Annotated in this window: 57 protein-coding genes and 1 rRNA gene; 30 read left to right on the forward strand and 28 right to left on the reverse strand. The window is 46.1% G+C overall.

The annotated features are described in order from the left end of the window. A 5S ribosomal RNA gene (gene rrf, locus FTU69_RS10730) occupies nt 1–109 on the forward strand; the annotation flags it as partial. 961 nt (nt 110–1,070) lie between these two features. Here the strand turns inward: rrf and FTU69_RS10735 are convergent. The 5 genes from FTU69_RS10735 to rplM form a co-directional block, all read right to left on the reverse strand. Then, complete coding sequence (locus FTU69_RS10735) at nt 1,071–1,724, reverse strand: hypothetical protein (RefSeq protein WP_005175723.1); 654 nt, start codon at nt 1,722–1,724, stop codon at nt 1,071–1,073. 21 nt (nt 1,725–1,745) lie between these two features. Continuing rightward, the gene (locus FTU69_RS10740) at nt 1,746–2,174 is read right to left on the reverse strand and encodes a ClpXP protease specificity-enhancing factor (protein WP_005175725.1); all 429 of its coding nucleotides are present in this window, start codon (nt 2,172–2,174) and stop codon (nt 1,746–1,748) included. Between the two features lie 9 nt (nt 2,175–2,183). Beyond that, nucleotides 2,184–2,837 (reverse strand): glutathione S-transferase N-terminal domain-containing protein, encoded by a 654-nt coding sequence (locus tag FTU69_RS10745; RefSeq protein WP_168383402.1) that lies wholly within the window; start codon nt 2,835–2,837, stop codon nt 2,184–2,186. Nucleotides 2,838–3,160: 323 nt separating this feature from the next. Continuing rightward, a complete protein-coding gene (gene rpsI, locus FTU69_RS10750) occupies nt 3,161–3,547 on the reverse strand; it encodes a 30S ribosomal protein S9 (protein WP_004785251.1) in 387 nt (128 codons plus the stop codon). Between the two features lie 12 nt (nt 3,548–3,559). Next, nucleotides 3,560–3,988 (reverse strand): 50S ribosomal protein L13, encoded by a 429-nt coding sequence (rplM, locus tag FTU69_RS10755; RefSeq protein WP_004857442.1) that lies wholly within the window; start codon nt 3,986–3,988, stop codon nt 3,560–3,562. Between the two features lie 329 nt (nt 3,989–4,317). On the opposite strand from rplM, the gene pdxA reads away from it, so the two are divergent. Genes pdxA through FTU69_RS10770 form a run of 3 tightly spaced genes read left to right on the forward strand, consistent with a single transcriptional unit; the run spans nt 4,318 to nt 6,979 of the window. Continuing rightward, the gene (pdxA, locus tag FTU69_RS10760) at nt 4,318–5,286 is read left to right on the forward strand and encodes a 4-hydroxythreonine-4-phosphate dehydrogenase PdxA (RefSeq protein WP_168395856.1); all 969 of its coding nucleotides are present in this window, start codon (nt 4,318–4,320) and stop codon (nt 5,284–5,286) included. Nucleotides 5,287–5,316: 30 nt separating this feature from the next. Further along, on the forward strand, nt 5,317–6,129 hold the full coding sequence (gene rsmA / locus FTU69_RS10765; RefSeq protein WP_180103863.1) for a 16S rRNA (adenine(1518)-N(6)/adenine(1519)-N(6))-dimethyltransferase RsmA: 813 nt from the start codon (nt 5,317–5,319) through the stop codon (nt 6,127–6,129). A gap of 7 nt (nt 6,130–6,136) precedes the next feature. Continuing rightward, a complete protein-coding gene (locus tag FTU69_RS10770) occupies nt 6,137–6,979 on the forward strand; it encodes a symmetrical bis(5'-nucleosyl)-tetraphosphatase (RefSeq protein ID WP_180103864.1) in 843 nt (280 codons plus the stop codon). 80 nt (nt 6,980–7,059) lie between these two features. Here FTU69_RS10770 and FTU69_RS10775 read toward each other — a convergent pair whose 3' ends face one another. The 6 genes from FTU69_RS10775 to hflX all read right to left on the reverse strand — a co-directional run bounded on the left by FTU69_RS10775 (nt 7,060) and on the right by hflX (nt 11,231). After that, on the reverse strand, nt 7,060–7,512 hold the full coding sequence (locus FTU69_RS10775; RefSeq protein ID WP_180103865.1) for a DUF2147 domain-containing protein: 453 nt from the start codon (nt 7,510–7,512) through the stop codon (nt 7,060–7,062). A gap of 104 nt (nt 7,513–7,616) precedes the next feature. After that, on the reverse strand, nt 7,617–8,063 hold the full coding sequence (locus FTU69_RS10780) for a DUF2147 domain-containing protein (RefSeq protein ID WP_005175748.1): 447 nt from the start codon (nt 8,061–8,063) through the stop codon (nt 7,617–7,619). 178 nt (nt 8,064–8,241) lie between these two features. Then, nucleotides 8,242–8,688 (reverse strand): DUF2147 domain-containing protein, encoded by a 447-nt coding sequence (locus FTU69_RS10785; protein ID WP_005175751.1) that lies wholly within the window; start codon nt 8,686–8,688, stop codon nt 8,242–8,244. Between the two features lie 91 nt (nt 8,689–8,779). Then, on the reverse strand, nt 8,780–9,454 hold the full coding sequence (locus FTU69_RS10790; protein WP_016659801.1) for an LrgB family protein: 675 nt from the start codon (nt 9,452–9,454) through the stop codon (nt 8,780–8,782). Nucleotides 9,455–9,465: 11 nt separating this feature from the next. Continuing rightward, entirely contained in the window at nt 9,466–9,837 is a 372-nt protein-coding gene (locus tag FTU69_RS10795; protein WP_045794996.1) for a hypothetical protein, read from the reverse strand. Between the two features lie 35 nt (nt 9,838–9,872). Beyond that, on the reverse strand, nt 9,873–11,231 hold the full coding sequence (hflX, locus tag FTU69_RS10800; protein ID WP_180103866.1) for a ribosome rescue GTPase HflX: 1,359 nt from the start codon (nt 11,229–11,231) through the stop codon (nt 9,873–9,875). A gap of 367 nt (nt 11,232–11,598) precedes the next feature. On the opposite strand from hflX, the gene FTU69_RS10805 reads away from it, so the two are divergent. Further along, complete coding sequence (locus FTU69_RS10805; protein WP_034597361.1) at nt 11,599–12,414, forward strand: 1-acyl-sn-glycerol-3-phosphate acyltransferase; 816 nt, start codon at nt 11,599–11,601, stop codon at nt 12,412–12,414. A gap of 21 nt (nt 12,415–12,435) precedes the next feature. Here the strand turns inward: FTU69_RS10805 and FTU69_RS10810 are convergent, their stop codons facing one another. Then, a complete protein-coding gene (locus tag FTU69_RS10810; protein WP_257223634.1) occupies nt 12,436–14,016 on the reverse strand; it encodes a phospholipase D family protein in 1,581 nt (526 codons plus the stop codon). Between the two features lie 161 nt (nt 14,017–14,177). On the opposite strand from FTU69_RS10810, the gene FTU69_RS10815 reads away from it, so the two are divergent. Continuing rightward, on the forward strand, nt 14,178–15,188 hold the full coding sequence (locus FTU69_RS10815; protein WP_104470660.1) for a metallophosphoesterase: 1,011 nt from the start codon (nt 14,178–14,180) through the stop codon (nt 15,186–15,188). Between the two features lie 18 nt (nt 15,189–15,206). Here the strand turns inward: FTU69_RS10815 and FTU69_RS10820 are convergent, their stop codons facing one another. The 3 genes from FTU69_RS10820 to FTU69_RS10830 all read right to left on the reverse strand — a co-directional run bounded on the left by FTU69_RS10820 (nt 15,207) and on the right by FTU69_RS10830 (nt 17,853). After that, complete coding sequence (locus FTU69_RS10820; RefSeq protein ID WP_180103868.1) at nt 15,207–15,611, reverse strand: hypothetical protein; 405 nt, start codon at nt 15,609–15,611, stop codon at nt 15,207–15,209. A gap of 139 nt (nt 15,612–15,750) precedes the next feature. Continuing rightward, entirely contained in the window at nt 15,751–17,070 is a 1,320-nt protein-coding gene (locus FTU69_RS10825) for an MFS transporter (protein WP_075167916.1), read from the reverse strand. A 141-nt stretch (nt 17,071–17,211) separates the two neighbouring features. Next, on the reverse strand, nt 17,212–17,853 hold the full coding sequence (locus FTU69_RS10830) for a hemolysin III family protein (RefSeq protein WP_005175777.1): 642 nt from the start codon (nt 17,851–17,853) through the stop codon (nt 17,212–17,214). Nucleotides 17,854–17,960: 107 nt separating this feature from the next. On the opposite strand from FTU69_RS10830, the gene FTU69_RS10835 reads away from it, so the two are divergent. From FTU69_RS10835 to FTU69_RS10845, 3 genes are read left to right on the forward strand one after another with little or no spacing between them, the layout of a single operon-like run. Further along, on the forward strand, nt 17,961–19,181 hold the full coding sequence (locus FTU69_RS10835; RefSeq protein WP_180103869.1) for an SAM-dependent methyltransferase: 1,221 nt from the start codon (nt 17,961–17,963) through the stop codon (nt 19,179–19,181). A 23-nt stretch (nt 19,182–19,204) separates the two neighbouring features. Next, on the forward strand, nt 19,205–19,633 hold the full coding sequence (locus FTU69_RS10840) for a GNAT family N-acetyltransferase (RefSeq protein ID WP_075167931.1): 429 nt from the start codon (nt 19,205–19,207) through the stop codon (nt 19,631–19,633). 5 nt (nt 19,634–19,638) lie between these two features. Further along, complete coding sequence (locus tag FTU69_RS10845) at nt 19,639–20,355, forward strand: endonuclease/exonuclease/phosphatase family protein (RefSeq protein ID WP_168395862.1); 717 nt, start codon at nt 19,639–19,641, stop codon at nt 20,353–20,355. Nucleotides 20,356–20,392: 37 nt separating this feature from the next. Here the strand turns inward: FTU69_RS10845 and FTU69_RS10850 are convergent, their stop codons facing one another. From FTU69_RS10850 to FTU69_RS10865, 4 genes are all read right to left on the reverse strand, one after another. Continuing rightward, nucleotides 20,393–20,725: a hypothetical protein gene (locus tag FTU69_RS10850; RefSeq protein WP_016659810.1), complete on the reverse strand. Its 333-nt coding sequence runs from the start codon at nt 20,723–20,725 to the stop codon at nt 20,393–20,395. A gap of 176 nt (nt 20,726–20,901) precedes the next feature. Next, nucleotides 20,902–23,034, reverse strand: a complete 2,133-nt coding sequence (locus FTU69_RS10855; protein ID WP_180103870.1) for a 3-hydroxyacyl-CoA dehydrogenase NAD-binding domain-containing protein — start codon at nt 23,032–23,034, stop codon at nt 20,902–20,904. 11 nt (nt 23,035–23,045) lie between these two features. Next, nucleotides 23,046–24,251 (reverse strand): acetyl-CoA C-acetyltransferase, encoded by a 1,206-nt coding sequence (locus FTU69_RS10860; protein ID WP_180103871.1) that lies wholly within the window; start codon nt 24,249–24,251, stop codon nt 23,046–23,048. 181 nt (nt 24,252–24,432) lie between these two features. After that, entirely contained in the window at nt 24,433–25,443 is a 1,011-nt protein-coding gene (locus FTU69_RS10865) for an AraC family transcriptional regulator (protein ID WP_180103887.1), read from the reverse strand. A 217-nt stretch (nt 25,444–25,660) separates the two neighbouring features. Here FTU69_RS10865 and FTU69_RS10870 point away from each other — a divergent pair, with 217 nt between their 5' ends. From FTU69_RS10870 to FTU69_RS10885, 4 genes are all read left to right on the forward strand, one after another. After that, entirely contained in the window at nt 25,661–26,779 is a 1,119-nt protein-coding gene (locus FTU69_RS10870; RefSeq protein WP_180103872.1) for a CaiB/BaiF CoA-transferase family protein, read from the forward strand. A 277-nt stretch (nt 26,780–27,056) separates the two neighbouring features. Further along, complete coding sequence (locus FTU69_RS10875; RefSeq protein WP_180103873.1) at nt 27,057–28,700, forward strand: nitrite/sulfite reductase; 1,644 nt, start codon at nt 27,057–27,059, stop codon at nt 28,698–28,700. Beyond that, the gene (locus tag FTU69_RS10880; RefSeq protein ID WP_005175797.1) at nt 28,693–29,178 is read left to right on the forward strand and encodes a DUF934 domain-containing protein; all 486 of its coding nucleotides are present in this window, start codon (nt 28,693–28,695) and stop codon (nt 29,176–29,178) included. Before FTU69_RS10875 ends, FTU69_RS10880 begins: the two co-directional genes overlap by 8 nt. A 241-nt stretch (nt 29,179–29,419) precedes the next feature. Further along, nucleotides 29,420–30,406, forward strand: a complete 987-nt coding sequence (locus FTU69_RS10885) for a diaminopimelate dehydrogenase (RefSeq protein WP_180103874.1) — start codon at nt 29,420–29,422, stop codon at nt 30,404–30,406. A 201-nt stretch (nt 30,407–30,607) separates the two neighbouring features. Here FTU69_RS10885 and FTU69_RS10890 read toward each other — a convergent pair whose 3' ends face one another. Both FTU69_RS10890 and FTU69_RS10895 read right to left on the reverse strand, forming a co-directional pair. Next, nucleotides 30,608–31,783, reverse strand: a complete 1,176-nt coding sequence (locus FTU69_RS10890) for an acetyl-CoA C-acyltransferase (protein WP_005175806.1) — start codon at nt 31,781–31,783, stop codon at nt 30,608–30,610. A gap of 122 nt (nt 31,784–31,905) precedes the next feature. Further along, a complete protein-coding gene (locus FTU69_RS10895) occupies nt 31,906–32,430 on the reverse strand; it encodes a GspH/FimT family pseudopilin (protein WP_163142719.1) in 525 nt (174 codons plus the stop codon). 377 nt (nt 32,431–32,807) lie between these two features. On the opposite strand from FTU69_RS10895, the gene omp38 reads away from it, so the two are divergent. Beyond that, nucleotides 32,808–33,854, forward strand: a complete 1,047-nt coding sequence (gene omp38, locus FTU69_RS10900; protein ID WP_180103875.1) for an outer membrane protein Omp38 — start codon at nt 32,808–32,810, stop codon at nt 33,852–33,854. Between the two features lie 97 nt (nt 33,855–33,951). Further along, nucleotides 33,952–34,482: a peptidase C39 gene (locus tag FTU69_RS10905; RefSeq protein ID WP_180103876.1), complete on the forward strand. Its 531-nt coding sequence runs from the start codon at nt 33,952–33,954 to the stop codon at nt 34,480–34,482. Nucleotides 34,483–34,562: 80 nt separating this feature from the next. On the opposite strand, the gene FTU69_RS10910 is transcribed toward FTU69_RS10905, so the two are convergent. From FTU69_RS10910 to FTU69_RS10920, 3 genes are all read right to left on the reverse strand, one after another. Next, a complete protein-coding gene (locus FTU69_RS10910) occupies nt 34,563–36,026 on the reverse strand; it encodes an amino acid permease (RefSeq protein ID WP_180103877.1) in 1,464 nt (487 codons plus the stop codon). Beyond that, on the reverse strand, nt 36,026–37,060 hold the full coding sequence (locus tag FTU69_RS10915) for a class I SAM-dependent methyltransferase (RefSeq protein ID WP_104473660.1): 1,035 nt from the start codon (nt 37,058–37,060) through the stop codon (nt 36,026–36,028). Before FTU69_RS10915 ends, FTU69_RS10910 begins: the two co-directional genes overlap by 1 nt. Nucleotides 37,061–37,125: 65 nt before the next feature. Continuing rightward, nucleotides 37,126–38,496 (reverse strand): uracil-xanthine permease family protein, encoded by a 1,371-nt coding sequence (locus tag FTU69_RS10920; protein WP_005175824.1) that lies wholly within the window; start codon nt 38,494–38,496, stop codon nt 37,126–37,128. Between the two features lie 173 nt (nt 38,497–38,669). Here FTU69_RS10920 and typA point away from each other — a divergent pair, with 173 nt between their 5' ends. Both typA and mscL read left to right on the forward strand, forming a co-directional pair. After that, the gene (gene typA, locus FTU69_RS10925) at nt 38,670–40,502 is read left to right on the forward strand and encodes a translational GTPase TypA (RefSeq protein ID WP_005175828.1); all 1,833 of its coding nucleotides are present in this window, start codon (nt 38,670–38,672) and stop codon (nt 40,500–40,502) included. A 174-nt stretch (nt 40,503–40,676) separates the two neighbouring features. Next, complete coding sequence (gene mscL, locus FTU69_RS10930) at nt 40,677–41,114, forward strand: large conductance mechanosensitive channel protein MscL (RefSeq protein ID WP_005175830.1); 438 nt, start codon at nt 40,677–40,679, stop codon at nt 41,112–41,114. A gap of 112 nt (nt 41,115–41,226) precedes the next feature. On the opposite strand, the gene FTU69_RS10935 is transcribed toward mscL, so the two are convergent. Then, on the reverse strand, nt 41,227–41,511 hold the full coding sequence (locus tag FTU69_RS10935; RefSeq protein ID WP_005175832.1) for a peptidylprolyl isomerase: 285 nt from the start codon (nt 41,509–41,511) through the stop codon (nt 41,227–41,229). A gap of 5 nt (nt 41,512–41,516) precedes the next feature. Next, the gene (gene mutM, locus FTU69_RS10940; RefSeq protein ID WP_127800807.1) at nt 41,517–42,377 is read right to left on the reverse strand and encodes a bifunctional DNA-formamidopyrimidine glycosylase/DNA-(apurinic or apyrimidinic site) lyase; all 861 of its coding nucleotides are present in this window, start codon (nt 42,375–42,377) and stop codon (nt 41,517–41,519) included. Between the two features lie 274 nt (nt 42,378–42,651). Here mutM and otsB point away from each other — a divergent pair, with 274 nt between their 5' ends. From otsB to FTU69_RS10980, 8 genes are all read left to right on the forward strand, one after another. Next, a complete protein-coding gene (gene otsB, locus FTU69_RS10945) occupies nt 42,652–43,491 on the forward strand; it encodes a trehalose-phosphatase (protein ID WP_177155362.1) in 840 nt (279 codons plus the stop codon). Then, nucleotides 43,442–44,872 (forward strand): trehalose-6-phosphate synthase, encoded by a 1,431-nt coding sequence (locus tag FTU69_RS10950; protein WP_168382118.1) that lies wholly within the window; start codon nt 43,442–43,444, stop codon nt 44,870–44,872. The genes otsB and FTU69_RS10950 overlap by 50 nt, the downstream gene beginning before the upstream one ends. A gap of 193 nt (nt 44,873–45,065) precedes the next feature. Further along, nucleotides 45,066–46,043 (forward strand): acyl-CoA dehydrogenase, encoded by a 978-nt coding sequence (locus tag FTU69_RS10955; protein ID WP_168383392.1) that lies wholly within the window; start codon nt 45,066–45,068, stop codon nt 46,041–46,043. Beyond that, nucleotides 46,031–46,825: a PIG-L deacetylase family protein gene (locus FTU69_RS10960; protein ID WP_180103878.1), complete on the forward strand. Its 795-nt coding sequence runs from the start codon at nt 46,031–46,033 to the stop codon at nt 46,823–46,825. Before FTU69_RS10955 ends, FTU69_RS10960 begins: the two co-directional genes overlap by 13 nt. Next, entirely contained in the window at nt 46,806–47,420 is a 615-nt protein-coding gene (locus FTU69_RS10965) for an SAM-dependent methyltransferase (RefSeq protein ID WP_168397273.1), read from the forward strand. The genes FTU69_RS10960 and FTU69_RS10965 overlap by 20 nt, the downstream gene beginning before the upstream one ends. Further along, the gene (locus tag FTU69_RS10970; protein WP_180103879.1) at nt 47,417–48,097 is read left to right on the forward strand and encodes a glycosyltransferase family 2 protein; all 681 of its coding nucleotides are present in this window, start codon (nt 47,417–47,419) and stop codon (nt 48,095–48,097) included. The genes FTU69_RS10965 and FTU69_RS10970 overlap by 4 nt, the downstream gene beginning before the upstream one ends. A 173-nt stretch (nt 48,098–48,270) precedes the next feature. Then, entirely contained in the window at nt 48,271–49,395 is a 1,125-nt protein-coding gene (locus FTU69_RS10975; RefSeq protein WP_016659829.1) for an NADH:flavin oxidoreductase/NADH oxidase, read from the forward strand. A gap of 59 nt (nt 49,396–49,454) precedes the next feature. Next, nucleotides 49,455–50,390: an AEC family transporter gene (locus FTU69_RS10980; RefSeq protein WP_016659830.1), complete on the forward strand. Its 936-nt coding sequence runs from the start codon at nt 49,455–49,457 to the stop codon at nt 50,388–50,390. Between the two features lie 58 nt (nt 50,391–50,448). On the opposite strand, the gene FTU69_RS10985 is transcribed toward FTU69_RS10980, so the two are convergent. Together FTU69_RS10985 and FTU69_RS10990 are read right to left on the reverse strand one after the other, a co-directional pair. Next, on the reverse strand, nt 50,449–51,261 hold the full coding sequence (locus tag FTU69_RS10985; RefSeq protein WP_005175859.1) for a tetratricopeptide repeat protein: 813 nt from the start codon (nt 51,259–51,261) through the stop codon (nt 50,449–50,451). Between the two features lie 276 nt (nt 51,262–51,537). Beyond that, a complete protein-coding gene (locus tag FTU69_RS10990; protein ID WP_160241570.1) occupies nt 51,538–52,263 on the reverse strand; it encodes a folate-binding protein YgfZ in 726 nt (241 codons plus the stop codon). Between the two features lie 254 nt (nt 52,264–52,517). Between FTU69_RS10990 and acnD the strand changes: the two genes are divergently transcribed. The 5 genes from acnD to FTU69_RS11015 all read left to right on the forward strand — a co-directional run bounded on the left by acnD (nt 52,518) and on the right by FTU69_RS11015 (nt 57,303). Next, a complete protein-coding gene (gene acnD / locus FTU69_RS10995; protein ID WP_127800825.1) occupies nt 52,518–55,124 on the forward strand; it encodes a Fe/S-dependent 2-methylisocitrate dehydratase AcnD in 2,607 nt (868 codons plus the stop codon). Between the two features lie 476 nt (nt 55,125–55,600). Continuing rightward, nucleotides 55,601–55,942, forward strand: a complete 342-nt coding sequence (locus FTU69_RS11000) for a hypothetical protein (protein ID WP_180103888.1) — start codon at nt 55,601–55,603, stop codon at nt 55,940–55,942. Between the two features lie 355 nt (nt 55,943–56,297). Continuing rightward, nucleotides 56,298–56,441 carry a zinc ribbon-containing protein gene (locus FTU69_RS11005; protein ID WP_075167893.1) on the forward strand — a complete coding sequence of 48 codons (144 nt, stop codon included), beginning with the start codon at nt 56,298–56,300 and terminating at the stop codon, nt 56,439–56,441. A gap of 284 nt (nt 56,442–56,725) precedes the next feature. Continuing rightward, on the forward strand, nt 56,726–56,947 hold the full coding sequence (locus FTU69_RS11010) for a hypothetical protein (RefSeq protein WP_005175863.1): 222 nt from the start codon (nt 56,726–56,728) through the stop codon (nt 56,945–56,947). A gap of 95 nt (nt 56,948–57,042) precedes the next feature. Then, on the forward strand, nt 57,043–57,303 hold the full coding sequence (locus tag FTU69_RS11015) for a hypothetical protein (protein WP_016659841.1): 261 nt from the start codon (nt 57,043–57,045) through the stop codon (nt 57,301–57,303). Nucleotides 57,304–57,671 lie beyond the last annotated feature (368 nt).

Below are 57,671 nucleotides of genomic sequence, written 5' to 3' on the forward strand. Positions count from 1 at the left end.
GACAATAGCAAGAGTGAACCACCTGATCCCTTCCCGAACTCAGAAGTGAAACCTCTTAGCGCTGATGGTAGTGTGGGGTTACCCATGTGAGAGTAAGTCATCGCCAGCTCATTATTCAAAATCCCCCTAGCTTAAATAGCAGGGGGATTTTTATGCTTTTAATAAAGCTATAGTGCTTCAAAATAAATAAAATTATCAAAATAACCCATGTATAGAAAATTTTATCCCAGCTATTTGTTGTTAAATTTCTGCATTTCAGTCATTTTCGTGGCTATTGGTATGTATCCTGAGCATATATTATTGAACTACTGGATGGTGGTAATACATTGGATTCTCGGAATTGTGCTGATGTATATATTGATTATCCGTTTACCGCTTTTTAATCGCTTTTATATTAATCGAAAAAAATTATATTATTCTATTGTACAAACCCCAATATATAAGCATGCAGAGTATAAGGCAGCACCCGTAATGTCTGGATTAGTGGTCTTTGGCTTGGTGTGTACCGTGTTATATGTATTCAACATGACAGAGTTTTATGTTGAGTATGCGTTTATTGCAGGTTTATCTGAGTTTTTAGTATGCTCCCTAAACCATCTCTAAGGCTCATTGAACTGCCGTAGCAGCATGCTTTAATACGTCCTTTAAGTCTTCTTCAAAGGGGAGATAGGGGGTAAGTAAGAATCTCATCTCAAGATCATACCTTCACCATCTAGCAAGTTGAACGGTATTTATTTTCGTAGTGAGTGTAATGGTAGAGTTGCTGTAGAAAATAAAGAATAGATAAAAAGAAACCCCATCATCCTGACGGGGTTTCTTCGTATTTCGTGCTTTAGGTATAACTCCTGTCGTACCTCACGATCCTGGTGTACAAACTTATTATTGTTGTTTTCCGTTTGGGAAACATCCTGTTTCCTGATGAATTTAGAATACGAAAATTCTGTGTGTACGCCTAGCCTCAATTGTCTTCATTCAATGTAAGCTAAATCGCACAAAAAAGACTAAACTATTTATTGGAAAATTTCAGCCATAAAAAACCGCCTATGTCAGGCGGTTTGGAATCAGACTGCTTAAGCAAACATTTGGCTTGCTGCGCAATATAGAATCCATAGAATCGCAATTGCTACGACAGGTTCCAAAACTTTGGCCCAGCCTGGAACAGTCGGTTCTGCTGCGACTGTGCTTTCTACCGGCGCATGATCGGCTTGTTGATGTAACATTTGATTAAACTCCTTCATCGTATCATCTAATGATAGCTCTTCTTGGGGAAGGGGTTTAGAGCCCTTTAACTCTGTTAGTTCGTTTGTTGACCAAACCCAATCATCTGCCTGACCTGACAGATGTTCAATTTGACCCTGTAGCAGCTCTTTTAAGCCGTTGCTGCCAAAGTTACCGGTTTCATCTAACTGTTTTAATTCGGTCAGTTGCAGGCTTAAAATTTCACTAATACCGTGTTCGAGTTCAGGTTTAGGCAGTTCAGACTGGTTGTGTACCGAAGTGGTCAGATGACGGGACACTTCCTGAATATACAGCGGATCGAGGGTCTTGATTTCCTGATAGAGCTTATTGTCATCTTCGCGCCACAGACGAATCAGTTTGCCTAGAGTTAGCGCATTGAGTTCCTGGATATATGCATTGCGGCTATCAGCATCGTACTGCTGCAAAAGCTGAGGCTTTTGAATTTTAACCTGATCGCTAAAGTATTGTACTAAATCAAAAGCCATGCATTTACTCCTATTTCTTTTTTAATCTAATAATCTTAGGCTTGGTTTTTTCTTTGGTGTTTCAGTTTGTTCCTCTGTGCTTGATTTTAAAGCATTTGGATCATTTTGGATATGTTCATATTCACTTGGATCAAAGAATAAACCCTGGCCATTTTCGCGAGCATAAATCCCCAAAACTGCAGCAATGGGTACATAAATATCGCGTGCTACGCCACCAAAGCGCGCTGAGAAGCTGATGGCATCATTGGAGATGTGCAAGCCATGGACTGCATGTGGCACGATATTTAACACAATCTGGCCATCCTGAATAAACTGCTCTGGCACCATGGTGTTCGGTTGGGTAGCATCGACCAGAATATGTGGTGTAAGCTGGTTGTCGCAAATCCATTCATAAATGGCACGCACCAGATAGGGACGAGTTGGGCTTAAGTTGAGTTCCTGTTCAGACATATCTACTCTCTACTTATTTATTAAAAATTCGCTATAGCGGTTTTTTTCCTGCACGGTTAAGGATTTTACAAATGCAGGGCGACTAAAAATTCGCTGGCAATATAAATGAATCGGGCGGCAATGCTGTTTTGGCAATTCAATGTCCATGGCTTTCAGGCGCAGGAAAATTGGGGCCAGCATACAATCCAGGATGCCAAAATTTTCCGCCATAAAATAAGGGAAATGCTGAAATAACGGTGTGAGTGAGACCAGTGTATCACGAAGCTGCTTTTGTGCCTTGGCCTGTGCTGCGCTATCCAGCGTATCTTCATGGCAAAGCAGGATATCGGCCAGCTTTAGCCAGTCCTGCTCAAAACGCCAGATGTATTGGCGCTGCTCTGCGCGGGGTGCTGGTGCATCGGCATAGAGCTTGTTTTGCCGGTAGCGGTCATCAACATATTCGGAAATAATTGGGGCATGGAACAGTTTTAAATCTTGCTCTACCAGCATGGGTAAGCGATTATAAGGATTCAGGCTGGCTAAATCTTCATCTTCATGGTCGACCAGGACCAGATGATATTTAATATTCTTCTCAGCCAGTACCAGGCGAATCCAGTGCGAGCGGAAATCGTCTGCATGACTGTATAGTGTAATTCCCTGTAGCGGTGTATTTTCCAAGGACATAAATCAGTAAGCAGCAAAATGAATCAGTTAGGATACTAAAATTCAACCTAAAAAGCACGAAGCGAAAAAGGATGAATCGGGTGAAAATGGGTTAGATTATAAAAAAATAACAGGAGCGGCGCAGTATGATGATAAAACTTGTGTTTCTGATGTTCTGCTTAGGAATTGGGGTAGTGAACTATTATTTCAGCAAGGCCTTCTGGCTGCATGAGGGCAGTTGGGGTAAAGATGTACCTGAACAATAAATTCCTTTATCTTTAAAATAACAGCCAATAAAAAAGCCTTGGATAAACCAAGGCTTTTTGTCCAACTCGGTAAACGAATTAACGTTTAGAGAATTGAGGACGTTTACGTGCTTTACGTAAACCAAGTTTCTTACGTTCAACTTCACGAGCGTCACGAGTAACGAAACCAGCTTGACGAAGAGCAGGTTTTAAAGTCTCGTCAGAAGCGATTAATGCACGAGTAATACCGTGACGGATCGCGCCTGCTTGACCACCGATACCACCACCAGCAACAGTGATGTAAAGGTCATATTTTTCAGTTGCTTCAAGAAGCTCTAAAGGTTGACGAACAACCATACGAGCAGTTTCACGACCGAAATATTGCTCTAATGAACGGTTGTTGATCACGAGTTTACCAGTACCAGCAGATAAGAAAACACGTGCAGTTGCGGTCTTACGGCGACCTGTACCATAGTTAGTAGCCATGTGCTGTATCCCTTAGATATCCAAAACTTGTGGCTGTTGAGCAGTATGAGGATGCTCGCTACCAGCGTACACTTTCATTTTCTTGATCATTGCATAACCAAGAGGACCTTTTGGCAACATGCCTTTCACAGCGCGTTGGAAGATTTCTTCAGGTTTGTGAGCAACTAACTTTTCAAAGTTAGTTTCTTTTAAACCGCCTGGGAATTCAGTGTGGCGATAGTATTTTTTGTCAAGTGACTTGTTACCAGTTACTTGAACTTGTTCAGCGTTGATAACAACGATGTAGTCACCAGTGTCAACGTGAGGAGTATAAGAAGTCTTATGCTTACCGCGTAAACGACGAGCGATTTCAGTCGCAAGACGACCTAAAGTTTTGCCAGAAGCATCAACAACGTACCAGTCGTGTTGAACTTCAGCTGGCTTAGCGCTGAGAGTTTTCATTAAACCACTACCTATTATAGTTGGTTTGGACGGTGAATCAGTCCAAACAAAAAGGAGACGAGATTCTAAACGAAATTGTCGAGAACCACAATGAAAATATAAAATTTCAAGCGCTGTATTTTAATCAAAATCCTGAGAAAAGAAAAGACTTGCCAAGAACATCCATCTGCCGTGCCTAGTACTGATCAACTTTCAGCTAAACATTAGCCTTTAAAAGCAGTTTAGATTGCCCCAAACCGGCCAATCTGCCCGAATCTTCAGCAGAATTCACGGCCGCTGCGGTCAAAGTCTGCTTATAATGGGAGATGCCTTATTGTTTAGGATCAATCATGCTGCCTTTATATGTGACCAGTGGTGAACCTGCCGGCATTGGCCCGGATATTTGTCTGCATCTTGCTGACCGTGTAGATGAGCGTCCCGTTGTGGTTCTGGCCGATCTGGCCATGCTGGCCCAGCGTGCGCAAGTGTTGAAGATGCCGGTAGAACTGATTGAATACAGCGGGCAAACTGCTTCTTCAGAAAAAGGGCAGCTCTATGTCGAGCATGTGCCTTTACAGCAAGCTGTGGTGATGGGCGAGCTGAATCCGCAAAATGCCGCTTATGTGTTGGAACAGCTACGTCGTTCGGCCGATTATGCCATGTCAGGCAAAAGTGTCGGGGTAGCGACTGCGCCGGTACAGAAGTCAGTCATCAATGACGCTGGTATAGCCTTTAGTGGCCATACCGAATATTACCAGGAGTTTGCGGGCGTGCCGCGCGTGGTGATGATGCTGGCCACCAAAACCCTAAGAGTGGCCCTGGCCACTACGCATTTACCGCTGCGTGCAGTGGCTGATGCGATTACCGCTGAACGTCTGCATCAGGTGATTGATATTCTCATCCACGATTTAAAATCCAAATTTAAAATTGAGCAGCCGAATATTCTGGTCTGTGGTTTAAATCCGCATGCCGGTGAGGGCGGTTATTTGGGCATGGAAGAAATTGAGGTGATTAATCCGGTGCTGGAAAGCTATCGCGCGCAAGGCATCCAGATGAGTTTAAGCCTGCCGGCTGATACCTTATTTACTCCGGAAAACCTAAAAGATGCCGATGCGGTTCTGGCGATGTATCACGATCAGGGCTTACCTGTGCTAAAATCACAAGGATTTGGTGAAGCCATCAATATTACTTTGGGCTTGCCGTTTATTCGCACTTCAGTTGATCATGGCACAGCACTCTCCCTCGCAGGCAGCGGTCTTGCGAAAAGCTCAAGCCTGCATGTGGCTGTTGATTTGGCGCTGGATTTAGCGCGTCACTGATCTTGTCTTTATTACACGTTGGAAATCTTTATGTATCAGATTAATGCCTTAAACCCGAAAGATGAAGGGCACCACACGCGCAAGCGTTTTGGTCAAAACTTTTTACATGACCAACGTGTGATTGCGAAAATTGTACGCTCGGTCAATCCGCGTCCGGGCGATAATATTGTTGAAATTGGCCCGGGTTTGGCGGCCTTAACTTCACCATTAATTGGTGAATGTGATGCCTTGACCGTGGTGGAACTGGACCGTGATCTGGCTGCCGGTTTGCCGGGGCGTGTGCCACATCCGGAACGTTTAACCATTATTGAAACCGATGCGCTGAAATATGATTTTAGCAATCTGTTTGAAGATGGCCGTCCACTCCGTGTGGTGGGTAACCTGCCGTATAACATTTCAACACCATTGTTGTTCCATCTCTTGGAGTTTGGTGACAAAGTCAAAGACATGCACTTCATGCTGCAAAAAGAAGTGGTCGACCGGATTACTGCTGCGCCAAATACCAAAGAATACGGCCGTTTGTCGGTGATGATTCAGTATTACTGCAAACCAACTTTCCTGTTTGAAGTGCCACCGGGCTCTTTTAACCCGCCACCAAAAGTGACTTCTGCGGTGTTTCGTTTAGAGCCGTATGAGGTGAAACCGATTGTGGCGAAAAATGAAAAGGCTTTATCGCGTCTGGTTTCGCATGTGTTTACCCAGCGTCGTAAAACCTTGCGCAATAGCTTAAAAGGCATGCTGGCAGAAGATGGTTTTGAAAAAGCCGGTGTTGATCCGATGGCGCGTCCGGAAACCCTGACCCTGGCCGAATTTGTGGCTTTGGCAGATCAAATGGTGGTGTAAAACAACGATGGCACGTTATAACTATGTGATTGGCGATGTACAGGGCTGTTTTGAAGCCCTGAAAGCCTTGCTCAAGGAAATCCGCTTTGATCCGGATCAGGACTTTATCTGGTTTGCCGGTGATCTGGTGGCACGTGGTGAAAACTCGCTTGGCGTGTTGCGCTTTGTCAAAAAGCTGGCTGATCGTGGTGTTGCGACCACAGTGCTGGGCAATCATGACCTGACTTTGCTGGCTGGTGCACGTGGCCTGAAAGAGATTAAAGACAAAGACCAGACCCGCGATGTGATTGATGCCATTGACAGCGATGAATTGATTGACTGGTTACGCAAGCAGCCGTTATGTGTCTGTCCGAATGAATCGACCATCATTACTCATGCGGGTATTCCGCATTTGTGGAGCGCGGAAAAAACTCAGGCGCTGGCCAAAGAAGTTGAAGCGGTGATTCAGCATGAAGATTTTGCGGTGATGGATCATTTTCTGGCCGAGATGTTTGGCAAAGAGCCGGCCCTCTGGTCAGATGATTTGCAAGGCAATGAACGCTTACGTTGTATCGTCAACTATTTAACCCGCATGCGCCTGACCGATGCAGAAGGGTGTCTGGAGTTCAGTTTTAAAGACAGTCTGGACGATCCGATGCCGGCCGGGTTTAAACCGTGGTTTGAATATGCTTCGGCTGCGGCTGAAACGCATCAGATTATTTTTGGGCACTGGGCCGCGCTGCAAGGCAAAACTATTTCCGCCCAGATTCAGAATGTCGATGGGGGCTGTGTCTGGGGGCATCAACTGGTGGCTTATCGTTTGGAAGACCAGCAATTGTTTACAGTGGATAATCCACTGGAAGAATGGTAGCAATATTTTATCTTTATAATTTAAAAATGTGATGTCGAAATGAAAACAGCCACCTATTAAAGTGGCTGTTTTTTTGAATTTTATTGAATTCGAATCCAAGTTTGGTTGCGCCCTAGTGTAGACACCCCCATATAAGCGCGCAAAGTCAAACGCTTACCTGTCGAGTTGAGGCGGATTTTTGCATCGTAAATACGACCTGCCAATGGATCAATTACGCGTCCTTTTTCGTAATTATTGCTGTCTTTGATCTGTTTTAAGCCTTTTAAAATATCCATCCCTAAAATAGGTTGGTCAGTATAAGGCGCAGGACACTTATTACAAAGTTCACGTGGGGTATAACCTGGACGTGGAGTTACTTTAATAATTTTACCCGTATAGGTTTGATTGGCTTCTTTACGAATTTCGATGACAGCTTTAGGTGAGCCTGTTTTATCATCAATTTGTTGCCAAGTCCCTGCTAAATCTTGTGCCATCGCCAAAGTGCTTAGACTGCCGAAGATGACGGCTATTCCTAAAGTCAATTTCTGAATCATTTTATTTCCCTTACTCGGTCTTTGCGGCTAGTCTAATCTGTGAATTGACTGACACAAAGTCCCGAGTATCTAGAAAAAATGACCGATGCGACACAATTACTCGCTTATTGTTGGCGAATCCACGTTTGTGTCCGACCAATGGCTGAAATTCCGACGTAACCACGTAAAGTTAGACGTTTATTGTTAGACGCCAAACGACCTTTCAGGCTATACATTTTGCCTGTAAGTGGATCTAAAATACGTCCATCGGCATAGTTGTTATTTTCCACATGCTTTAAGCCATGAATAACTTCCAAACCCACCAAAGGTTTGTTGGTATAAGGTGCAGGACAATTCACACACATAGTTTTTGGAGTATAGCCTGGTCTTGGTGTGACTTTAATAATTTTACCTGTAAAGCTGCCATTTTCAGCTTGGGTAATTTCAATAAGTGCTTTAGGTGAGCCTGTTTTGTCATCAATACTTTGCCAGATACCCGTTAGGTCTGATGCAAACGCTGAGCCACTGAAGATGAAGCTTGCAAATGCGCCCATCAATACATTTTTCTTCATATCAGTTCCTTTGATTGTCGAAAGTTATCACAGAGGTTAATTCAAGGTATAAAGCGAGTTGTGGAAGGAGTCAAGCGATTTGAGAGGTAATTAATCTTAAAGTTGCAACTAAGATGCAGAAAAACCAATAAAAAATGCCACGAACGTGTGGCTTTTATGTGAAAAGAGAAGTGATTAATTATTCGCTTTTAATCCAAGTTTGGCTGCGTCCTAAGGCCGATACACCGACATAACCTCTGAGGGTTAGACGTTTACCGTTGCTGCTCAGTTTAGCTTTGGTACTGTAAATATTGCCAGACAGCGGATCAATAATCTTGCCGCCGCTATAGTTGAGTTTGCCCTTATACGCCAGTCCTTTTAGTACATCCATGCCTAAAATGGGCTGATTGGTATAAGGCGCAGGGCAGTTGACACAGGTTTCTTTTGCTGTGTAACCCGGACGTGGCGTTACTTTGACGATTTTAGCGGTATAAGTGCCATTAGCTTCTTGACGAATCTCTAAAATGGCTTTGGATGAACCGGTTTTATCATCAATATTGCGCCAGGTACCGGAGAGATCTTCCGCGAAAACGCCAGCACTGAATGTGGCTGCCAGAAGTGCCACTGTATATTTAAATTTTCCCATGTTTCTATCCCTTTAATACACTTCAAAAAATTCAATTTTCATCTTAAGAATATTTTTTCATCAACACAAGATGTAAATATTGATTCTTGAGTCACATTTTTTGAATAAAGAGTATAAATGTTGGCAGCCAGACTGCGGTAAACACGGCATTCACCGCCATCCCAAATGCAGCATAACGACCGGCTACACTACCACGCTGCCAGGCCTGTGCTGTGCCAATTGCATGCGCAGCAAGGCCTAAGGCCAACCCTGAGGCGCGCTCATCATTAATATGACGTAGCAGCAGCGGTGAGAAAGCGGCACCAATCACCCCGGATAAAATCACAATCAGAATGGCCAGACTGACCGGTGCTTCCAGCAGGGTGGCAATATTGATGGCAATTGGTGTGGTCACGGCACGGGTGGCAAATGCCATGATGTCATCGCCGGCCATATGTAAGAGATAGGCCAGTCCCATCGGTAAGGCCACGGCACTGATGCTGGCAAACAGCAAAATACCCAAAATAGCTTTGAGTGGCAGATCATCATAGCGCATGGCCGCCAGCGGAATCGCCAGTGCCACGGTCACATAACCCAGCAGATGGTTAAACAGTGGATTGACCTGTGCCATATAATCTTCATAGGGAATGCCAAATACATACAGCAGTAGCACAATAAAAATCATGCCAAAGACAATGACCGGAATTTGCGGCAGTTTCTGGTTACAGGGTTTGGCAAGCAGATAGGCCACCAGGGTGATTAAAAAGCCATAAACAATTGCGAGCATGTTTTAATCTCCTAGAGCCAGCGTTTGGCCATTTTGGCATACAGCCATAACGGCAGTAGGGTGCTGAGAAACAGCACCACCAGAAAAGCCGGAATTTTATTGCCCATATGGGTCAGCATCAGCAGTGAGCCGGCACTAATCGGTAAAAAGGCAAACGCACTTTCTTTCATGATTTTATTGTTGGTATCGACAATCCGGGCTGGAATTTTATGCAGTCGGCGCCACAGGAAAAGCACCACCAGCAGGCTGAGTAAACCCATCAGGTTGCCCAGTTCAGGATGGTTGAAATAGGTCGCAATCCAGACGGCTGTTTCACGAAATACAATAATTAAGAGCAGTGTGCCAATCCAAGCTGGCCAGTCGATACGTTTAAGCCTGTTCATTTTTTATCAGTCGGTCATATTTTACTGTTCAAGTTTTAACTGATCTCATCATCAATTTCAAATTCTTCTAAAGGCCGTTTAAATTGCTGAGCCTTGGCACCCAGAATTTCGTCCAGCGGCAAGTGCGCCTGACGGATCATCTGTTCCAGTTTGGCCGGGGCCATATTTACGCGCAGATTCAGTTGTCCCTGCTCATCATAGTGCTCGGACTGGATTACATTCAGTTCATAAAACTGGTTGCGTAATTTGCCATAGGCCGGTTTTAACACCACATCAAAACTTTGAATCCGGCCCATCAGACATTCATGCACGGCCTGACGTAACAGCTCCAGCCCCTGACCGGAATGCGCTGAAATATACACTCGCTCCGGCTGATGCGGCTGGGCATAGACAATTTTGGCCTGCTCGCCGGTGCAGTCGATTTTGTTATAGACCCTGAGCACCGGCACATCTGCGCCAATTTCTTTCAGGACGCGCTCAACTGCTTCAATCTGTTCCAGCATGTCCGGACTGCTAGAATCAATCACATGCAGCAACAAGGTCGCTTCCAGAGTTTCTTCCAGCGTGGCCTTAAATGATTCCACCAGCGAGTGCGAGAGATTACGGACAAAACCCACGGTATCGGCCAGCACCAGCGTACCAATCCCATCCCATTCCAGCCGGCGTAAGGTCGGGTCGAGCGTAGCAAAGAGCTGATCGGCGGCGTAGACATCGCTATTGGCCAGAATATTAAACAGCGTCGATTTGCCGGCATTGGTATAGCCAACCAGTGATACGGTAGGAACGGCGGCTTTTTGACGGGCCACACGACCCTGCATACGGGTCTGGCGGACTTTATCCAGTTTGGCTTTCAGCTGGCCCATACGAATTCTTAACAGGCGGCGGTCGGTTTCCAGCAAGGTTTCACCCGGACCACGTAAACCAATCCCGCCTTTTTGACTGTCCAGATTGCCGCGGCTACGAATCAGGCGTGAGGAGAGGTGATGCAATTGTGCCAGCTCGACCTGCAATTTCCCTTCATAGGTCCGGGCGCGCTGGGCGAAAATATCCAGAATCAGCTCGGTCCGGTCGACCACACGGCATTTCATGATTTTTTCAAGATTACGTGCCTGTGCCGGCGTCAACGCATGATCGAAAATCACCAGTTCAGCCTCGAGTTCTGCAACCAGCGCAGCAATTTCGTCCGCTTTACCAGAACCGATAAATAACTTGGCATCGGGTTTAATCCGCTGGGCAAACACATGCTGCAAAACTTCAGCACCTGCAGATTTTGCAAGCAGATGAAATTCTTCTGCATCAAGGTCTTCTAAAATCTGCACGCTGACGCTCACGAGCACAACGCGTTCACCGCCTTGATGTTGCTGGTAATCTGGCACCTGGGCATTTCTCCTCATGAAAATTCTATTCTAGAGCAAAAAGCGCCAGCTGCGTGAACTAGATGAAGATGATTACAGCAGCATGACAAAAAGCAGGCGAATCCTCACAATCCCCAGTTTGGAGGCTGTATCATCATTTCGTGAGATAGAGGAATGGGCAGTTTGATCGTTGCCTCTGATCCACCAAGATCATCATGACATCGGTGGATTCGTTCTGGATCTATCTATTACAGCAAGACTGTAGAAGAATTGGCATAGCGCATTTCAATTGAGCGATCTGGACAGTTTTTCGATGCTTATGATCAATGTCTGGTCAATTGCTTCAAGATAGAATACAGTTCTCTGAACAATTCTTGCTGTGATTTTCGCAATTCACGATTATGCTATGTCTCAAGTTTCTTTATCTTCATCCGCTTCAATGAATAGTTTGTCCAAATTTTTTCTCTATTCTAAAAAAATCACTGCCGGTCTGGCAGCGGTGAGCGAAGGCTTTTATCTGGTGTATCGTCACAGCTTGTATAAGCAGCCGAATAATCCGCAGAATACCCGTTATGTGCAGCATTTTTGCCGTCAGTTGTGCAAGGTGTTCAATATTGAAGTTGAAGTGCATGGAGAAATTCCCACCCAGCCGGCCTTATGGGTCAGCAACCATGTGTCGTGGCTGGATGTGCCGGTGCTCGGTTCAGGTGCGCGGGTATTTTTTCTGGCCAAAGCTGAAATTGAGCAATGGCCGGTGTTTGGAAAGTTGGCCAAAGGTGGCGGGACCTTATTTATTAAACGCGGTTCGGGGGATTCAATTAAAATCCGCGACCAGATTACCCAGTTTTTAAAACAGGATGTGCCGGTACTGTTTTTCCCGGAGGCCACGACTTCGGATGGGACTAAAATTAAAAAAGTACATGGCCGTTTATTGGGCGCGGCAATTGAAGCGCAGCGTCCGGTGCAAATCTGCCTGATCTGTTATATCAACCAGCAGGGCGAGCTGGATACCGTAGCGCCGTTTATCAATGAAATGACCTTTATTGAGCATGTTAAAAATGTGCTGGAAATGCCGAAAGTCACCGCACATTTAATGGCTCTAAACCCGATTTCGGTAGAAGGGCATACGGTGGAAAGCCTGACCTCGCTGGTTCAAAACAAGATGATTGAGGGCTTAGAGCAGCTGCATCAAAAAGTCCTGATTCAGCAGGCCAGTGCTTAAGCTTTAACCTGTGTTGCAGGCTTACATAAAGCCTTCAATTGGCAGCCAGGAAATGATTTTCATGGCTGCTTTTTCATACCATTTCATTTTTGGTTCTTTAACAAATACGCGTTCTTCGCCTTTGCTGTTCACGACGCGCCAGTTAATGTTGTTTTGTGCATCCAGCACCAGACGGTAGGCATATTTGGATAAATTGGCATCCATGGTCTGATGCACCGATTTCGCCAGCGTCGGACTGTTGAGCAATACGCCAATTTCACTGTTTAAATAGGCTGAGCGCGGGTCAAAGTTAAAAGAGCCAATAAAGACCTGTTTTTCATCCAGTGCCATCAGTTTGGCATGCAGGCTGGAACGGCTTAGACCTTTTAAGCTGACTTTGGCTTTTTTCGACAGTTCTTCGGTATTGCTGTTCAGATGCTCGGCCTCGGGTGCATACAAGAATTCATACAGCTCGACATCATTTTCCAGTAAGTCCTGACGGTATTTAGCATAAAATGCGTGTACCAGCGGAACGTCATTGGCCTTATAGGAATTGGTCAGTACCCGCACCTGTACGCCGTCATTGGCCAGCTGTTTTAAGCGGTCAGCCCCGGATTCTTCCGGCACAAAATAGGCCGAAATAATATCCACATTTTCAGTCGGTTTTTCCAGATGACTGAGCAGCTGGAAATTCAGTAATTCTTCTTTGGGTGCGCGGTCTTTAATCTTGCTCGGCGAGTCTTTCACCACTTCTGCTTTGACCCAGTCAAACTGGATTTTGTGGTTAAACCACTGCTCAATGGCTTGGGAGCGTGTGGCTAAATTAAGATAATTTTGTACCGCCACTTCTGCGGAATGGTCTTCGAGCTGCTGTTTCAGGCTTTCATAACGCAGATGATGCTGCTGTGGATTGACCAGCTGCTTGACCGAATAGGCATAATCATCATTCCAGTATTCATCAAAGGAGTGAATGATTTCATCGGAGGCAGAACCGACCAGCATCACATCGACATCGGAAAACTGATAGCTGTCGCTGACGTTATAATACTGGTTACTCATATTGCGCCCGCCAATCAGGGCAATCTGGTTATCAGCAATAAAGCTTTTATTGTGCATGCGCCGGTTGATACGTTTTAAATCTAGCACCATGTCCATGGCGCGGTATTTACGGAAGCGGTACGGATTGTACAGCTTGACGTCGATATTGCTGTGCTGGTCCAGCGCCAGATAAATACCTTCCATTTTCTTGGCATTGTTATCATCGACCAGCAAGCGCACTTTCACGCCGCGATCAGCTGCGCGAATAATTGAATGTAGTGCCAGCGCCCCGATTTTGTCGTTGTCCCAGATATAATATTGCAGGTCTAGGGTTTCTTCTGCCTTATCAATTAAATACAAGCGTGCTGACAGGGCTTCCAGCGGATCGTACAGCACCCGATAACCGGTCAGCTGCGGATTTTTTTCACGCAGCGGCAATACAATCTGGGCCAGATGGGTATGCTCGGTTGGCGTTTCAAAAGCCATTTGAACCGGATGTTCAATCTGTTTGGGCAGGGTTGAACAGCCACTGACTCCCAACACTAAACTGCAACTCAACAGCATGGCCGCGGTAGAAGAAGACATAGAACTTCTCGCGTATGTATTTGATTGCAAATTAAATTTGTCAGGATGTATCATATTGTCTAAAACAAGTCCAAAATTTGGTTTGAGTATAATTGCCAGCTGTGAAAAGATAAATATAAGAACGGACGAATTTAGTCGCCGGGGGAGAGTCGGGCATAACTATGTGGGATAGCCAATCAATTATACTGTATTTCTATATCGGCCTGGCCATATTGGCAGTTTGGGCTGTGTCGCAGGCATGGCGTAGTCAGGCCAATACAGAAACGATTCATCCCTTTAAAGCCTTTGTGCATCTGCTGGCCTTTTATCTATCCTATTTATTAATTCCGCTGTTTTTCTTTAGTATTTATGCCGGCTGGATTGGCTATTACTCCTTGCATGAAGCCATTTTTATCGGGCTGGTCAGTGGTGTGCTGGTCTATGCGCGTTTTATTGAGCCACATCTGATTCTGGTGAAAACCACCCGCTATCAGATGCTGCCCGATCAGCCGCTACAACGCCCGGTCCGAATTGCCCTGATTGCCGACCTGCATATAGGTCTGTTTTCCGGGCATGAACGCCAGCTCAAGCAGATTGTCGCCAAGATTAACCAGGAAGAACCGGAAATGGTGCTGGTGGCAGGTGACTGGACCTATGAGCCGGAAAATAAACTGGCCGATGAGCTGGCAATACTAAAAGAGATTAAAGCGCCAATTTATTCTGTGACCGGCAATCATGATGAACAGTATCCTGGTCCGCCGATACAGGAACTGCTCAAACATGCGCTTGAGGTTAATCATGTGATTGATATTGAAGGGCAGATTGTCGAGTTTGACGAGTTCCGCCTGATTGGGATTGGCGATTTATGGTCCGGCCGTACCGATATGCGCTATATGCCAGATTTACCGCAAGACAAGCCGTGGCTGATTTTGTCGCATAACCCTGATACGGTTGATATGGTGCCGAAATTGCCAACTCATCCCTTAATGCTGTCGGGACATACCCATGGCGGTCAGGTGGAATTGCCGTGGCTGACCGATTATGTGATGAAACGCGTATCTATTGTTGGTCATAAAAAAGGCCTGTACCGGCATGAACATGCCGATGTGTTTGTCACTGTTGGTACCGGAATGGTGGGTGTGCCATTTCGTTTCCGGGTACCACCGACCATTGATATTATTGAACTCTGCTAATGCCAAAGGGGGGGCATTTTAAAAGACCCACCACAGCAAGGCGATCAGAATCACGACGCCAATCAAGACCAATACCCCGATATTCAGGCGGTGATTGTTCCGGTTTAAATCTTCAATACCATTTGCCGGTGTTTCGACCGGGGCTTGTGCTTCAGTATGCAGCTGCGGGCGCGGTGGATCTTCAGTATCAAAATAGGGTGTGCTGATGTCGTCTATCGGTTTGGGGGCACATTCACCCTTGGAGGCATCCATGGCCAGACCGTGCTGGCGAATCAGTTCATCAATCAGCTGCTGGGCTTCTACTTCAGTCAAATGACTGTTTGTGCGGAGGTACTGCACCGCTTCATGGCGTTTGCCATCATCCAGCAAAAAAATGACTTTCACCACTTGTTCTTCCCGAAGGGTTTCAATCAGACGATCCATACAATGACCTGCTGGCTGGGGATAAGCTTTTATTGTTTCTAAACTTGGCCAGATGCAATAGTGTGTTTGTGTATGATTTTGCATCACAAATAAAAAAACCAGCGTAAAGGACGCTGGTTTTTTCAGTCAGATGAACATTTTAAATCTGGCTGTTGACATCATCATGCTTGGTTTCACGAATCGCCAAGAAGGCCAGAAGTGACAAGATAGATGCAGCTGTTAAGTAATAACCCACGGCAGCCAGACCATATTCGGTCGCCAGTTTGGTGGCAATCAGCGGTGCAAAAGAAGCACCGAAAATACCGGCCAGGTTAAAGGTCAGCGCAGACCCGGTATAACGTACCGAAGTCGGGAAAATCTCTGACAGAACGGTCCCAATTGGACCATAGGTCAGCCCCATAATCGCCAGACCAATACACAGGAACAGGAACACCACCAAGGTATTGCCAGATTCCAGCATGCTGGCAAAAACCAGACCAAAGAGCGCCGATACAACACACACACCAATAGACGTGGCTTTACGGCCAAATTTTTCTGCCAAAATCGCTGAGAGTGGAATAAACGCTGCAAAGCATAGGGTAGCAATCAGCTGTAATTCCAGGAAGTCGGCGCGGCTATAACCGAGCTGGGTGGTGCCCCAGTTGAGCGCGAATACCGTGGTCAGATAGAACACTACGAACGTACAGATCGCGGCAATGGTGCCTAAAATCAGCATGCCCCAATGTTTGGTCATGACTTCTTTAAACGGCACATTCACTTCTTTCTGTTTGTTTAAAACATTCTGGAAAGCCGGCGTTTCATGCAGTTTCAAACGAATCCACAGACCAACAATCACCAGTAAGGCACTGGAAATAAAGGGAATACGCCAGCCCCAGCTCATGAACGCTTCTTCGCTCATGAACGCGCCTAACAGCAGGAAGGAACCGGTGGCCAGAATAAAACCAATTGGAGCCCCCAGTTGCGGGAACATGCCGTACCAGGCACGTTTGCCTTCCGGTGCATTTTCGGTGGCCAGTAAAACCGCACCTGACCATTCACCGCCCAAGCCTAGACCTTGACCTAAGCGGCACAGGGCCAGCAGTAACGGTGCGGCAATGCCGATTTGTGCATAGGTGGGTAACAGGCCAATGGCGACAGTGGAAATCCCCATGGTCAGCAGCGCAGCAACCAGGGTAGCTTTACGGCCAATACGGTCACCGAGGTGACCAAACAGTGCCGCGCCAATCGGGCGGGCAATAAAGGCAATGGCAAAGGTGGCCAGAGACTGAATGGTGGCGGTCATCGGATCGGTACTGGTCGGGAAGAACAGGTACGGGAAAATAATGACCGCAGCAGTCGCATAAATATAAAAATCGAAGAATTCGATGGTAGTGCCTACCAGACTCGCGGTGAGGACACGAAATTTTGAGTTCGTTGGTGCTGCTTCTTCATTGATTGCAGCAGAAGTTGATGACGCCATGAATGACCTTACACTTATTAAAAATAAAAAATTAGTTTTACAAGCGTAATCTTTTTAAAAAAGGCGTAATTTCTTAAAAAAACAACGGCAATCGTTTCGATTCAACGCGCTCAGGGTCACTGAAATGGAGAATCAAAACAATTAAATCACGTACAGATAGATAGACAGAAAATGTGATCCTGCCCCGATCAATACAAAAATATGCCAGATAGCGTGTGTGTATCTTACCCGTTTTAACGCATAAAACAATGCACCAATCGTATAAGAAATTCCACCAATCAATAAAAAAGTTAGCGCAGGTGGACTTAAAAAGCGTTGCATATCATCAATCACCAGAAGTGCTAACCAGCCCATCACCAGATAGGCAATTAGCGAAATTTTCTGGAACCGGTTGATGAACACCAGCTTAAATACAGTGCCAATCAGGGCAATAATCCACAGTGCAATTAACAGATATTGCGCTTTGGCAGTAGGAATGGCGATAGACAGAAAAGGGGTATAGGTGCCGGCAATTAAATAATAGATGGCGGTGTGATCGAGCTTTTTATACCAGCCGCGGCGCTGCGGACTGTCGGCATAGTGGTACAGACTGGACGCCGAAAACAATAGGAACATACTCAGCGCATAGACCCACAGCCCGATCCAAGGGCCAATACTTAAATAACTGCCTTTAATCACTAAAAAAATACCGGCCACTAGCGCCAAAGCCGCGCCTATGGCATGGCTGATGAAGTTCATTCGTTCTTCAACCGGATCGTAGTCGGGTGCCAAGGGTGCATTCATAAGCGTGGGATCGTTATAATTAAAATATACGAATGTATAGTAATTCAATTTTGCATTTCGCGTAAGACGCTTTACACTTTAGCTGCAATTCATTTCAGGTTTTACTCATGTCTCAATTGGCGACTTCTCCCAATCCGGAACAACAATTTCTAGATACGTTTCAGCAAGCCATTGAAACACAGCGTTTTGAGCGTTTAATTCTGAGTCAGTACAAAGGCGAACTTGAACAGCTGGAAAAAATGACCTTCCGGGTCATTTCTTTGCAAAATGAAGCTGTACTGAACTGTGTGTACCGATATAAAACCCAGGATGTTACCAAAAACTATCCTTTATCTGAGGCTGTGGCTCAGGTCAGCGCGCTGCTAGGCTGCTGCAAACAGGCCAATTTATTGACCCTGGATGAAGACCTGCAGCTGAAAAAGAACAAGAAAAAAGCCATGCTGATGGTGAACAAGAAAAAAGCTGAGGTTGCACCGGCAACTGTTACGCAAGGTCATGACCGCAGCAAACAGCGTTATGTCGAACAGGACAGCCCATTTTTGCAGCATTTAAGCATTACCGATCAGCATGGCCAGATCATTCCGAGCATGGCGCGAAAATGGAAACAGATTAATAAATTTGTGGAAATTTTCTCCGGGGCCGTGGAGCAGCTCAACACTCAAGATCAGCCCTTGCATATTGTTGATTTTGGTTCTGGCAAAGGCTATTTAACCTTTGCCCTGTATGACTATCTGGCCAAGCATCAGCAGATGCCGTATGTGACCGGTGTGGAACTGAATCCGAAAATGGTCGCGTTCTGTCAGCAGGTGGCGCAAGATTCCGGCTTTCAGCAACTGGACTTTTTCCAGGGCGATGTCCGTACCTATGCACCGGAACAGCTCGATGTGATGATTGCCTTGCATGCCTGTGATGTCGCCACCGACTTTGCCATTCACACCGGCATTCGCCTGAATGCACAAATGATTATGTGTGCGCCGTGTTGCCATAAAGAATTGCGTCCGCAGTTACAGGCACCTAAAGTGTTGCAACCGATGCTGCATTTTGGGATTCATGCCGGACAGCAGGCGGAAATGCTCACCGATACCATCCGGGCCTTATTGCTGAAAGCCTATGGCTATGAGACCAAGGTGTTTGAGTTTGTGTCACTGGAACATACCAGCAAAAACAAGATGATTCTGGCCACCAAACGCCAAAATTGGAGTGAACCTGATCAAGCAATTTTGGCACAAATTCGTGATTTAAAAACCATGTACGGTATTCAAAGACATTCTTTGGAGTTGTTGTTGAACGATCAATGGGATCAACAGGGCATTGGTTCGAAGTGCTAAGCAAGATGGATCAGGATAAAAAGATGCAAAATTATGAAATTCAATCGGGCACTTGGGGACAGTTTGCGACAGAGGCCAAATCTATTCGTGAGCAAGTCTTTATTCAGGAACAGCAGATTGCCCCTGAAGATGAATGGGATGCACAGGATGCAGTTGCCTTGCATTTTGTGGTTTATATAGCAAAGCAGGCGATTGCAACAGCACGCTTATTGGAAAATCACAGTATTGGGCGGGTCGCGGTACTGAAGTCACAGCGTGGTTTAGGTGTGGGACGTGTTCTAATGCAGCATATTATTCAGATGGCAAAGCAGCAGCAACGTCCGTGGGTCAAGTTGTCTGCGCAGGAACACGCGATTCCGTTTTATCAAAGCTTGGGTTTTCAGGTGGAGGGTGAATCGTATTTAGATTGTGGTATTGCGCATGTAGACATGCGTTTAGTGTTTGAAAGTTGAATACAATGAAGATTGTGACATGGAATTGTAATGGTGCTTTTAGAAATAAAATTGAGCCTATTCTTCAATTTGATGCCGATATTTATATTATTCAGGAATGTGAGCATACGGAACAGGCAAAGAAAATTTATCGACAATATTTTTCTAATTTTGTTTGGAAAGGAAATAATAAGAATAAAGGCATAGGTATTTTTACAAAAGATGCTTTATCACTAGAAGTATTAGATTGGCAAGACAACAAACTAGAACTATTTTTACCTATTAAAGTTAATCAATCCTTTACGCTCCTTGCTGTATGGGCAAAACATGCAAACTCTCCAACTTTTGCATATATTGGTCAAATTTGGAAATATTTACAGTTACATCAACTAAAAATGCAAAATATTCCGCTCATTATTGGTGGAGATTTTAACAGCAACTCACAGTGGGATGTTTGGGATCGGTGGTGGAATCACTCCGATGTCATACGTATATTTAATGATCTAAAAATAAAGAGTCTTTACCATCACATTTCTAATGAGAAACAAGGGCAGGAAAGTCAAGCAACATTCTTTTTACAGCGAAATTTAGCGAAGGCATATCATATTGATTATATGTTTGCTTCTGAGCAATTTTGGAAAATAGATCAAGCTAGCATGCAGGTGGGAGATCAAACACCTTGGCTAAGTTTGAGTGATCATTTACCACTATATTTTGATCTAGCACCCAAGTTTGAAAAATAGACCCTAAGAGTAGAGTCTATTTTCAAATGGTATTTAATTAGTGCCCATGTGCAGGTGCTTGCTCATGGCTTTCATCCATGGCAGCGTGTTCCGCTTCGGTCATCTGATGCTGTTCTGCGCTGGCCGCCGCACGAGCTTCACGCGCTTCGCGGTCAGCCTGAGCTTTGGCCAAAGCCTCTTCAGACATGGCAGGCGCATTTTTAAAGGCATGTTGCTGGGTGTTGTGTTTATTCTGCTGGCTTGGCATATAGTCCGGTTCATTGCTCACGGCAAGATAGAACAGGCCAAGAAATAACGCACCTAAAACCGAGAAAATAATAAGTGCTTTCCAACCCCAAGGAGATTTTTCTGGAGATGAGTGGTCGGTCATAACAAACTGCCCAATTGGATAAAAAGAAAACTGAATCTGTTGAAACTTTATAACATAATTATTTCAAAGTCCAAGCCAAGAAAATGCTTTCCTTGCGCCGAGGCGCGGCTCAATACTGTCGCCAGAACAGACAAGAGGCCCTAAAGGCCTCTTGAATGCTACCAAGCTGGATGGGTTTAAATTTGTTCGCCTTGCGCGACTTTGTCTTTTAATAACTGGGGCGGGGCAAAACGCTCACCATAACGCTGTTCCAAAGCTTGTGCTCGGTTTAGCGCATCTTTTAGGCCATATTGATTCAGGAACTGCAGGGCACCACCGGTCCACGGAGCAAACCCAATCCCGAAAATCGAGCCGACATTGCCATCTACCACCGATTCCAGCACGCCTTCTTCCAGACAGCGCAAAGTATCCAGCGATTGGACAAACAGGAAGCGGTCAATCAGTTCCTGCTCATCGACAGTCTGCTCTTTTTTCCAGTAACTGAGGCCTTCCCAGAGCGATTTTTTGCCACCTTCAGGATAGTCATAGAACCCGGCGCCGGCTGCTTTACCTTTACGGTTAAACTGATGGATCATGGTTTCAATGACTTCATCTGCACCTGAGCGTGGGCGTTCTTTGCCTTCCGCCTGCAAGGCTTTGCGGGTTTCTGCCGCGACATGCTCGGATAAGGTCAGCGAGACTTCATCCTGAATCGCCAGCGGTCCAACAGGCATCCCGGCTTTGAGCGCGGCCATTTCAATTTTGGCCGGATGGATGCCTTCGGCCAGCATACGCAGACCTTCCTGCACAAAAGTGCCAAACACGCGGCTGGTAAAGAAACCGCGACTGTCATTGACCACAATTGGCGTCTTGCCAATCTGCTGAACAAAGTCATAGGCCTTAGCCACAGTTTCACGATTTGTGTTCTGGCCTTTAATAATTTCAACCAGTTGCATCTTATCGACCGGGCTAAAGAAATGCAGACCAATAAAACGGCTTTGTTCGTTCGCGGCTTGCGCCAGACCGCTAATGGGCAGGGTCGAAGTATTAGAGGCCATCACGCCATCGGCAGTCAGATAGCCTTCGGCTTCCTGGGTCACCTGTGCTTTTAATTGCTGATTTTCAAACACCGCTTCAATGATCAGGTCACAACCAGCCAGATCTGCCGCTGAGGCCGTCGGGGTAATGCGCGCCAGAATCTGGTCACGTTTTTCTGCAGTCATCCGCCCTTGAGCAACTTTTTTATCCAGCAGTTTCTGGCTGTAGGCTTTGCCTTTTTCAGCATTTTCTACAGCAACATCTTTCAGGATGACCACAATGCCTTTAATGGCTGCAGCATAGGCAATTCCGGCACCCATCATTCCGGCACCTAAAATACCGACTTTTTTCGCCTGCCACTGCGGAATATCCTGTGGGCGGCTGGCACCGGATTTAATGGCATTCAGGCCATGCCAGAAGGTGCCAATCATATTTTTAGAGACCTGACCGGTCGCCAGATAGGTAAAATAACGTGATTCAATGGTCAGTGCGGTATCGACATCAACCTGTGCACCTTCGACCGCAGCCGACATAATTGCTTCCGGTGCTGGATAACAGCCTTTGGTCTTGTCACGTAAAATCGCCGGAGCAATCGCCAGCATCTGCGCCACCGCTGGATGTTTCGGATCACCGCCCGGAATTTTATAGCCTTTTACATCAAACGGTTGTTGTGATTTCGGATGTGCCTGAATCCAGTTGATGGCTTTTTGCAGCATTTCATCTGCTGAGTCGGCCGTGTCATGGATCAGGCCCAAAGACAGAGCTTTTTCTACCCCAAACTGTTTGCCTTCGATTAAAAATGGAAAAGCGGTTTGCAGGCCGAGCAGACCTACCATTCGCACGATGCCGCCGCCACCTGGTAGCAGGCCCAAAGTCACTTCCGGTAAACCGAATCTGGTTTTTGGGTCATTCAAGGCAATGCGGTGATGGCAGCCCAATGCCAGTTCCCAGCCACCGCCAAGCGCTGTACCATTTAAGGCAGCCACCACCGGAATACCACGCGTTTCGATATAACGCAGCTGGGCTTTCATGCCTTCTACCATTTGGAAAAAGTCGCTGGCCTGTTCCGGCTGGGCCTGAATCAGTTCATCGAGATCACCGCCGGCAAAGAAGGTTTTTTTGGCCGAACGGAAGATAATTCCGGCAATCTGTTCATCGGCTTTGAGTTTTTCCACAGTTTCTGCCAAAGCTGCACGGAAATCTGCATTCATGGTGTTGGCGGACTGGTTTGGCGAGTCTAGCGTTAAGATTACAATATTGTCGGCGTTTTTTTCGAATTGAATAGCGCTCATGCGGCTCCTCCTTAAACCAGTTCAATAATGGTGGCAATACCCATACCGCCACCGACACATAAGGTGGCCAGACCACGTTTTTTGCCCTGACGTTCCAGCTCATCCAGCAGGGTGCCTAAAATCATGGCACCGGTGGCCCCGAGTGGATGACCCATGGCAATTGCACCGCCGTTGACATTGACTTTGGCCGGATCGACCTGCATCTCGTTAATAAACCGCATGACCACCGCCGCAAAAGCTTCATTGACTTCAAACAGGTCAATGTCCTCAATACTTAGGCCAGCTTTGGCCAGAGCTTTACGGGCTGCCGGCGCAGGCCCGGTGAGCATGATGGTCGGATCAGCACCAACCAGTGCTGTGGCCAGCACTTTGGCGCGTGGTTTCAAACCCTGTTCCTGCACGGCTTTTTCCGAGGCCAGTAACACCAGCGCGGCACCATCGACAATACCGGAGGAGTTACCGGCATGATGCACATGCTGAATTTTCTCGACTTCAGGATATTTTTGCAGTGCAATGGCATCAAAACCCATCTGTCCCATCATTTCAAAACTTGGATTGAGTTTGGCCAGGCCTTCCGCCGTGGTATTCGGCTTAATAAATTCATCTTTGGCTAGAATTACAACACCGGCTTTGTCCTTGACCGGCACAATTGAACGCTCAAAATGACCATTGGCGTGCGCAGCCGCGGCTTTCTTTTGTGACTGCTCGGCAAAGGCATCGACATCGGCACGGCTATAGCCATCAATGCTGGCAATTAAATCGGCACCAATGCCTTGCGGGACAAATTTCGAGGCCATGTTGGTTTCCGGGTCCAGCGCCCACGGGCCGCCATCTGAACCCATTGGTACGCGGGACATTGACTCCACTCCACCGGCGACGACCAGATCTTCCCAGCCAGAGCGGACTTTTTGCGCGGCCAAGTTCACGGCTTCTAGACCGGAGGCACAAAAACGGTTGATCTGCACACCTGCCACATCATTGTTCCAGCCGGCAGCAATCGCTGCTGTTTTGGCAATATCGGCACCCTGATCACCGACCGGTGTGACGCAGCCCAGCACAATATCATCGACCTGGGCAGTATCCAGCTGATGGCGCTGTTTTAATTCACGCAACAGGGTGGTGACCAGACTGATCGGTTTCACTTCATAGAGTGAACCATCTTTTTTTCCTTTTCCGCGTGGTGTGCGAATGGCATCAATAATATAAGCCTCGCTCATGTGCTATCCCTTTGATGAGTTTTAAATTGTTATGCTTTTTGAGTGTAATGATTAATTGATGAAGTGCAATGACGAGAACGGGCGAGGTCAGATGATGCTTTTCGCCAATAAAAAAAGCCCTCACTTGGCGGTGAGGGCGGAGAGGAAGATCAAACCTGAAAAGACGTTGTCTAAAAAATGTTTAGTGATAACCGTGTAACTGGCGATATAGCCCTGGTGTCACTCCAGTCCATTTTTTAAAGGCACGGTGGAAGGTACTGGTTTCACTAAAGCCGACCTGTTGCGCTACATCTTCTAGCGTCAGTTCCGGATTCAGCAACAAGTGAATCGCGGCATCACGACGTAAGGCATCTTTGACGCCCTGATAGCTTTTACCTTCGGCTGCCAGACGGCGGCGCAGGGTTTGCGGCGACAGATACAGCATTGAGGCAACATCATTCAAGGTTGGCATTTCTTCGCCAATCTGGCTCTTCAGGACATCACGAATTCGTGAAGTTAAAGAGTTGGTATTTTTGAATTTCACTAATAACTGTGCCGGTGCCGCTTTCAGGAATTCTTCCAGGGTTTCTTCATTCTGGCGAATTGGCAAGTCCAGATAGTCGGCCGCAAAGGTAATTTCGGTACGCGGCATATCAAACTGCATCACTGGGGCGAAGAACAGCGCATCATATTCATCGGCATGGGCAGGGCGCTCATAACCAAAGTGGACACGTTCCAGCGGCAGACGGCGTTCAATTAACCACGATGCCAGACCATGCCAGATCATCAGCATACTTTCAGTAATAAAGTGGTCCGGGTCCATGTTCTTAGGAATTAACGGCACCAGACGGGCTTCGTGTTTGTCACGTTCCAGCGTCACCGACCATTCATCGCCAAACAGTTTATAGAACTGGGAGGACAGTTCTAAGGCATCACCCAAGGTTTTGGCATGGATGATCAGCTGGCACATGATGGCAAAAGTACCTAAGCGGCGGCCTTGAACATCAAAGCCGATGTGCTCGTCCTGAGTCACCATCCACAGCATTTTAATAAAACGGGTATATTGTTCTGGCGAGATTCGCGCTTTGGGCTGGCGTAACAGCTCGGCCTCAATACCCACGTGTGATAATAAGGTCTCGACGTCCATGCCAAGGCGTTTGACACCGGTTAGAGCCGCATTTACGAAGTGGATACTGATGGTATCGCGGCTCATATTAAAGCCTTCTGACTCTTTGTCTTTGGTAATCACGTATGTTTGACCTAAATGACATTAAAAATAAAGTTTTTGGCAATTTACTGGAGTTGTTTTGCCATTTTCACATATTAAATTGCCGAAATGATCAAGGTAAATGGCTGAACATGACATTGTGTTTATGCTTTTATATTTCTAAGATGATGAAAAAATCAACACAAATAGAGTAAAAACTCCAATGTCATACGCTTTAAACGGACTCAAAGTTTTAGATTTTTCCACCTTGTTACCCGGACCATTTGCCACGCTTTATCTGGCCGATTTAGGCGCAGAAGTGGTGCATATTGAATCACCGAACCGTCCCGATCTGGTCCGGCTATTTCCGCCCTATGCCAATGGCCAGGCGACTTCGCACAGTTACCTGAACCGCAATAAACAGTCGGTGACGCTGGATTTAAAAGACCCGGACAGCATTGCACAAATTAAAGCCAAAATTAAAGATTACGATATTGTGGTTGAGCAGTTTCGCCCTGGGGTAATGCAGCGTTTGGGGCTGGATTATGCCACATTGGCAGAAATTCATCCCGGACTGATTTATTGTTCCATTACCGGCTATGGACAAAGCGGTCCTTATCAGGCCAAGGCTGGACATGATATCAATTATTTAGCGCTTTCCGGTATTGCCGGGCATAGTGGCCGGGCACAGTCCGGGCCACCGCCAATGGGCATTCAGATTGCTGATGTTGCAGGTGGCTCACTACATGCGCTGGTCGGTATATTGGCCGCCGTCATTGAACGGCAAAGCAGCGGACAGGGACAATATATTGATATTTCCATGACTGACTGTGTGGCGGCCTTAAACAATATGGCTGCGGCAGCCAGCCTGGCCGGACAGGAACAGCAGCGTCCCGAAGCTGGTCATTTAAATGGCGCGATTTTTTATGACTATTATCGTACCTCAGATGGCCGCTATCTTTCGATCGGTGGTTTGGAGCCACAATTTATGCAAGGTCTGGCTGCGGTCCTGGAGTTGCCACTAATTGTGGAAAAAGGAAGTTCTTTTGATTCAGACGACCGGCAGGCGGTGAAACAGGCCATTGGCAATAAAATTCAATCCAAAAGCTGGGTAGAATGGCAGCAAATATTTGCCGAGCGGGATGTTTGTGTCGAACCGGTGCTGTATTTAGAAGAAGCACTGCATTCACCACTGGCCCAGCAACGCGAATGGGTGGTTCAAGTGCCACTGGAACAGGACAGCCCAGACACTGAAGCGCAGTTGGCCTGCCCGATTAAATTCTCGCGCTCCAAAGCTCGTTATGATTTCCGTGGCCAAGGTTTGGGGCAGGGGAACTGGTAACGCGCCGGTCTATAAAAGAGGTTTATCAGCCAATATAAGATGTTTATCCAGACCCAAAAGTGAGGATAAACATCTTATGAAAAAAAATGCTAAATAACGCAAAAAATAATGAAAGATCCAGAAAATAATAATGAATGGCTGCAAAGGCTTGCTTACAGCGCAAGTCCAGCTGACTTATCAATAAAATCGCTATGAAATATGTAAAAAACGCATTTTGTTGATAGATAAAATGTCGCTATCCTGTCGGTCGTTATAATGAAACTACTAGCTGTACGCCATGTATTTATATACTGATTTCGATCAGCAACTGATTAATGAACGTGTTGCGCAGTTCCGTGACCAGACGGAACGTTATTTAGCGGGCAAATTGACAGAAGATGAATATCGTCCACTTCGTCTCCAAAATGGTTTATATGTACAGCGCTATGCGCCAATGTTACGTATTGCCGTGCCTTATGGTTTAATGAGCTCGACCCAGCTGCGTAAAGTCGCTGCCTTGGCCAAGGCCTATGACCGTGGTTATGCCCACGTTTCAACACGTCAAAATATTCAGTTTAACTGGCCTGCACTAGAAAACGTGCCAGATATGCTGGCTGAACTGGCCACAGTTCAGATGCACGCGATTCAAACCTCAGGTAACTGTATCCGGAATACCACCACGGACCAGTATGCCGGTGTGGTCGCTGGTGAAATTGCCGATCCGCGTCCGACCTGTGAGCTGATCCGTCAATGGTCGACTTTCCATCCAGAATTTGCCTTCTTGCCACGTAAATTCAAGATTGCGGTATCTGCACTTGAAGAAATTGACCGTGCGGCAACTGCTTTCCATGATATTGGTGTGTATATTGTACGCAATGCAGCCGGCGAAATGGGCTATAAAATCATGGTTGGCGGTGGTTTGGGTCGTACCCCAATCATCGGTGCAGTGATTAAAGAATGGCTGCCACGTGAAGACTTAATTGCTTACTTGGAAGCAGTGCTGCGTGTCTATAACCTGCATGGCCGTCGTGATAACAAATATAAAGCACGTATCAAGATTCTGGTAAAAGCACTCACGCCAGAAGTATTTGCCGAGAAAGTTGAAGCTGAATTTGCACATACGGTGAAAACCTTAAAAGTCGATGCAGACACCCTGAAAAAAATGGATGAGAACTTTACGCCATTCGATTATCAGGACTATGAAGATGAGGACTTCACCGCGCTGTTTGCACAATATCCGAAGTTCAAGCAATGGTTTAACATCAATACCAATGCACACAAAGTGAAAGGCTACCGTATTGTCACCATTTCACTGAAACGTGCCGGTATTGCCCCGGGTGATGTCACCACGGAAGAAATGAACCTGATCGCTGACCTGGCTGATCAGTACACTTTCGGTGAATTACGTACTACACACGAGCAGAATATTGCCCTGGTAGATGTACCACAAAAAGACCTGTTTGCCTTATGGCAAACCCTGGATCAACACAACCTGGCGCGTGCGCACATTGGTTTCTTGACTGATATTATCTGCTGCCCAGGCGGTGATTTCTGCTCGCTGGCCAATGCCAAATCAATTCCAATTTCTGAAGCGATTTCACGCCGTTTTGATGACCTTGATACCATTTACAACCTGGGTAAACTGGATCTGAACATCTCCGGTTGTATGAATGCCTGTGGTCATCACCATGTCGGCAACATCGGGATTTTAGGTGTTGATAAAAAAGGCGCGGAATTCTACCAGATTACCCTGGGTGGTAATGCTGATCATGATGCCTCAATCGGTGACATCTTAGGGCCATCATTTGCTGCGGAAAAAGTGCCAGATGTGGTGGAAGAAATTTTAAATACTTATCTTGACCTGCGCCAGGAAGGTGAAGAGTTTATTGATACCTATCGCCGTGTTGGCATTCAACCATTTAAGGAGCGTGCATATGCTTAATACCGCACTACAAGTGCTCTCTAAAGATGGCACGATTGCAGACAATACTTACCAAATTATTGGTGAAGATGGCGTGTTACCACAAGGTGATGTGGTTTTAACGGTTGAGCAGCTCGATCAACTTGCTAATGTTTCAGGTAAAAAAGCGCTGTACTTAACCGTAGATGCTTCGCCTGAAACCAATGAGTTTCCGTTAGATCAGCTCGATGCCATCTTTATTGAGTTTGCAGGCTTTAACGATGGTCGTGGTTATTCATTTGCAGCACTGCTTCGCCGTCAGGGTTTTGAAGGCGAACTCCGTGCCACAGGTGATGTATTTAAAGATGTACTGAACTATATGAAGCGTTCCGGTTTCGATACCTTCGTGATTAAAGAAGGTAAAGATATTCAGGAAGCGGCAGCCGGTCTGGGTGATTTTACCCATCCTTATCAGGCTTCGACGGCCGTGGCTCAGGCACGTTATCAAACGGGTGCTTAATTTCACCCGTTGCGAAAAACCTCCGTCAGGAGGTTTTTTTGTTTTTATGCGATAGATTTAGATCAGCATCGCGACTGACTTTGCTTTAATTTGGTGCAAATACAACATTGTGGCACAATATGGTGCATTCTGTGAGCAGGCTGAATCATGGCTTGAATCCACAGAAGAAGCACCCAATCATCTTCGTTTTATGAATCTGATTTGGAAAAGTTTAACTATTAGCTTGAAGTGACTTGTCTGTATGCAACATTCTATTCGTATTGGTATTGCTGGTTATGGCAATTTAGGGCGTGGTGTGGAAACTGCCATTCAAAAGAATCCAGATTTACAGCTTGTGGGTATTTTTACTCGCCGTGCGCCTGAAACTGTTTCACCCTGCTTTACTGAAACCAAAGTTTTTCATATGGATGCATTGGTTGACTTCCAGAATCAGATTGATGTACTGATTTTATGTGGTGGATCGAAAGATGATTTGCCTAAACAGACCCCTGAATTAGCAAGTAAATTTAATACTGTCGACAGCTTTGATACACACGCACGTATTCCAGAGTTCTTTGATGCTGTAAATGCGCCAGCACTTGCGAACAAGAAAACAGCCATGATTTCGATTGGCTGGGACCCGGGTATGTTCTCTATCAATCGTTTGTTCGGTGAAGCATTACTTCCAGACGGTGAAACCTATACCTTCTGGGGTAAAGGTTTGAGTCAGGGTCACTCAGATGCGATTCGTCGTGTTGAGGGTGTGAAAGCGGGTGTGCAATATACCATTCCCTCCACCGATGCGATGGATAAGGTGCGTAGAGGTTCACGTCCAGAGTTAAGCACCCGAGATAAGCATACGCGTGAGTGCTATGTGGTACTTGAAGGGGGGGCAGACGCAGCCAAGGTTGAACAGGCCATTGTGACCATGCCGGATTATTTTGCGGACTACAATACAACGGTAAACTTCATTGATGAAGAAACTCTTCGCAATGAACACAATCGTATGCCACATGGTGGATTCGTGATTCGTAGTGGCAATACCAGCGATGCCCATAATCAAGTCATGGAATTCTCTTTGAAACTGGAGAGTAATCCTGAGTTTACGGCAAGCGTATTGGTGGCTTATGCACGTGCGTGTTACCGCATGAACCAGATGGGTCAGTACGGTGCGAAAACCGCATTTGATGTTGCACCAGGTTTATTGTCGATGAAGTCACCGGAACAACTGCGTAAAGAAATTCTTTAAGTATTAAAATTTAAACGGTTACTTTAATTGTGATGATAAAAAGCCTTCAAGTGAAGGCTTTTTATTTTTGTCCTTTATAATCCCCCTCCTTTAATAAAGGAGGGGTTAGGGGAGGATTGACTGAATTAAATCTCCCTAAACCCTGAACAAATTAAAAGTATTGCTTTTAACGAAGTGCAAGGTAAAGAGGGGTTTAAAAGATTAAATTAACTCAATCGCCACAGCAGTTGCTTCACCGCCACCGATACACAGGGCTGCGATACCACGCTTGCCGCCGGTACGTTTCAGGGCATGAATCAGGGTTAAAATAATACGTGAACCGGTCGAACCAACTGGGTGACCAAGTGCACAGGCACCGCCATTGATGTTGACTTTTTCTGGGTCCAGTTTGAACTCGTCCATTGGACACATGGTCACCATGGCAAAAGCTTCATTGATTTCCCACAGATCCACATCTGCAACCGTCCAGCCGGTTTTATCCAGAACTTTTTGAATTGCACCGACTGGCGCAATGGTAAATTCAGATGGATGCTGTGAATTCGAAGCATAGGCAATCAGCTTGGCTAGCGGTTGTAAACCTTTTGCTGCAGCGTTGTCTGCTGAGGTTAATACAAGTGCAGATGCACCATCCGAAATAGAGCTGGCATTGGCCGCAGTAATGGTGCCATCTTTAGCAAACGCTGGGCGTAGTGTTGGAATTTTTTCAATATTGGCGTTGAATGGTTGTTCATCTTTATCGACCACGACATCGCCTTTACGGGTAGACACCGTTACAGGCACGATTTCATCGGTAAAATAACCTTCATTCACTGCAGTTTGTGCACGTTTTAATGAACGAATAGCAAAGTCATCCATTTGCTCGCGGGTATAACCTTTGGTATTGGCCATGTCCTGTGCAAAAGAACCCATTAAACGGCCGGTTTCTGCATCTTCAAGGCCATCTAGGAACATATGGTCTTTGACTTCACCATGGCCCATACGGAAACCGCCGCGTGCTTTTGGCAGGATATACGGCGCATTGGTCATTGATTCCATACCACCAGCAACCACGTAAGTTGCTGAACCGGCTTTAATCATATCTGCGGCTTGCATGACCGCTTTCATGCCTGAACCACACAGTTTGTTAATGGTTACAGCACCGGTTGAATCCGGTAAGCCTGCCTTACGCATGGCTTGACGTGCAGGACCCTGTTTTAAGCCGGCCGGTAAAACACAGCCCATAATGACTTCTTCGATATCGGTCGGTTGTAAGCCAGCACGAGAAATAGCGGCTTGAATGGTGGCTGCACCTAAGTCGGGTGCGGTTAAACTGGCAAGACTACCCTGAAAACCACCCATTGCTGTCCGTGCACCATTAACAATTACGATATCCGTCATCGTTGTATCTCCAATCTGTTTCTAATCAATTCAATATTTATTTTGAGCTTAAGCCCTAGCAGTATAGGGGAAAAATCCACAGAATAAAGCGTAATTTTCATACATCTTTAGACGCATAAGTTTTAGCAGCTATTGGGAAATTCTATGCGTAGAAAACCACGATTACTGAGGAAAATACGCTGATTGGGGGTAAAACCTGAACAATAATAAAAACTGCCATTAGAGCCTAAAGGTAAACCCTGCTGGGCGTTAAATCTGAGACTGGGCAGAGACAGGGCGCCTTTCCATTCCAGGTTACCGTATTTCAGGCGGGTCTTTTCAGTTAAGACAATAGATTCACCTGAATCGAGGCTTCGGTTGCGGTTATGATCGATAAAAATAATAAAACCGCTGTTCCATTGATTATTCTGACATTGCTGCAGATCGGCACTCGGACAAATTACAATATTGGCGCGATAGGTGAGGGCTTGGGATTTGGCCAGGTTAATACTATATTGCAGTAAATAACGGATGCGCTTGGCTTCTTGCTGGGCCAGATATTGCTGAAAATGAGGCAAAGCAATCGCACTAATGATGCCAATAATTGCCATCACCACAATGAGTTCAAACAGACTAAAGCCTGTAGTGTGAGATTTAATTGGGTACATACTAAGTAGACCTATAATTTTTATATTTTTATTATGTTTCTGTAATACAAAATATTGTTTTGTAATATTTTTCTAGGTTGTCATTATTTTTACGCATCTTTCTATAAAGCTGCTAAAATAAAGTGGAAGTGACAATAAGCTATCCACAACAAAAAATTGAGTAAAAATTTACCGAATTACAACGGAAATTGTAAGTAATTTTGTCAATAATTTACTTGATTAAAATTATCAAGCACTTGGAAAAAGAATAAAGTGTTTGTATGATTCAAAGTGACTAGCTTAAAAAGAAAACTGGGGTAAAAAAAGCCTATCTCAGGATAGCCAAAACTTTAGGCTTGAGCTTGAACAACAATTTGTTATCTCTGGAGGATAAATCCATGAAAATGAGTCGTATTGCATTGGCAATGCTCGTAGCTGCGCCTTTAGCAGCTGCAAACGCAGGCGTAACTGTTACTCCATTAATGCTTGGTTACACTTTCCAAGACACTAAACACAACAATGGTTCTGAACACCTAAGTTCATCTGCTGAAATGGAAGATGATTTATTTGTTGGTGCTGCATTGGGTGTTGAACTGACTCCTTGGTTAGGTTTTGAAGCTGAATATAACCAAGTGAAAGGTGATATGGCTGAACAAGCTGGCGCTGAATATAAGCAAACTCAAATCAATGGTAACTTCTATGCGACTTCTGATTTGATCACTAAAAACTATGACAGCAAAGTTAAGCCATATGTATTGTTAGGTGCTGGTCACTACAAATACGAGTTTGACAACGATTTAGGTCGTGAAGGTCGTGGTCTTAAAGAAGAAGGTACTTTAGGTAATGCGGGTCTAGGTGCATTCTGGCACTTAAACGATGCATTAGCGCTGCGTACTGAAGCACGTGCTACTTATAACATCGATGAAGACTTCTGGAACTACACTGCTTTAGCAGGTCTGAACGTTGTTCTTGGCGGCCGATTAAAACCAGCTGCTCCTGTAGTAGAAGTTGCTCCAGTTGAGCCAGTTGCTCCAGTTCAACCAGCTCCACAAGAGTTGACTGAAGACCTGAACATGGAACTTCGCGTATTCTTTGATACCAACAAATCAAACATCAAAGATCAATACAAGCCAGAAATCGCTAAAGTTGCTGAAAAACTGGTTGAATATCCAAACGCAACAGCGCGTATCGAAGGTCACACAGACAACACTGGTCCACGTGCACTGAACGAGCGTTTATCTTTAGCTCGTGCGAACTCTGTGAAATCTTCACTTGTAAACGAATACAATGTTGACCCAGCTCGTCTGTCAACTCAAGGTTTCGCTTGGGATCAACCGATTGCTGACAACAACACCAAAGAAGGTCGTGCTATGAACCGTCGTGTATTCGCGACAATCACTGGTAGCCGTACAGTTACTGTACAACCAGAAGCAGCTGCTCAATAATTTGAGTAGACCTTAGAAAAAACGACTCTTCGGAGTCGTTTTTTTTTATAATGGAATTTTATTGTCTTAAAAATCCCGCAGTCTGGGTAAGATGGATATGAGCACAGAAATTCCGGATCAACTCCTTCAACTTGAAGCCAATGGTGGTATTTTTGCTATTTGGAAGATTTTTCAGCACTATGGGATTGATCTGGAAATTGCCGATCTGGTCCAGCTGTGCCGGCATAATAATGAAGATGGCACTTTCGGAATTGCGCTAGCAGTGGGGTTGAAAAAGCTGGGGCTTGAGGTGAGCTTTCATACCGATCCTGATCCGCACCAGCACCCGACGGAAGTGTTGTGTTATCAGGAAGCGCAGCAATTACAGATTCCGCTACAGCCGGCACTCAGCTATAGCGCTTTGCAGACATGTGTTGATCAGGGCCGCTTTGTGATAGTGTTCTATGACACACTAGAAGGCGTGGGGAATCATTCCTTAATCTATTCGATGGATGCAGAAGAGGTCTGTTTCTTTGACAGCTTTGATACAATGCCAGCACAGGTTTTCGAGCAGCAGCGTCAGGCAGAGGGCATTTGCCGTCAGGCCATTGTGATTGATGACCGAAATTTTGTGATGCGTTATAGCTAAGCCACATTTATCGAGATCATAAAAAAAGCAGTCACTTGGACTGCTTTTTTGTTGAGTGCTTTTAAAGAGAGCTGAGTGAATTATTCACGGTCGATTTTCATCGGCTGCACATCCATCTGCTGATAAGGAATCAGCTTGGTTTTGTATTTCCATTTATAGCCTAACCAGATGGCCAGGAACAATAAAATCCCGATATAGGTGGAAAGCACAGCCAGCCATTCACCCTCAAGTACCGCCTGGTAGTTCTGACCCAAGACTACAATCGCACATAAAGTGAAGGCAAACCATGGTGCGAACGGGAAGAACTTGGCACGATACGCCAGATCTTCAAGTTTATAGCCCTGAGCAAGATAGCCTTTGCGGAAACGATAATGAGAAACCGCAATACCCAGCCAGACAATAAAGCCACACATGCCTGACATATTCAGCAGCCAGTTAAAGACCTGTTCTTCACCAATAAAGGTGGTCAAGAAACATAATGCAGCAATGGCTGTAGTGGCATACAGCGCATTCATTGGTACGCCACGTGGATCAAGGCGGGCAAAGGCTTTTGGTGCACTGCCTTTACGTGCCATATCAAACAGCATACGCGTAGATGAATACATGCCTGAGTTACCCGCAGACAGGATCGCCGTTAGAATGACTGCATTCATGACGCTGGCTGCAAAGGCAAAACCGGCCCGTTCATACAGTAAGGTAAACGGTGACAGTGCCACATCATCTGTTGCAGCGGCCTGGAGTAATCGTGGATCATCATAAGCAATCAGGGTGCCGATAATGAAAATACACACGATATAGAACAACAGGATACGCCAGAAAATCTGTTTGATTGCAATCGGAATGGTTTTCTGCGGATCTTTGGATTCACCCGCAGCCACGCCGACCATTTCCGTGCCCTGGAAGGAGAAACCGGCAATCATCGCCACACCAATCAGGGCCGATAAACCACCGACAAATGGCGCTTCACCTTTGCTCCAGTTACCAAAAGTTGCAACATCCGGGGTCATCATGATCTTGGCGATCATGACCAGACCAATAATAATAAAGATGATAATCGCAAGCACTTTGACTAAAGAGAAGAAGAACTCGGACTCACCAAAGCCTTTGACTGTCAGGGCATTAATCGCAAACACCACGGTCAGGAACAGGGCACTCCAGTAGAAACCGGGAATATCCGGGAACCAGAACTTCATGATGAACTGTACCGCAACCAGTTCAAATGCCACGGTAATGGCCCAGTTATACCAGTAGTTCCAGCCTAGCGCGAAACCAAAACCACCTTCGACATATTTGCTGCCATAGGTAAAGAATGCACCTGAGGTCGGATTGTGGGTCGCCAATTCGCCCAAGCTGGTCATCAAGAAATAGATCATGACGCCAATCAGGGCATAGGCCAGTAATGCACCACCCGGACCAGCATTGGCAATGGTCGCACCGGAGGCCAGGAATAAACCGGTCCCGATCGATCCGCCAATGGCGATCATATTTAAGTGGCGAGCACCGAGCTTACGCTGCAGCTGTCGGCTGTGTTGAGTTTCGCTCATCATACTTCCTTAACGTTTTTTTGAGTGCTCGCGAACAGCACTTTAAAACCTTGTTGATCTGCTTTGACCGTACACTGGCCAAAACTCTGTTCAATCAACAGGGGATAATTTAAAAAGCGGTTGGCCACAATCCACAGTTCACCACCCGATTTCAGGTGGCGGCGCGCAGTTTTACACAGTTTTTCGCTGGCATCATAGTCGGTCTGAATCCCCTGATGAAAAGGCGGATTGCTGACAATGGCATGCAAAAACAGCGGTGCATCTTCAATGCCACTGACGGCTTTAATCTCAAGCTGCTGCGGATTGAGCTGGTTGTGCTCAAAAGTCATTTGGGTTGAAGCAAGTGCAAAAGCATCTACATCCAGCGCGAAGATACGGTTATCTGGATTCAGCTTGGCCAGATAGGCACTGATAATGCCGGCACCACAACCAAAATCGGCAATTTTACCCGATGGCACCTGGCTTAAATAAGGCAGAAAGACCGCTGTACCGACATCAAGCCGGTTCTGGCTGAACACACCTGGCAGGGCACAAATCTGCAGATCACCTTTTGGCGTCGCTACAGTATAACGCTGCGCCCAGTCGGCCAGTGCTTTTTTCTCGACGCTGCAGTCTAGTGTTAATTGCCAGAGTTGGCAATGACGGGCACTGTCGAGTTTTAAGGCTTTACCATAAGGCTGTAACTGTTTGGCTGCACGTTCGACGCCGCCTTTTTTCTCACCGACCAGAAAAACACTACTGCCGGTTTGCAGATGGGCGGCAACATTGTGCAGCACATAATTCAGCAGTTCTTTAGATTTCGGCACAAAAATAACCGCCTGATCAAATTCGCCTTCTGGAAAGTCGGCACCAAAATGAACGGGGGCAGTCTGGTTCTGGAAATAGTGGTAATCGTTAAAATTCCATGTCCAGAAAAAAGGCTGAACCGATTCACCGAATTCAGCGAACAGCTGGTCTGTAGGCGCATTGATCAGTAACACACGACCTGATAAATAATCATATTGTCGTAATAGCACTTCGCTTTTAGCATCCATGAGTCGCTCTCCAATAGAAAAACACTGTCCAAGTCCGGCTCAGACAGTGTTTTCTGGACATGAAATTACTTCTTGGTTTCAGGTAATACAATATTCAGAATCAGCGCTGCAATACCGCCGGTCGCAACACCTGAGCTAAAGATATTACGGAATAATTCTGGCAGATGTTCCAGAATTTGTGGCACTTGTGCAACGCCTAAACCCAGTGCCAGAGAAATGGCAATAATCAGCAGGGCACGACGATCCAGATGAATACCCGATAAAATGTTAATTCCCGATGCGGCTACCGCACCAAACATGACCATGACAGCACCACCCAGAACGGCTTGAGGCACAGCCTGAATCACGCCCGCAACAGCAGGTAATAGGCCTAAAATCACCAGCATCGCGGCAATCCAGATTCCGACATAACGGCTAGCCACACCGGTTAACTGAATCACACCGTTGTTTTGTGCAAATACCGAACTTGGGAAGGTGTTAAAGATACCGGCCAGGAATGAGTTAGCACCATTGACCAGCACACCACCTTTAATACGCTGCATCCATTTTGGACCATCTACGGGCTGGTTCGACAGTTTAGAGGTTGCGGTGATGTCACCAATCGCTTCTAACGACGTGACCAGATAAATAAAGGCCATTGGAATGAACAGGCTCCAGGAGAATTCCAGGCCAAAGTGCATTGGAGTTGGCACTTGTACCAGTGGCGCTTCCTGCAGACCAGAGAAGTCCAGATGACCCATAAAACCAGCCACAATATAACCCACGATCAGGGCAATCAGGATGGCGGAGCTTTTAATCCAGGTCACATTAATCCGGTTCAGGATAATGATTAAAGCCAGAACGGTACAGGACATGATCAGGTTATCGGCATTGGCGAAAGTCTTGTCCGACATGGCCTGATAGCCACCGCCCATACTGATTAAACCTTCTTTAATTAAGGTTAAACCAATCAGCAGGACCACAATCCCGGTCACCAGCGGGGTAATCAGTTTTTTAACCCATGGCAGAATTTGTGAAACACCCATCTCGATAAATGAACCGGCAATCACCACACCAAAAATAGCGGCCATAACCGACTCAACTGGTGTACCTGCTGCGACCATTGCAGAACCAATCCCGATGATTGGGCCAATAAAGTTAAAGCTGGTGCCCTGAACAATTAACAGTCCGGCACCAAAAGGGCCTACTTTTTTAGCTTGCAGGAAAGTTGCAATCCCCGAAATCACCAAAGACATCGATAAAATCATGTTGGTGTCTTCTTTGGAAACACCCAAGGCCAGACAGATCAACAGACCTGGTGTCACAATCGGGACAATAATGGCCAATAAGTGTTGGAAGGCAGCAAGAAAAGCAATAAATGGTTTAGGACGGTCATTCAGACCATAGACCAAATCCAGTTGCGGTTTTTGATCAGGAGATGAATTAAATTCAGACATAAGTCAAAAGCAAATTAGGCTAGGTGGCGGTATTCTAATCGAGTTACACGTCTTTACAAACTTTAAATCGTCGCTTCTGTCGAAAAAAGTTCGATTGTCAATAAAGTGTCACTACTAAATGAGAGTATTTTTCTGTATAATTTGCCCTCAAATTTAAAGCGTATCGAATTTACATGTCAGATATTAAAACTCTCCGCAACATCGCGATTATCGCGCACGTTGACCACGGTAAAACCACTCTTGTAGATAAACTTTTACAACAATCAGGTGCTCTCGGTGAACGAGCGGGCGAGATTGAGCGTGTCATGGATTCAGGCGCTATTGAAAGTGAACGTGGTATTACCATTCTTGCAAAAAACACTGCAATCAAATGGTTAGATAAACGTACCGATACTGAATACCGTATCAACATCGTGGATACCCCGGGACACGCCGACTTCGGTGGTGAAGTTGAACGTGTCATGTCGATGGTGGATTGCGTACTTCTTCTGGTTGACTCACAAGAAGGTCCAATGCCACAAACCCGTTTCGTAACGCAAAAAGCGTTCGCACGTGGTTTGAAGCCAATCGTGATCATCAATAAGGTCGACAAGCCAAACGCGCGTCCTGACTGGGTGATTGACCAGGTATTCGATTTGTTCGACAACCTGGGTGGTACTGACGAGCAGCTAGACTTCCCGGTGGTATATGCGTCTGGTTTACGTGGTGTTGCTGGTCCATCTCCAGAAGAACTGGCTGAAGATATGACACCGTTGTTTGAAACCATCGTAGACATCGTTGAACCACCAGCAGTTGACGTTGATGGTCCATTCCAGATGCAAGTGTCTTCACTGGACTATAACAGCTTCGTGGGTGTAATCGGTGTTGGTCGTATCCAGCGTGGTTCTGTAAAACTGAACACACCTGTAACTGTCATCGACAAAGACGGTAAAACACGTAACGGCCGTATCTTAAAAATCATGGGTTACCACGGTTTAGAGCGTATTGATGTAGATTCTGCATCTGCGGGTGACATCGTATGTGTAACCGGTATGGACGAGCTGCATATTTCTGACACCATCTGTGATCCGAAAAATGTTGAAGCATTACCACCGCTTTCTGTAGACGAACCAACCGTATCGATGACATTCCAGGTCAACAACTCGCCGTTCGCGGGTAAAGAAGGTAAGTTCGTGACCTCACGTAACATCCGTGAACGTCTAGACCGCGAATTGATTCACAACGTTGCACTGCGCGTTGAAGATACTGACAGTCCTGACCGTTTCAAAGTGTCTGGCCGTGGTGAACTTCACCTGTCAGTTCTGATTGAAAACATGCGTCGTGAAGGTTTCGAGATGGGTGTATCTCGTCCGCAAGTGATCTTGAAAGAGATTGATGGCGAAATGCAAGAACCATACGAAAACGTGACTTTTGACGTTGAAGAACAGCACCAAGGCGCTGTGATGGAGCAAATGGGTAACCGTAAAGGTGAGATGACCAATATGGAAGTGGACGGTAAAGGCCGTATCCGTATTGAAGCAACTGTTCCTTCACGTGGCCTGATTGGTTTCCGTTCTGAATTCATGACCATGACGTCTGGTACCGGTATCATGACCTCTAGCTTCTCGCACTACGGTCCAATGAAACAGGGTTCTGTAGCAAAACGTCAAAACGGTGTACTGATTTCTATGGTTCAAGGGACTTGCTTGGGCTATGCACTGTTCAGCTTGCAAGACCGTGGCCGTCTATTCGCTAAACCTCAGTTAGAAGTTTACGAAGGTATGATCGTAGGTATTAACTCTCGTTCAGACGATATGGTGGTGAACCCAACCAAAGCGAAACAGTTAACCAACGTACGTGCATCTGGTACGGATGATGCGTTAACTCTGGTTCCTGCAATTGAATTCACACTTGAACAAGCACTTGAATTCATTGAAGATGATGAGCTGGTTGAAGTAACGCCGAAGTCAATCCGTATCCGTAAGCGTTACCTGACTGAAAACGAACGTAAGCGTAACAAATCTTAATTTTTAAAATTAAGAAGAAAAAAGAAACCGCCAGGTCCACTTGGCGGTTTTTTTTGTATTAAATGTTCTAAAACTCCTTGGAAATAATTGAAAAAAGCGTACATTAAGCAGAAATCAAATCCTAGTAATTATGTATACTTCATCACATAAATAAAGATATATTCTGGAGCGCATATGAGCATTTTAAAAGAATTTAGAGAGTTTGCTATTAAAGGCAACATGATGGACCTGGCAGTCGGTGTCATCATTGGTGGTGCATTCGGTAAGATTATTGATTCACTGGTAAAAGATGTGATCATGCCGCTGATTTCATGGATTTTAGGTGGTGATGTCGATTTCACCAATAAATTCCTGATTCTGGGTGATAACCCGAACAATGTCCAAACCTTGGCTGCTGCCCAGGAAGCGGGTCTGAACATTTTCCATTATGGTAATTTCCTGACCATCTTCATTAACTTCCTGTTATTGGCCTGGGTGGTGTTCTGGTTGGTGAAACTGATGAACAAAATGCGCCGTAAGCAGGAAGCAGAGCCAGAACCGGCAGCAACTCCAGAAGATATCGAATTACTGCGTGAAATTCGTGACGAATTGAAAAAACGTCCGCAGGCGTAATTGAAAGCAAAAGAAAACGGCGCAAAGGCGCCGTTTTTTATAGAATCCCTCCCAACCTCCCTTTAATAAAGAGAGGAGAAGTCCCCCTTTGCCAAAGGGGGATTTAGAGGGATTAAAAATCCATCCGGAATTTAATTTCCACCAAATGAAAACCAAACTGGCTTTTGACCGGACCATGCAACACCCGTTCAGCAGCCGTAAAGACCAATTTATCAATCACTGGGACCAGTTGGCCTTTTTTCACTTCACCGAGTTCGCCGCCACGTTTGGCTGAGTTGCAGGTGGAATACTGTTTGGCAATTTTGGCAAAGTCTGCACCTGCTTGCAGCTTCTTTTTTAGCTGCTCGGCAGTATCTTTATCTTTCACCAGAATATGACGGACGATGGCCGTTTTCATGGGTATTACCTCGCTGTATGTTTTGGCTTGCTGGTTTTAGGACGAGCCAGTTTGACTTTCTTCAGCGGTTGGCACTCCGGGCAAAACACTGAGGCGCGCTGACCAAGCTTGAGGTTTTCCAGTGTGGTTTCACAGTTGACACACATTTCACCGGCACGACCATAGGCCAGCAGGGTTTGCTGAAAATAGCCATTTTCACCCATGGCATTGCTATAGTCGCGTAAGGTCGATCCACCCAAATCAATGGCCTGTTTTAAAATCCGTTTGATCTCCACAGTTAGTTTGTCAATCTGTTCCAGACTTAAGCTCGACGCCGGTTGTGCCGGGTGAATGCCCAGATTAAACAGACTTTCTGTGGCGTAAATATTGCCCACGCCCACCACCACATGGTTATCCATGATTGCAATTTTAATGCCGACATTTTTGTTTTTCAGTTTATCGGCCAGATAGTGAGCATTGAAAGCATCACTTAAAGGTTCAGGCCCGAGCGTATCAATCAGTTTGCTTTGCGAGTTTTCATCTAGCCAGAGAATACAGCCAAAACGGCGCGGGTCGTGGTAGCGCAGCTGAATATCATCAAACTGGATAATCAGATGGTCATGTTTGCGCAGTTCGGCCTCGGGCTCACATAGGCGGAAGCTGCCGGACATGCCCAGATGCCACAGCATGCTGTCCTGTTCAAACTGGGCCAGAATATATTTGGAGCGACGGGTCAGGTTCAGTAGTTTTTGCCCGACCAGTTTGTGTAGATCGTCTGGAATTGGCCAGCGTAAGCTGGACTGGCGTACCTGCACGGCGTGCACACGCTGTTCTAGCAGCGGTAATAAACTGGTTTTGGTGGTTTCAACTTCAGGTAATTCAGGCATGGGCAGGCTTCGGCATGAGGATGCAGCTAATATCGGGTTGAATCTTGAAAAATACAAGACAGAGCAAGGCTGCATTATAAAGTGAATTGCCGTACCGTGCAGCCGGATCAGTCTTGCGGCTCAAACTGGACATTCACAGAAAAATAAAAGCGATTCAGCGTCCAGGTAAAAAAATGTAAGCCTGCACATCATTAATGTTGAAAATCACATGCCGCCCACAAAAAAACGCCAAGATAGGGCAAAACAAAAATGAGTTATCCAGATGAGGAGCAATATGCATACGCCGCAACACATCATCGAGATCTGTCAGCAGCAGCAACGTCAATTAAGTCTGTTTCTCGATTTAGACGGTACCCTGGCCGATTTTCAGCTTGACCCGCAGCACAGTTTTATTCCTACCTCGACTTTAAATACTCTGGCCGAATTACTGCAGCTGGGAATTCCGGTGAGTGTGGTCACTGGCCGCTCCATTGAGATGGCCAGACAGCTGTTACAGCAGTTACCGCTGCCGATTGCCGAGTTACATGGATTACAAATTTGGTGGAATAGTACAAAGAAATTACAACTTGATTTAAGTCATATTAATTATAAGCAGCTCCGGGCAGACCTGAGTCAGGCCTGTCGCGCCTACCCGAATTTACGTATTGAGGATAAGCAGTTTTCGGTAGCCCTGCACTACCGGGAATATCCAGATCTTGCACCGGTTGCACAGCAGATTATGGCGGTGCTACAAGCGCGTTATCCTCAACTTAAACTTAAGCAGGGCAAGTGTGTGGTCGAGCTTTTGCCTCAGCAAGCGAGTAAAGGTTTTGCAATTAGTCGCTTACTGGAAGCAATGCCAGAAAACAGCACTTTTCCCATTTTTATTGGTGATGATGTGACGGATGAAGATGGATTTGCTGTGGTCAATCAGCATCAGGGTTTGAGTATTAAAGTCGGTGAAGGCGAAACACAGGCCCGCTATCGGCTGGCCAATACCCAAGCGGTGGCAGAGTTGCTGCATTTAATAAAAATACATTGCGAAACAGGAGCAATGACCATCAAAAGAGGATGTGAGGGTAAAAATGTCAAAGCTAATCGTGTTATCCAATCGGGTCAGTTTACCGAATCCTGAAAAAAAAGCCGCAGGTGGTCTGGCGGTGGCCATGCAAGATGCACTGCATGATATTGGCGGGATCTGGGTGGGCTGGAATGGTGAAAGAGTCGAGCAATTTTCCCAGCTGAAATTCGACTCGGTGCAGCATCAGGGTGTGGAATATCTGACCAGCCCCTTAACTGAACAGCAGTACCAGCAATATTACTGTGGCTTTGCCAACAATGCCTTGTGGCCGGCCATGCATGATCGCAGCGATTTAATTGAATACTCCACAGACGAATATCTGACTTATCAGGAAGTCAATCGCATGTTTGCCGAACAGCTACAGGCGATTGCTGAGCCGGATGATGTGATCTGGGTGCATGACTATCATTTTTTCAGTATCGCCCGGCATTGCCGCCAGTTAGGCATGCATAACAAGATTGGTTTTTTCCTGCATATTCCTTTTGCCCATGAAGCGGTGTGGCGGGAAATTCCGGTGGCATCACGTTTACTGCAAGACCTCTGTGAATATGATGTAGTTGGACTGCAAACCCAGCGCGATCAGCAGCAATGTATGCGCATTTGCCAGACCATGCTCAGTGGTGAGGAAATTCATCCTTATATCCTGCGTTATCAGAATAAGCTGACCATGATGAAGAGTTACCCCATTGGGGTGAATCCAGACCTCATCCAGCACGCGGCCGCTCAGCCCTTAACGAGCACCCAAGATATCTTTGATTTTGACTCCCTGGCCCAACAAAAAACTATTATCGGCGTTGACCGGATTGATTATTCCAAAGGGCTGCTAGAACGTTTTGATGCTTTTGCCCATTTCCTGGCTTCTTATCCTGAATATCACCAGCAGGTGGTGGACCTGCAAATTGCCTGTCCATGCCGCATGGATATTCCCGCCTATCAGCGCCTGTACCAGCGTTTAGAAGACCAGATTGCCGCCATTAACAGCCAATATGCTACAGCAGACTGGTTGCCGGTGAATTGCAGTCATCAGACCTTGGCACATGAAGTGCTGATGAAAATTTACCGCCAGTCGGATATTTGCTGGGTCACTTCTTTAAAAGACGGTATGAATTTGGTGGCCAAAGAATATATTGCCGCTCAGGATGCCGATAATCCGGGCGTGCTGATTCTGTCCGATAAAGCCGGTGCCGCAGACCAGATGCCGGATGCACTAATTGTGAATCCACATGACCGCGAGGCCATGACGCGAGCCCTGAAACAGGCACTGGAGATGCCGCGAGCAGAGCGGATACAGCGTTACAGTCGCTTAATGGATGGTCTGAAAAAATTTGATATTGCCGACTGGCGTACTACTTTCTTAAATGATCTGCGCCATAACAGCTTCCTGTATCACTACAAGATGCCGCTTCGCGCCCAGGTCTCGCCGGTGATTCACTAATACGTTAACAATTTTCAATATTTATCTGCTCAGCCACGTGCTAAATCTAAACAGGGTCATCAGTTAAAAAGATCAACATCGCCGTACCGTGACTGCAAGTTTGGCTACTCATGCCCGCTTGTGGTCACTGTGCTGGCAATGATGACAACCGGATAGATTGAGAACAATTATATATTTGGAATATAGAACCACTATGGACCAGATTCTGGCTGAATTTGAACAGCAGACAGCGCCTACCGCCGAAGATTACGTCACCACACTACGCCGTTTGCTGGCAGTATCACTTGAATTTCCTCATCCGGGCAGGGGGCAAACCCTGCTGCGCTGGCAACTGCTGGCCAAAGTTGCGGCCACCGATTTAACTTTGGTGAAATGGCTGGAATCACATTTCGATGCGCTGAGTATTTTAAACGAACTACAGATTCAGTCCGTTCCGGCGGGCTGGTGGGCAGTCTGGGCCGCGGAAGGCCATCCACAACCTGTACAGTATGAGCAGGGCTATTGTTCCGGTTATAAGACTTGGTGCTCGGCGGCATATGCGGTGGATTTTGGTTTAATGACTTATCGCGGTGCAGATGGCCAGTCACAATTATTGATGGTCGAGATGCAGCAGCCTTCAATCCAAGTAGATGATAGCAGTTGGCAAGCCATCGGTATGCAGCAGACGGCCACAGCAACTGTTCATTTTCAGCACACTCCAGCCACACGCATTGCACAACCCGGAGATTATCTGAATCGGCCGGGCTTCTGGCATGGTGCAGCCGGTGTTGCGGCCTGCTGGTATGGTGCTACAGTACGTCTGGCTGAATATTTACAGCAGCATGTGCAGCAGAAAACCCATGCCTATCATGAATTGTATTTGGGCGAAGTCAGTACCCGACTGGCCGTGACACGACAGTTTTTTACCCATGTGGCTGCCCAGATAGATGCAGCGCCGGCACACAGCCATGAACTGATCATCCGGATGTTACGCGCCCAAGTTGAGGATACGGCGCTGCTGGTACTGGAAAAAGTCGGAAAAGCGCTAGGCGCACGACCTTTTTGCGAGCAGGCACATTTTGCCCGGTTGGCTGCCGACTTGCCGGTATTTTTGCGCCAGAGTCATGCTGCTTTTGATCTGGCTGCAATTGGCCGCTTATCGCTACAGGAGGGGCAAACATGGCAACTCTGATTGATCCAGTAGTGGGTGACCGGAAAATTTATGGGAGTGGCACCGATCAGGCGCAGTGGCTTAACTGGCCCGGACTGACCGGGCTGCCAGATTTGAATCTGACGCAGCATTTTCCTGAGCGTGGCCGGGTACTGATTTTCGCGCCACATCCCGATGATGAAATTCTCGGTTGTGCGGGACTGATGCAGCAACTGGCCGCGGCAGGGCGTGAACTGCTGCTGGTCGCAGTGACCAATGGCACTGGCAGCCATCCCCAGTCAAAGCGTTATAGCGTCGAGCAGCTGAATGTGCTGCGGCCACAAGAAAGTCTGAATGCTTTGGCGGTGTTGGGGCTGGAACATAAGGTCCAGCGCATTGCCCTGAATATTGCAGATGGCCAGGTGATGCAGGCTGAATCCGAACTGTTGCAGCAGCTACAAAACTGGGTGCAGCCCGAGGATATTCTGGTGACCACCTTCGCTCAAGATGGCCATCCCGATCATGAAGCCACCGGACGGGTGGTGCAGCACTGGGCCAGACAGTATCGGCAGCGCTGTTTTCAGGTATTGATTTGGGCCTGGCATTGGGCCATGCCGGCAGATGCACGGATTCCCTGGGCGCAGGCACGAAAACTCCGTTTAACTGCACAGCAGCTGGCTTTAAAACAGCAGGCGATTCAGTGTTTTAAAACTCAGATCGAGGCTGATGACACTATTCACCAGCCGCCAATTTTATCGGCAAAAACCATTTCACGACTCTTAATCCCGTACGAGGTCTATATTGATGCGACTGAACACGGATGACTATTTTGACCAGCTGTATCAGGACAATGATGATCCCTGGCACTATCAGCAGCGCTGGTATGAGCAGCGTAAACGGCAGCTGTGTCTGGCGGCCTTGCCGCAGGCGCAGTTTCAGCGGGTCCTGGAAATTGGCTGCAGCAATGGCATCTTCAGTGAATTGCTGGCTCCGCGTTGTCAGCAGCTCATCTGTGTAGATGCCAACCGTCGTGCGGTTGAACTGGCACAGGCCCGTCTGGCGAGGTTTGCGCATGTGCAGGTGCGGCAACAACGTGTCCCTGAAACCCATCTGGCGCTGGAAAATGATAGTCTATTTGATCTGATTATTCTCAGTGAAGTGGCCTATTACCTGCGTCCGGCCGAATTAGTGCAGCTAATGCAGCAGCTGCAGCAGTGTTTAAGTGCAGACGGTACGCTGCTGGCCTGTCACTGGCGTTACCCGATTGCAGGCTTTGAGCTGAATGGCGATCAGGTACATGCCTGTTTAAGGCAACACTTGGTGCTGCATCATTATTTACAGATGAATGATCCGGATTTTCTGCTCGACCTCTGGACTCAAGATGCACAATCTGTGGCTGCGCGGGAGGGACTGATATGAAGATGGCGGTGGTCGTGCCTGCCTATAACGAAGCCGAAACGCTGGGTGCCTGTCTGGCGGCTATTCAGCAGGCCATTGCACAATTACCGCCCGCTGTGTCTGAAGTAAAGGTGCTGGTGGTGCTGGACAGTTGTGATGATCAGTCTGTTGAAATTGTACAACAGGCCGGAATCGACTACTTGTGTTGTGAAGTACGCTGTGTTGGTAAGGCACGGGATTTGGGCGTGCGCGCCATGATTGCCAAAGGTGCTGACTGGATTGCCTGTACCGATGCCGATACCCAGGTTGATGCGCAGTGGTTATCTGCACAATATGCCCATCAGCCGGCAGCACTGATTTGTGGCGTGGTTGAAATTAAAGACTGGTCGCCTTTATCTGCGGCCGCCCGGCAGAAATATCTGCGCCATTATCAGGATAAAATGGACCATCGGCATGTGCATGGGGCCAATCTCAGTTTTTCTGCTGCGGCCTATTTAAAAGCCGGTGGTTTTCAGGTCAGCAGCTGTCATGAAGATGTGCAGCTGGTCGAGCAGATGCAGTGCTTAAACCTGCCGATTGTCTGGAGCAACCAGGTACGGGTCACCACCAGCAGTCGTCTGGACAGCCGGGTCAGTGATGGTTTTGCCGCCTATTTGAACCGGCTGGAACAGGCTTGTCGCGCTGCGTCTGAAGTGTGATCGATCGTGCAAAAAATGGCTGTCATCGGGCTGACAAAAACACAGCGTATTTTGATCAACACCACAGTTTAATTCGGTTACATAAAGCGGTAAAAATAAACAGCTTTTAGCCAATTCGGCCGTCTATCTCGGTTAGAATAATTTTCATGAAAATCATAAGGCAGGATCGCCCCATGGCATTATTATTTGAACCTATCCATTTTGGCACGCTTGAATTAGACAACAGAATTATTATTGCTCCCATGTGCCAATATTCGGCCAATGACAAAGGCGAGCTCAGCTATTGGCATGAGCAGCAATGGGCCAACTATGCCTTGTCGGGTGCCGGTTTATGTATTATTGAAGCCACGGCGGTGCAGCCAGAAGGGCGGATCAGCTATGCCGATTTAGGCCTGTGGAATGATTTGCAGCGTGCGCAGATGAAAGCCTTGCTGGCCAAAGTCAAAACCTTGTCACCAATGCCATTTGCAGTGCAGCTGGCGCATGCTGGACGTAAGGCATCTACCGATAAACCGTGGCTGGGCAAAGACCAGTTTGCGCCGGATCATGCCCAGGGCTGGCAAACCGTATCGGCCAGTAATTTGCCGTTTAACCCGACCGATCATGCCCCCCATGCACTAAGTCTGAATGAAATTGAACAGGTAATTGCCGACTTTGCCAGTGCTGCGGTGCGTGCAGTGGATGCTGGCTTTGATTTAATTGAAATTCATGCTGCCCATGGCTATCTGCTACATCAGTTTATGTCGCCATTATCCAATGTCCGCGATGATGAATATGGCGGCAGTTTTGAAAACCGGATTCGTTTAACCCTGGAGGTGTTCCAGGCCATGAAACAGGTGGTGCCAGAAGGTTATCCGATTGGGGTGCGTCTGTCTGCTACCGACTGGATGGATGCGCAGGGCGGCTGGAATATCCAGTCTACGGTTGGGGTAGCTAAAGCGCTGGAACAGTTGGGTGCGGCCTATATTCATGTGTCTAGTGCCGGTCTGCATGCCCAGCAGAGTATCGAGATCGGGCCAAGCTATCAGGTGCCTTTTGCCCATGCCATTAAACAGGCGGTGCACCGTATTCCGGTGATTTCTGTGGGCCTGATTACCGAAGCGGTGCAGGCTGAAGAAATTCTGCAAAATCAGTATGCAGATGCCATTGGACTGGCACGAGCGATGCTTTATGATCCACGTTGGCCGTGGCATGCTGCCGCTGAACTGGGCGGGCAGATTGCCATCGCGCCGCAATACTTGCGCTGTCAGCCGCATGGTTTAAAAGATTTATTCCATCCATTTCCTGTTCAGGAATAAGCAACAGCAGCATCAGGGATGATGCGTTTTAGATCTCGTTCTAGAGAAGGAAGGCACTTTTGTTGCTGAATATTTTACTGCCCTTGGTGGCAGTACTGGCGCTGGGCTATAGCAGCGTACGTACCAATTTTCTGGCGGCCACGCATATTCAGGCGCTGAGCCAGTTTGTGATGAAGGTTTCACTGCCAGCCTTTTTACTGTATGCCCTGGCCAGTAAAGACCTGGCTGAAATCTGGCATCCGGGTTATTTTATTGGTTATGGACTGGGCTCGCTGATCCTGTTTTTTCTGGCGCTGGTCATTTATAAAACCTATTTCCGGCATAGCCTGACCCACGCCAGTGTGCTGTCGATGGGCGCGTCGATGTCCAATACCGGCTTTATTGGCACGGCTATTTTAACCCTGCTGATTGGCAGTCATTCCGCCATTTATCTGTCATTAACTCTAATTATTGAAAACCTGATTATTGTGGCGATGGTGCTGTTTCTGGCCGAAGCCGGTTTGCAAAAGCAAAACCATCATCTTTCGGCGTTATATCTGAAAACCTTAAAAAGTTTGCTAAAAAATCCGGTGATTCTGTCGATTATTGCCGGGATGGCCTGTGTCTTGCTCAATTTAAAACTACCGGACAGCATCAATCAGATTCTGGAGATGCTCGGCAAAACTGCATCGCCGTTGGCTTTATTTGTGATTGGCGGCAGTCTGGTCGGAATGCGCCTGCATTCGGTCAATCTGCAAAGTGTGCTGCTGGTCGGGATGAAAGTCCTGCTGATGCCGCTGGTTATTTTCACCTTGTTGTGGAGTTTGCCCAATGTCAGCTCAGAAATGCTGTTTGTTGGTACGTTGCTGGCGGCATTGCCGATGCCTGTGGCCTTTGGGATTTTTGGCCAGAATTATGGCCTGAATGAACAGGCACTCCAGCCTTTAATTATGAGTACGGTCCTGGGTTTAATCGGAGTGGCTTTCTGGTTAAGTCAGTCATCGCATTTTCTTTAAATCTTTATGTATCCCAAATAAAAAAGCCCGGTCATCGGGCTTTTTTCGGTCAGCCGCATTAGCTTTTCTTGGCTGCTGCTTTTGGTGGATTCTTGGCTTGATCGGCAATCATCTTGTCCACCACAGCCAGCGATTCTTTGGCTTGCGGGACATTTTCCTTGGCTAGGGCAGAGAAAATCTTTTTCGCTTCCGGCAGGTTTTGCGGCACGATGTTGCCATTGGTAAACATATTGCCAACCGCCATCAGCGCTGGAATATAGCCTTTTTGTGCTAAATCCTGAATGCTCTTTAAGCCTTGCTGAATGGGAGCTTCATTTTTGTTTTTAAAGCCCAGGCTAATGTCATATAAGGCTTTGGCATGAATGGCCTGATTGTTGCCTTTTTTAATGAGGGGTTCCAGTAATTGCAGGCCTTTTTTATCTGAATCGGCTTTGTTTTCAGAGAAATACACCACCGCTAAATCAATGGTGGCATCATGAAAGCCTTGTGATGAAGCTTTTTGCAAATACTGTTTGGCTTTATTGGTATCCTGTTTTAGACCCAAAGTGCCGGTCAGATGGTTTTTACCGAGTACATAATTCGCCACCGGATAGCCTTTTTTCGCGGCCTGCTCATATAGCTCGATGGCTTTCTTTTCATTTTTGGCCGTACCTTGGCCGGTTTGGGTCAAATAACCCAGATTATAAATCGCTTGCGGATTACCGGTTTTGGCCAGTTTGTCTAATTCCTGATAGGCTCCGCTCAGGTTGTTGGCTTTGACCATGGCTTCAATTTTGGCGAAAGCCGGATCGGTCGGAATACTGTTATTGCTGTTGGCGAGGGTAAATTGTGTCGAAAGGGCAACCAGACTTGCCAAAATCAGTTTTTTCATCGTTGTATAAAACCTTGTATCAATGACCACATAATTCCATTTATGTGTGGGGAATAAATTGTCACTCATCATCATAAGATGAAATCAAAGAATGTAAATATAGATGTATCGGAATCCGGTAATTTTTTCAAACCACGTAGGAACAATAATAAAAAAATCCTGAATTTAAGGATTGCTTCAATTTGTAAAACAGTCTCGTTTTTTTGACGGATAAAAAAACAACCCAAGTTACACGTGTCACTTGGGCTGTTTTTCATAGATCTGCTAGTGACACGCTTAATTTTGCGGCCGCGCCACATCACCGCTTAAAGCTTCAGGTAAATCCAGAACCGTTACATCCATCTCGGCTAAGGCATCCGGTTTTGCTACCACCAAAGCTTGATAACCGCTATCAATAGCCAGGCTATTCACTACTTCTACATCATTGTTCAGTTTGCTGGCGATAGCCGGAGCATCGCCTGTACCCTGAATCAGATGCAGCCAGTGTTTTGGCTTGGCTTTAAACCATAAACGGGCAATCACTTCCTGACCCAAATAACAGCCTTTGTCATAATGAATGCCTTCACGCTGATGCAGGCGCAGTTCCTGTGGCTGGAACAGTTCCGCGGTGCTGGCCTGAATCCAGGCCTGACCACTTTCAAGCGCCTTTAATTGCCATGCTTGAATATCCTGTTCAGTACTTGTGAACTGGGTATTTAGACCGTTTACGACCGGATAAACCTGACCGGCTTCTTCCAGTTTCATTTTCGAGAAAGCACCAAACTTTTTAATGTGTTTGGCAAAGTCTTCAGCTTGATCGGCTGTTACTACAATTTCAAACTGTTCAGCATTCTGTTTGGTCAGCCATAAACCAAACAGAATACGGCCTTTCAGGCTACAAATTGCAGTATAACGGGTTTCGGTTTGCGGCAGTTTTTCGACATCTACCGTGACTTGACCTTGTAAGAATTTTTGCGCATCTACACCGTTTAAAGTGAATGCAGAGAAAGTCAGATTACTCATATTCTAATCTCGAAACCGTATCTAATACTAAAGAATGAGGTTAATTTTGCGCTATTTTTCAAAAAAAATCATATTTCTGGCCAGAATTTTCTACTAGATGTAACCAAATTTTTCAAAAATGTATCTTTTTTAACTTAAGTTTATGAAATATATGAAATTTGGGAAATAGGCTTCGGGCAGCGTACAATGCCAAGCAGCATGAATGTTAAACAACAAAACTTTGAAAGAAGAAGTCAGAACAAGGCAGGTACGCTATGAATAACAACTACCGTAAACCGCTGCAAGGCACCCCGCTAGAATATTATGATGTGCGACAAGCCGTTGAAGATATTCAGCCAGGCGCATATGCCAAACTTCCTTATACCTCCAAAGTGCTGGCCGAGCAGTTGGTGCGTCGTTGTGATCCAGCCATTTTAGAGCAGTCCTTACGCCAGCTGATTGAACGCAAGCAGGAGCATGATTTTCCATGGTATCCAGCACGTGTAGTCTGTCATGATATTTTGGGGCAAACGGCACTGGTCGATCTTGCCGGTCTGCGTGATGCCATTGCCGATCAGGGCGGTGATCCATCCAAAGTCAATCCGGTGGTGCCAACCCAGCTGATTGTCGATCACTCACTGGCGGTGGAATACGGTGGATTTGATCCGGATGCATTTGAGAAAAACCGTGCAGTCGAAGACCGTCGTAATGAAGACCGTTTCCATTTTATTGAATGGACCAAAACAGCCTTTAAAAATGTCGATGTAATTCCGGCAGGCAACGGCATCATGCATCAAATTAACCTGGAAAAAATGTCACCGGTAATTCAAAACCGTGATGGCGTAGCATTCCCGGATACCTGCGTGGGTACAGACTCGCATACCCCGCATACCGATGCGCTAGGCGTGATTTCAGTCGGTGTGGGTGGCTTAGAAGCTGAAAACGTGATGCTTGGCCGTGCTTCTTGGATGCGTCTGCCGGACATTATTGGGGTGGAATTGGTTGGTCAGCGTCAGCCGGGCATTACTGCAACAGATATCGTCTTGGCGTTAACTGAATTCCTGCGTAAAGAACGTGTGGTCGGTGCCTATTTAGAGTTCTTTGGTGAAGGTGCGGACAGCATGTCAGTGGGTGATCGTGCCACCATCTCCAACATGACCCCTGAATATGGCGCAACCGCGGCGATGTTCTATATTGATCAGAACACCATTGATTATTTGACTCTGACCGGTCGTGAGCCAGAACAAGTCAAACTGGTTGAAACCTATGCCAAAGAAATTGGGCTTTGGGCAAGCGACATGACACAGGCGGAATATCCACGTGTGCTGCGTTTCGACTTATCAACGGTAACCCGTAATATTGCAGGGCCATCCAATCCACATGCACGTGTATCCACAAGTGACTTAAAAGAAAAAGGCATTGCCGGTATTGTTGAACAGCGTACCGATGGTTTGATGCCAGATGGTGCCATCATCATTGCCGCGATTACCTCATGTACCAATACCTCAAACCCACGTAATACCGTTGCGGCAGGTTTGCTTGCACGTAAAGCCAATGAACTTGGTTTAGTACGAAAACCATGGGTGAAGTCGTCATTTGCACCGGGGTCTAAAGCGGCTGCGCTGTATTTGGAAGAAGCCGGTGTACTGAAAGACTTAGAAAAACTCGGTTTTGGTATTGTGGCTTATGCATGTACCACCTGTAACGGGATGTCAGGTGCGCTTGATCCAAAGATTCAGCAGGAAATTATTGACCGTGACCTGTATGCGACTGCGGTGCTGTCGGGCAACCGTAACTTTGATGGTCGTATTCATCCTTATGCAAAACAGGCTTTCCTGGCATCTCCACCACTCGTGGTTGCCTATGCAATTGCCGGTACCATCCGTTTTGACATCGAAAAAGATGCGTTGGGCACCGACCAGAACGGTAATCCAATTTATCTGAAAGACATTTGGCCGTCGGATGAAGAAATTGATGCATTAGTGAAAACCTCGGTGAAGCCTGAGCAGTTCCAGAAAGTCTATATTCCAATGTTTGACTTGGGCGAAGTGGAGCAGGCGGCAAGTCCGCTATATGACTGGCGTCCGCAAAGTACTTATATTCGCCGTCCACCATATTGGGAAGGCGCGCTGGCTGCACCGCGTACATTAGCCAATATGCGTCCGCTGGCAATTTTGGGCGATAACATTACCACTGACCATTTATCACCATCGAATGCAATTATTCTGGATTCGGCGGCAGGTGAATATCTGGCGAAAATGGGCTTGCCTGAGGAAGATTTCAACTCCTATGCCACCCACCGCGGTGATCACTTGACGGCACAACGTGCAACGCTGGCCAACCCGAAATTGTTTAATGAAATGGTGGTACGTTCTGACGGTACCATTAAGCAAGGTTCTAAAGCGCGTGTCGAGCCTGAAGGCGAAGTAATGCGGATGTGGGAAGCGATTGAAACCTACATGAATCGTAAACAGCCGCTGATTATTGTTGCCGGTAAAGACTACGGCCAAGGCTCAAGCCGTGACTGGGCGGCTAAAGGTGTACGCCTTGCTGGTGTTGAAGCGATTGTGGCAGAAGGTTTTGAGCGTATTCACCGAACTAACCTGGTTGGGATGGGTGTGTTACCGCTTGAGTTTAAGCCGGGCACAGACCGTAAAACTCTAGGTTTGGATGGTACTGAGCTTTATAGCGTGATTGGTAATATTGCACCTCGTTCGACTTTAACACTTGTGATTGAGCGTTCCACGGCTGATGGTAAAAACCAGATTCTGGAAGTGCCAGTAACCTGCCGTTTAGATACCGAAGAAGAAGTGTCAGTTTATGAAGCGGGTGGGGTGTTACAGCGATTTGCGCAGGACTTCTTGGAAGGGAATGTGGCTTAATTATTAAATGAATCCTCCCCAACCCTCCTTTAAGAAAGGAGGGAGTTTCTCTTTTTTTCTTATGCCATGTATGGCTCAGGGTTAGGGGGAGATTAAAGTTATTGAAATTGTTTAAAAACGCTCTAATGTACATTGGGGCGTTTTTTATTGGTGCTTACAGAGAAGATTCGAAGGAGGTTTTAAAATTGAATTAAAAAGTGGACTTCTGTCATACGTCCAGTGGTCGATATTAAGGCTGATTCCCTATTCATTATTTAAAATATATTAAAGGTTGAATGCGATTTAGAATTTATTAGAAATATATAAAACTAAATTTAAAATAATTAAAAAAGTAAATAAATTCAATAAATTAATTGAATTTTTTAATTGAAAAGTGTAGTTTGTTTTCTTTTTGTAATTTGCAATAGCGTTTTTGTAAAAATGCAATTGATGAGGGGTTTATGGGAAAATTAACTGCTGTAATTTTAGCGAGTGTTATGTTGTTTATGACAGGCTGTGCCACGATGTTTAATGGTTCAACACAGACTGTAAATATTCGTAGTAATGATGAATTAGCCAGGCTATATGTAAATGAAGAGTATATGGGCCAGCGTAGTGCTGTTTATACTTTTAAGAAGAAAGAAAATTATGTAATTAAGGCAGAAAAACCAGGCTGCCAAACCACGAGCATCACACCTCAAAAGACATTTGACCCAACCACCTTATTAGGCATTCTGGTCGACTGGGGCATTATCTCAATTCTTGTTGTTGATGGTGCTGCGACAGGGGCATGGCAGAAATTCAGTCAAACCAATTTTGTTATCGATCCTAATTGCTAAATTGGTTTAAAAAATATCCCATTTTTGAATGGGATATTTTTTTATAGAAGACAGATTTGCAGACTTATAGGTATTACGGGAGATAAATAAGCGTTTATAGAATTAGAAATATATTTTAAAAATTAAATAAGAATAAAAAATCTTTTCCTGATTGCGGGATTTAATACCAAATTAATTAGCATCTACAACTCAAATTGGAAAAATTTCTTATTAAATTTCTATAAAGCCAGCTTAATTTTCTATCAAAATTATCCTTCGCCCAAACGCCATCATCACTCGTCGAAATGGACAATAGACAATCATCACAGATTGGTTATACTGAATAGACCATTTCTAAATCATACGGAGAACAAAGATGGTAACTGCAGGCGACAAGCCAGGAACAGGCTTCTATTTTTGTGTCCAATGCGGACATCGCGTTTACTTAGAAATTGGTACAGACCGTTTACCCCCGTGTACCAAATGCCAAGGCAATCAATTTAACAATAAGAATGCCTAAGCAACAGCACTCAAACAGTTACCCTCTGTTTGAATGAAAGCCCTATCACACGATAGGGCTTTTTAATGGGATCAATCAAAAATGCTGAATTTTCGCGGTGTTAGAACAGTTGAAGCCCTACAAAAAGAAAACGCAAAATCGAGATACAAATTGGTTGGATTTAAGGCTCTATCTTATTGAAAAGGAATAATAAAAATTAAGGTGTTTATTGTTTGGTTTTGTTTGAAAAATAGCCATTAATCCTCATATTGAATAAGACATATAGCATATTTCAGGTGCAGTCTTTGCAACATTATCTTGATCTTAACCATGACTCTGGTGTGGCCAATTATGAAATTGGTCAAGAGTTTATTCGGGTTCAGTTCCGTAAAAATAGCAGGGTCTATACTTATAGCTATGCCAGCGCCGGTGTGCAGCATGTCGAGAATATGAAACAGCTGGCCCAATATGGCGATGGGCTGAATGCCTATATCAACCGTTATACCCGCTGGCTGTATTTAAAATAACTGGCCTGTTTTTTGCTTCATGATGCTTCCTAGGAGCGCCACATCCACTTTCGGGTGGATGCTGGTTTTAAAGAAAAATCATCAGGAGCAAAGCCATGTCAAACTCTCAAGCTGCCGATTCTTATACTCAACTGCCGGTCAAGGCGCATCTGCTGGCGGGCTGGCCATTGCTGCTGGTGCTGTTTGGTGGTGCCATTGGGGTGGTTTATGCCGTGCTGGCTTACATGCTGAATATCAAAATTTATCAATCGACCTTATCTAAACTGAATAAAGTCTTGGCCAATTTGCTCTGTGGCATGTCAGCCTTAAGTGGCTGGTGGTTTAGCGCCCAGCTCATTCAAGGACAGTTATTTTAAACAGCTCGATACCTCACGATTAAAGATCTGCAATGTCCTGAACCGGGCAGAATAATCTATGCCTGAATATTCCAGAAAAATACGGAATCATGAAAAAGAATCATGATTATGGCAGCTTGAAAATAAAAAATTCTATCTAAACCGTTTGATGTGAGAAAAATTATCAAAAAGATGAAAAAACGCCGTAGCTTAGGAAAACAATCCCGCCGGCTTTTGACTATTCTATTGCTCAAGGGTGAAAGGGGATCGAAAAGAGTAGATTGCTACCAGTAACGTATCACGTGCGTGTAGTACTTACCCACAAGGTCTCGATTCGGCTTAGGACGCTATAGATCAGAAGTTTATAGGCAAAAAGTTAGAACTTACCA

The sequence above is a fragment of the Acinetobacter sp. YH12134 genome (assembly GCF_013418555.1).
Classification (GTDB): domain Bacteria; phylum Pseudomonadota; class Gammaproteobacteria; order Pseudomonadales; family Moraxellaceae; genus Acinetobacter; species Acinetobacter indicus.

Coding starts and splice junctions, on each gene's coding strand:
- FTU69_RS10745 (WP_168383402.1), bottom strand. CDS start 2,837: ATGTCCTTGGAAAATACACCGCTACAGGGAATTACACTATACAGTCAT.
- FTU69_RS10905 (WP_180103876.1), top strand. CDS start 33,952: ATGAGCACAGAAATTCCGGATCAACTCCTTCAACTTGAAGCCAATGGT.
- FTU69_RS10840 (WP_075167931.1), top strand. CDS start 19,205: ATGCAAAATTATGAAATTCAATCGGGCACTTGGGGACAGTTTGCGACA.
- typA (WP_005175828.1), top strand. CDS start 38,670: ATGTCAGATATTAAAACTCTCCGCAACATCGCGATTATCGCGCACGTT.
- FTU69_RS10885 (WP_180103874.1), top strand. CDS start 29,420: ATGCAACATTCTATTCGTATTGGTATTGCTGGTTATGGCAATTTAGGG.
- mscL (WP_005175830.1), top strand. CDS start 40,677: ATGAGCATTTTAAAAGAATTTAGAGAGTTTGCTATTAAAGGCAACATG.
- FTU69_RS10915 (WP_104473660.1), bottom strand. CDS start 37,060: ATGGATGCTAAAAGCGAAGTGCTATTACGACAATATGATTATTTATCA.
- FTU69_RS10965 (WP_168397273.1), top strand. CDS start 46,806: ATGCGACTGAACACGGATGACTATTTTGACCAGCTGTATCAGGACAAT.
- FTU69_RS10975 (WP_016659829.1), top strand. CDS start 48,271: ATGGCATTATTATTTGAACCTATCCATTTTGGCACGCTTGAATTAGAC.
- mutM (WP_127800807.1), bottom strand. CDS start 42,377: ATGCCTGAATTACCTGAAGTTGAAACCACCAAAACCAGTTTATTACCG.
- acnD (WP_127800825.1), top strand. CDS start 52,518: ATGAATAACAACTACCGTAAACCGCTGCAAGGCACCCCGCTAGAATAT.
- FTU69_RS10845 (WP_168395862.1), top strand. CDS start 19,639: ATGAAGATTGTGACATGGAATTGTAATGGTGCTTTTAGAAATAAAATT.
- FTU69_RS10875 (WP_180103873.1), top strand. CDS start 27,057: ATGTATTTATATACTGATTTCGATCAGCAACTGATTAATGAACGTGTT.
- hflX (WP_180103866.1), bottom strand. CDS start 11,231: ATGAGGAGAAATGCCCAGGTGCCAGATTACCAGCAACATCAAGGCGGT.
- FTU69_RS10805 (WP_034597361.1), top strand. CDS start 11,599: ATGTCTCAAGTTTCTTTATCTTCATCCGCTTCAATGAATAGTTTGTCC.
- FTU69_RS10950 (WP_168382118.1), top strand. CDS start 43,442: ATGTCAAAGCTAATCGTGTTATCCAATCGGGTCAGTTTACCGAATCCT.
- FTU69_RS10825 (WP_075167916.1), bottom strand. CDS start 17,070: ATGGCGTCATCAACTTCTGCTGCAATCAATGAAGAAGCAGCACCAACG.
- FTU69_RS10920 (WP_005175824.1), bottom strand. CDS start 38,496: ATGTCTGAATTTAATTCATCTCCTGATCAAAAACCGCAACTGGATTTG.
- FTU69_RS10815 (WP_104470660.1), top strand. CDS start 14,178: ATGTGGGATAGCCAATCAATTATACTGTATTTCTATATCGGCCTGGCC.
- FTU69_RS10795 (WP_045794996.1), bottom strand. CDS start 9,837: ATGAACAGGCTTAAACGTATCGACTGGCCAGCTTGGATTGGCACACTG.
- FTU69_RS10850 (WP_016659810.1), bottom strand. CDS start 20,725: ATGACCGACCACTCATCTCCAGAAAAATCTCCTTGGGGTTGGAAAGCA.
- FTU69_RS11005 (WP_075167893.1), top strand. CDS start 56,298: ATGGTAACTGCAGGCGACAAGCCAGGAACAGGCTTCTATTTTTGTGTC.
- FTU69_RS10735 (WP_005175723.1), bottom strand. CDS start 1,724: ATGGCTTTTGATTTAGTACAATACTTTAGCGATCAGGTTAAAATTCAA.
- FTU69_RS10785 (WP_005175751.1), bottom strand. CDS start 8,688: ATGGGAAAATTTAAATATACAGTGGCACTTCTGGCAGCCACATTCAGT.
- FTU69_RS11015 (WP_016659841.1), top strand. CDS start 57,043: ATGTCAAACTCTCAAGCTGCCGATTCTTATACTCAACTGCCGGTCAAG.
- FTU69_RS10985 (WP_005175859.1), bottom strand. CDS start 51,261: ATGAAAAAACTGATTTTGGCAAGTCTGGTTGCCCTTTCGACACAATTT.
- FTU69_RS10935 (WP_005175832.1), bottom strand. CDS start 41,511: ATGAAAACGGCCATCGTCCGTCATATTCTGGTGAAAGATAAAGATACT.
- FTU69_RS10880 (WP_005175797.1), top strand. CDS start 28,693: ATGCTTAATACCGCACTACAAGTGCTCTCTAAAGATGGCACGATTGCA.
- pdxA (WP_168395856.1), top strand. CDS start 4,318: ATGCTGCCTTTATATGTGACCAGTGGTGAACCTGCCGGCATTGGCCCG.
- FTU69_RS10830 (WP_005175777.1), bottom strand. CDS start 17,853: ATGAATGCACCCTTGGCACCCGACTACGATCCGGTTGAAGAACGAATG.
- FTU69_RS10865 (WP_180103887.1), bottom strand. CDS start 25,443: ATGAGCCGCGATACCATCAGTATCCACTTCGTAAATGCGGCTCTAACC.
- FTU69_RS10775 (WP_180103865.1), bottom strand. CDS start 7,512: ATGATTCAGAAATTGACTTTAGGAATAGCCGTCATCTTCGGCAGTCTA.
- FTU69_RS10870 (WP_180103872.1), top strand. CDS start 25,661: ATGTCATACGCTTTAAACGGACTCAAAGTTTTAGATTTTTCCACCTTG.
- FTU69_RS10890 (WP_005175806.1), bottom strand. CDS start 31,783: ATGACGGATATCGTAATTGTTAATGGTGCACGGACAGCAATGGGTGGT.
- FTU69_RS10895 (WP_163142719.1), bottom strand. CDS start 32,430: ATGTACCCAATTAAATCTCACACTACAGGCTTTAGTCTGTTTGAACTC.
- FTU69_RS10960 (WP_180103878.1), top strand. CDS start 46,031: ATGGCAACTCTGATTGATCCAGTAGTGGGTGACCGGAAAATTTATGGG.
- FTU69_RS10740 (WP_005175725.1), bottom strand. CDS start 2,174: ATGTCTGAACAGGAACTCAACTTAAGCCCAACTCGTCCCTATCTGGTG.
- FTU69_RS10910 (WP_180103877.1), bottom strand. CDS start 36,026: ATGAGCGAAACTCAACACAGCCGACAGCTGCAGCGTAAGCTCGGTGCT.
- rplM (WP_004857442.1), bottom strand. CDS start 3,988: ATGAAAACTCTCAGCGCTAAGCCAGCTGAAGTTCAACACGACTGGTAC.
- FTU69_RS10990 (WP_160241570.1), bottom strand. CDS start 52,263: ATGAGTAATCTGACTTTCTCTGCATTCACTTTAAACGGTGTAGATGCG.
- FTU69_RS10820 (WP_180103868.1), bottom strand. CDS start 15,611: ATGGATCGTCTGATTGAAACCCTTCGGGAAGAACAAGTGGTGAAAGTC.
- FTU69_RS10860 (WP_180103871.1), bottom strand. CDS start 24,251: ATGAGCGAGGCTTATATTATTGATGCCATTCGCACACCACGCGGAAAA.
- FTU69_RS10835 (WP_180103869.1), top strand. CDS start 17,961: ATGTCTCAATTGGCGACTTCTCCCAATCCGGAACAACAATTTCTAGAT.
- FTU69_RS10790 (WP_016659801.1), bottom strand. CDS start 9,454: ATGCTCGCAATTGTTTATGGCTTTTTAATCACCCTGGTGGCCTATCTG.
- FTU69_RS10970 (WP_180103879.1), top strand. CDS start 47,417: ATGAAGATGGCGGTGGTCGTGCCTGCCTATAACGAAGCCGAAACGCTG.
- FTU69_RS10955 (WP_168383392.1), top strand. CDS start 45,066: ATGGACCAGATTCTGGCTGAATTTGAACAGCAGACAGCGCCTACCGCC.
- rpsI (WP_004785251.1), bottom strand. CDS start 3,547: ATGGCTACTAACTATGGTACAGGTCGCCGTAAGACCGCAACTGCACGT.
- FTU69_RS10780 (WP_005175748.1), bottom strand. CDS start 8,063: ATGAAGAAAAATGTATTGATGGGCGCATTTGCAAGCTTCATCTTCAGT.
- FTU69_RS11000 (WP_180103888.1), top strand. CDS start 55,601: ATGTTGTTTATGACAGGCTGTGCCACGATGTTTAATGGTTCAACACAG.
- FTU69_RS10770 (WP_180103864.1), top strand. CDS start 6,137: ATGGCACGTTATAACTATGTGATTGGCGATGTACAGGGCTGTTTTGAA.
- FTU69_RS10855 (WP_180103870.1), bottom strand. CDS start 23,034: ATGAGCGCTATTCAATTCGAAAAAAACGCCGACAATATTGTAATCTTA.
- omp38 (WP_180103875.1), top strand. CDS start 32,808: ATGAAAATGAGTCGTATTGCATTGGCAATGCTCGTAGCTGCGCCTTTA.
- otsB (WP_177155362.1), top strand. CDS start 42,652: ATGCATACGCCGCAACACATCATCGAGATCTGTCAGCAGCAGCAACGT.
- FTU69_RS10810 (WP_257223634.1), bottom strand. CDS start 14,016: ATGTCTTCTTCTACCGCGGCCATGCTGTTGAGTTGCAGTTTAGTGTTG.
- rsmA (WP_180103863.1), top strand. CDS start 5,317: ATGTATCAGATTAATGCCTTAAACCCGAAAGATGAAGGGCACCACACG.